Consider the following 57,480-nt stretch of genomic DNA (forward strand, 5'->3'; position numbering starts at 1 on the left):
AACCCGAGTTATGCTTAAACATAACCTTTTTTCTGTAACTGCATGAATATAATGAGAAATACGCCCGGTAATATATTTAATAGGATTAATATAGTAAAAGGGTTAAAACTGGAAAAAGTTTACTTAAACTGGACATTCCGCCAGTTTTGATAATTATGGCAATGCTTTTCTTAATTTTATTATGTACAGAACCCTGCACAACTTTCAGGTTGTGCCATTGCGGTTCATGGAAAATTAAGATCTTCTTCTTTAACTCAGTAACAAACACTATAACAAGGCATTTGCTTCTTTGCCTTTGAGGGGCAACCAGCAATGCCTGTATGGGCTTATAGATTTAAGACTAATTGTTTTTCTTAGCTACATGCTCGCTTGCTCGCATTACGCAATATTAAAAACCTTGGATAAATGGCTGGTCTTGATTGAGCTAACGCGCTCAATCGCTAAAACCCACGCAAAAGTTCTGGCGAACGTTTCGCTGGCTCTCGCCCTTTTGATTTAAATTTTAAAGCGCTTTTCTTCACCTGATGAAGTGATTCACTTCATTTTTCACCCTTAAAATGAAGAAAAGTCTTCACGAGATGAAGAAAACCAATGCAATCAGAAAAATAATACCATTTAAACCACAAGTGCGCTTACGCGCATAGCGATTGAGCGAGCAGCGAAATCAAGACAGCTTCCTTTATCAAAGGGTTTTGATTATAAAGCAGCATATGAGCAGGCGAATGTGCTGCATAGAAAATCTAATTAAATAATAAACCATCAGTCCCTGGCCTGCTGGTTGCCCCTCAAAGGCAAAGAAGCAGAGGCCAAGGGTTTTGTGTTCTGATTATAAAAGAAAGAAGAAGCAAGAAATATGAACCCCAATAACACGGCAATGCAGCCGTGTAGGGTTACTTAAAATAAAAGAAAATCGTTATATGTTTTTTATTTCGTAAAAACAATACAGATCATCTCTCGCTTCGCTCTATATGAATAATGAAGAAGGAAACTGCCCTCAGACCGCTTTAAATAAGGATCGTTACTGTCAGGACTTGCGGATTGAACTGTCAGGATCGGTAATGTAAGCTGTCATTATTTTACTGTTTTCTGATAGTTTGAAAATAAACTGTCAAGAATACTATTCGCATTGGAACTTTAAGTATCGACAAATAAAACTTGAAATGTCAAAAATAAATTTGATTTTGACACTTGACATATTTTATTCTGATGTTAACACGTAACTTATCAATCAAATAAAAATAATAAAGGAGATAAATATGGAAGATTGTGATAACAATATTGATATTGCCAAAGTTAACGAGAAATTGAGTTTAAGAAAATCAAGGCGAGGATTACCACGATATAAAAAGAATCCTTTCTTGCAAACAACAAGTAATAATACAAAGAGTGGATCTCGCAGGATTACAACAGGAAGAGATCGTTTGTTGGTTATTAATGAAGATACAGGAGAACAGTTAGCAGGTGCTGGTTTTTTTCAGTGGCAGGAGGTTGATAAAACACAGTTTTTAAAACTCTATATAAACGGAGTAAAAGCGTTAACGGAACTCACTGGTGCAGGAACAAAGGTTTTTGAAATTCTATACAGAACAGTTCAGGATTTTAAGGACACGGACAGAGTTTTTCTTGCGTATGAGCTTATAGATCCAGAAATAGTGAAGATCTCGGAGTCAACATACTATCGAGGCATGAAAGAACTTGTGATCCTACCCACGAATGGTGGACACGCTGTTAAGCGAGTAAAATCGTTAACAAGGTGAACCATGACGCAAGCAAAATCTGTGAAGAAGACATCCCGTAATCAATATACCCCGGAGTTTCGCCAGCAGGCGCTGGCGCTGGCTGAGCGCATCGGCGTCGCCAAAGCCGCCCGGGAACTCGGCCTGCACGACTCTCAACTCTACGCCTGGCGCAGTAAACAACGTCAGCAGGGCTCCACCTCTGAGCGTGAGCAGCAACTGGCCACGGAAAATGCCCGCCTTAAACGTCAACTCGCCGAGCGGGATGAGGAGCTGGCTATCCTCCAAAAGGCGGCCACCTACTTCGCCAAACGCCTGAAGTGAAGTACGGTTTTATACAACAGCATCAGGCGGCGTTCTCAGTGAAAAGTCTGGCCAGGGTACTGCGTGTCTCGCGCAGCGGCTGGTATGCCTGGCTGAAGCGCCGGCAATCCCCCTCACCGCGGCAGATGCGCCGCCAGCAGTGTGATGAGCGGGTGGCGCAAGCTTTTATACAGGCCAAACAGCGCTATGGCGCGCCCCGCCTGACGCAGGAGTTGCGTGAAGCCGGTCATGGCTGGAACCGTAAAACGGTGGCGGCCAGTCTGCGACGTCAGGGATTACGGGCCAGAGCGGCGCGCAAGTTCAAAGCCACGACAAACAGCCGGCATAACCTGCCGGTGGCGTTGAACCTGTTGCAACAGGACTTCAGTGCTACGGGGCCGGACCAGAAGTACGTTGGGGATATCACCTACCTGTGGACAGAGGAAGGCTGGCTGTACCTGGCGGTGGTTATCGACCTGTATTCGCGTCGGGTGGTGGGTTGGTCGATGTCGGAACGAATGACGGCGGAGCTGGCGTGCAATACGCTGAAAATGGCGCTGTGGCGGCGAAAGATGCCGCGCGGCGTGATAGTTCACTCTGACAGAGGGAGCCAGTATTGTTCCCATGATTATCAGAGTGTTATCAAAGACAATGAACTGATATGCAGTATGAGCGCGAAGGGCTGTTGCTACGATAACGCTTGTGCGGAAAGCTTCTTCCACAGTCTGAAAGTGGAGCTAATCCACGGTGAGAGGTTCAACACGCGGGAGGAGATGAAATCGGCGGTATTCGAGTATATCGAGATAGACTACAATCGGCACCGACGGCATAGTGCCAACGGCGGGCTAAGCCCGGTGCAATTTGAGGAAAGAAACCTCGCTTAAGGCTGTGTCCACCGTTGCTGGGCAAGATCATTGCTAACAAAGGTTTTATTGCTGAAACGACAGTACAGAATTCATATTTCATTAATCCTGATTATATTTTTAATGGTGATCGGTTATCCTTTGTTAAATCTTATATTTTAACCGAATCAAACCCTAAAGATAAAAAGGCGAAAAACAAAGCTATAGATAAATTAAAACAGCAGGATTAATATTCCCCCTTCTATGCAATAAAAAACGGCTTAAATCGCTTACAACCTGTTTTAACGTTGTTAATAGACATAGTAGTAACACGCATTTATTAATACGAGGTAAAATAGAATTGTTGGTAAACCGGGAAATCTCCCTGAATGCCATAAATGAAAATGGGGTGAGAGTCGGCAAGTCCTTCAATCCCATTCAAGGGTATAGATTTTTCTGGCGGCTCTGGCGTTTATAGCTGGGGCTACTTGCCTGACGTTACTGATTTCCCATGCGAACCAACCTTCTTCGAAGCGTGATGCACAAGCCGCAGGAATATCGTCAGGAGTGAATGGACGAACAGAAGATATGTTAACAACAGCGACTGCCATACCTGACTCTTCATCACCGTCCTTCGTTAAATAATTGAGATTCTCAACAATGAGGAGATCTTCTTCTGGTGAAAGGTTTGGTAGCCACTTGCGTACTTCAATCGTTTTCTTGCCAGAGGCAATCATGTGACCAGCAGGTGCAACCACTGACAACACTTTCATGCTTCCTTTATTCATATCCCTGCCGCCAACGAGAGAATCCAGACATGACACCAGTCTACCTTGGCAATTTATGCCTGAAAACTGTTAAGAATCATTCAAATAATGATCTGTAAAAACGATCGATAAATTAAATATGATAGTTATTAGCTATCAGAATGACTAAATCGATCGGTTTTATAATTGATTTAATCGATCAATATGCTATTTATGATAGTCTATAACTATCATAAGTGCATTTTTGATCGTTACAAACGATATGACACCTTATCCATAGTAGATCAATTATATCAATTGCTTACGTTATCATTTAAAGGTGGAAAACATGTCGGAATGTCCATTTTGCAAGGCTGCTGTGCATGAAGATGCTTCTGTTTGTCGTGGTTGTGGTGCAGAAAGAGTAAAAGGCTACGTCAGCCAACAAACGATGAAATTTCTTGCCATTGTTGGCACGTTACTGGGTATACCTGCCGGATTCATCGTTGCGTTTATGACGAAATCCACGCCACTGATGGTTATCACCATCCTTGCGCTTATGCTTGGTCCCATACTGTTTCTTAAACTGAAAAATAAAAACAACATTAGCTGGATCAGACCGACCGCACGTTAATTATTTCGCTGGCACCAGAGAAAACATAATGACTCACTGTTCTGAATGAAGATCTCAGGGCGGTGAGTTTTTTATAACAAATAAGGCTTACCAAAATGAAAAAAACAATCGCAGCGTTTTCCATTTCCGCTATTCTGGCGTTAACAGGATGCCAGCAGTTAAACGATGCAACAGGAAAGGTAGGGCAATCGATCAACTCGTCCTTATCTTCTCTGGGCAATGTTTTAAACACTTCCGGCAGTAAAGGTAATACCACAGCAGCAGATAATCTTCCTGTTAACTCCGTCAATGGCTTGGGCGCAATCTGTCGTGATTATGAAGCCAATGCGATGGCAGGCAAAAAGAACTGGATCGGTAAGAAGGTCAGCATCAGCAATGCCACTGTTCTGGAAGCGCAGGAAGCCTACGATACAATGAAGTACCTTGGTGCGCAGCGAGACCATAAAACCTACGCTATTATCTTCCAGACGGCTGATACGAAATATTGCGGTGGGGCTGTTCTGTTGTCTTACTATGCAGGGCAGGATGACGAAATACTAAAAATTAAGAAAGGGCAGAAGATTAATGTTACGGGTGTGATCTATGATATTGGCGACAGGACGTTTAACACGCATAATAATGGCAATATGGCAGGGAAAGTCATTAAAATGGATCATGGTGTGATTCGATAAGCATATTGGATGCGTTATTGACAGCAGATCTCTGCTGTCATATAACCACAGATAGTTATTTCAATATGCAGATCAATAATATGAAAATGGGAAAATCAACCGCAGGCAGATTCAAAGGATCACGCCCTCAATTTGAGGTAAACGCAGTTGTAAGAGATGGCATTACTTACTATTACCTCTATCATAAGGGAACTAATAATTTACGTAAGCCAGTAATTGAATACAAGGATGAAGAAGTAGCTAAAAAAGTTTGTCTGGAGGGAGTGTTCAGAATTCTGTGTCACGGTAAAAATATTACAGCGTAATCACGTTATTCAGTCGCCCGTCAAAATAAATGGCCAACTGCGACAAGGTCAAGTTCCAGTTCTGGATTGGCATTGTCCATTTCTCCCGCGCATTCATCAGCCCCAGATAAAGCAGCTTCAACAGGCTGTTTTCATTAGGGAACGCCCCTTTGGTTTTCGTCAGCTTCCTGAACTGCCGGTGAACTGATTCGATGGCGTTGGTGGTGTAAATCACCTTGCGGATATCCGCCGGATAGCGGAAGTACGCCGACAGATTTTCCCATTTCCGGCGCCATGACTGGATAACCATCGGATACTGCTGGCCCCATCTGGCATCCAACTCGTCCAGCGCAGTTTCCGCCGCCGCTTTCGATACCGCGCGGTAAACCGGCTTCAGGTCGGCCATGAACGCTTTGTGGTGCTTCGACGCCACGTATTTGATGGAGTTGCGTATCTGGTGGATGACGCACAACTGCACTTCCGTCTGCGGATAAATGCTATTTATCGCTTCCGGGAACCCGGTCAATCCGTCCACGCAGGCAATCAGGATATCCCTGACACCCCGGTTTTGCAGGTCGGTCAGCACCGACAACCAGAAGTTGGCTCCTTCACTTTCAGACAGATACAACCCCAGCACGTCTTTTTTGCCTTTGGCGTTCAGGGCCAGTACGGTATACACCGCCTTGCTCACATAGCGCCCATCCTCACGGATTTTGTAGTGGATGGCATCCAGCCAGACGAAAGGATACACCGGCTCCAGCGGGCGCTGCTGCCAGTGTTTCAGTTCGGGGATGACCTTGTCGGTAACGGCGCTGATAGTGGACGTGGAAACGCTGAAAGCGTACAGGTCTTCGATTTCCCGGCTGATGTCGGCGTAGCTCATGCCGAGAGCGAACAGGCGGATAATCTTGTGCTCAATCTCGTCGGACAGGGTGGTCTGGTGCTTTTTTACCAACTGAGGCTCGAAAGTGCCATTGCGGTCGCGTGGTGTGGCGAGTTCAAAACTGCCGGTCGTCGCTTTAATGGTCTTTTTGCCGGAACCGTTTTTACGGTTTGCTTCCACATCTGCAGCCAGATGAGAGTCAAGTTCAGCGGCCAGAGCAGCTTCAGTTAACTGTTTAATTAATGGGGTTAAGATACCATCCTTGCCTGTTAATGCCTGACCGGACTGGAGGGCCTTAAGTGCTTTGTCGAAATCGAAGGGCTGGGACATGTGTCATTCCTTTTTTGAAGTATATTACTGGAATGACACAGAATTTCTAACGCTCTCAAACAAAAAGTAAATAGCAGCACAACGACCTTTATGTGCTGCTCACTTTTCCCACCACAATTACAATTGTGGCCTTAATGCGTTATCCTCATGGCCGCTTCTTTAGTCGATGTGTATCACTACTGGCACATGAAATACACGAAATAACAAATCAAGTCGTTCCCACAACACAAAAGACAGGATCTCTTTGGCTTGGGGATTTTCAATTTCAACAACTGCGTAAATTAATGCCCGACATTGATCGATGATTTCTTCCAGTTCCCGCGGCGTGTTATCGAACATGATAAGCCCCCGCTGCTGGATATTGAGATGTAGCAAAAAAAGCCACATCCAGATGCAGATTTTCAGGAAGTGAATAGGTAAACTGACAGACAGCCATAGCGTTATCCTTCTAACGTTGTGGTTAGCCCTTGTCTGGTATTGCTGTACCTTTCAGGGGTGAAACGGGTTTATAGATAGTCTTGTATACAGGTGCGAACCTTTTTGGCTACAATTTAAGGCTAGGATTGGTGCTAGTCAATTGCTAAACGTGATATGAAAAATCTACGGTGGGTAAGTCTCCAACGTCCCAGATCCGTATAGCTTCAGAACTGCGTAAGTAGTGAGATGAAATTGTCGCAAAAGTTGGTATGGATCTGGGAAACTGGCTCGGCAGGGGATTAAGCTGGATGACTGATAGTGATTTTCTATAAAAGGAATAATATGAAATATTTTATATTACAGGCAAACCCTAAAATATATAAAGTTGAAGATTACTTTAGGAATAACCAATATGTATATTGGACAATAAAAAAGTTACATGGAGATAAAAAACATCACATTTCAACAGATGATATTGTTTTCTTCTGGAGAACGGTTGGTAATAAAGAGCATAAACTTAGCGGGTTTATTGCAAAAGGTGTTGTTGAAGAATCTCCTGTAAAAATAAAAGATATATTGCATCCTGAGTGTTTGGGGGATTATCTATGGATAGATGGAGTTAGTACAGAAGGAAATAAAGATAAACAGGTAGGTATAAGAATAATTGAATATAGGGATGTAGATAATCCTAATAGATTGTTAAGAGAAAATCTTCAACATGACCCTATACTAAAAAAACTACATGTTGTTGATACGGGACTACAAGGAAATATAGCTACCTTACTTAATGAATTTTCCACTAGAATAGAGAAGCTTTGGTGTGATAATGAAAAAGATAAACTCTATGAAGAAACAAATAAAGACATTAAAGAAATTGAAGCCGATTTAACTATATCAGAAACAACTAAAAAGCAATTGATTAATGCTAGGTTAGGACAAGGTAATTTTCGTGGCGGGGTTTTAAATAAATATCCAAAATGTCCTGTTACAGGTGTTAGTATGCCTGAGTTATTAAGAGCAAGTCATATTAAACCTTGGCGGCAGAGTGATAACAAAGAACGTCTTGATCCCTACAACGGAATTATGCTTTCACCTCATGTTGATGTTCTCTTTGATAAAGGGTATATAAGTTTTTCTGATGATGGATCTATCCTTATTCGAAGTGATGACGAAATTTTAAACAATATTAAATTATTGAATTTCCCATTAAATATAAATATAACAGTAAATGAAGAATCCAAGAAATATTTAGATTGGCATAGAAAATATTTATTCTACAAAGATAAATGAAATTAGGCAGCCAGTCTACACAGTAATAGGCTGACTGTCTTTTAGGCATCTACCTGCTGTTCATATAACCTTTACTGTGGTGCCACCGTTCCCTTTTGCCCAAACTCAAACGGCCTAACCATCCCGTTGCTGTTAGCATCAAGAAAATCAGCCCACCATTGCAACATTAGGCGGCGTTGCTCAAGGTGTTTGGCCTTATGGGGGTAGGCGGCACGAACGTTGTTCTTGTCCATGTGGCTCATCTGAAGTTCAACTACGTCTTCCGGCCAGATACCCGATTCAATTAAGGTACTACACGCTCATGTACGGGGGCTGTGATCACACAATCAGGAAAGAGTCTGGCTCTTGGAAGGAAATTGCAGCAGAAATTCAATGCTTTGGTGGTAACACATTTGCTACTATTGCAAGAGGTGGGAAGGGCGTATTATACAAGGAAATTCTCTGTGATGTCTGTGATCAATTGAAAGTAAATTATAATAAAAAAGCATCAGTTGACTTGATTGAAACAAATTTGCTGATGTCTATTATGACAAAAGAATTAGATTCTATGTCGTCAGAGGAAATTAAAGATTTAGGTGAGGGGCTGGGAATAAAAAATATATCTGGCTTAACGGCTAAAACATTAACAGCAGGTTTTCAGGCCATATTTAAAGCAGGTGGCTTTAAATCTTATCAACTTACAGCGATTATAGTTAATCAGGTTTTGAAAGCTCTTATTGGTAGAGGCCTGAGTTTTGCTGCTACAGGGACAATGATGAGGACATTATCAATACTAACAGGACCAGTAGGGTGGGGTATCACTGGGATTTGGACTGCGATTGATATTGGAAGTACTGCTTACCGTGTAACAATTCCAGCAGTATTGCAGGTGGCATTTTTGCGCTCAAAAATGTCTAACGGCATTGCGGATGAAATAACTTTCGATTGATTTTTAATCGTCTTGCTTGGATGTTTTGAACATAATGCAGGCTGTCTTCTTAGCGGTTGCCAGCCTGTGTCACCTCTTCATTGAGATGGCATTGTTGAATAAATCGCTCTTATGCAGATGGTTGTTCAAAAAGCAGATACCCGATTACAACAAATCAATCAGTTCAAAAGGCCTAACCATATCGTTGCTGTTAGCATCAAGAAAATCAGCCCACCATTGAAGCATCAGGCGACGTTGTTCAAGATATTTGGCCTTGTAGGTGTGGGCAGAGCGAAAGCAGTTTCCCTCTTGTAGCCCATCTGGCGCTATCCTTTAACCATCTTTGTATGTTTTATAAACACAAAAATTGATGTATGCTTTGATGTGCATTATTCTGTATGTAATAAAACGCACTTTCAGGTAAACTATGGAACGCATCCTTGCAGAAAAATCTATCAACATCACTGAGTTAAGAAAGAACCCAGCGAAGTATTTTATTGATGAGCCGGTTGCCGTTCTTTCCAACAACCGTCCTGCTGGCTACATGGTCAGTGCCAAGGTGTTTGAAGAACTGATCGATCTGTTGGAAGAGAAGCAGGGCAGGGTTCATACGGCTGCGCGGTTCAGGCCATCTGCTGAACGTTTAAGCGATATTGCGGATAGTGGGCAGAAACTGCTGCAAAACGCCTCCGACAAGGATCTGACCGAGTTCACGGAATGAGCATTAGGATTTTTAAGTCAGCACTGATTCGCCAGCAATTGAGCCAACAAGAGCTTGATGATTTGGCGGAAGATTTTCTGTCCTATAAAAAAGATGGCGTGTTGCCAGATACCTTTGGTCGTGATGCACCCTATGATGATGACCGCACCTATCCCTTGGTAAAAGAGGAGCAGGTGGCCCACATTCATCTTGCCGATGCGGATGCCCCTTTCCCGAAGTTTTTACGTCAGTTCAAACGAACCAGCGATCAGGCGCATTTGGTATACTGCCAAGGTGCGATGGATCCCGATGCCTATCTACTTATTATCATCCTTAAACCCGAAGCGCATAAAATGGCACGCAACAATAACCATATGCATAAGATCGGGATGATGGCAGAAGCGTTCAGGATGAAGCATTAAGTCGGTCAAAAAACACTCTGTCATTTAGGGCAGAAAAACATATGGGGGCATCATTGGGGGCATGTAGGTAGTTGAAACAGAATATTGGTTAATACTATCAATATGATACTAGTCAGGTATTGTTCCTATTATCGCACCACTAACTCACCCGAGTGAGTCCAAGAAAATCCATAAAATCTTTTTAAATCAACGTTATTTTCTGATTTGACTTCTGTGTTCGTCCGATGTTTTCCAGAGACGTCCGGGTTTTATAGAATTATGTATAGTCAGGTTAGATACAGAATCTTTATACACATACGATATGCAGGTTCGCAGCGCGAAACCCGATGAAAAGCCTTATACGCTCGGTGACGGTTTGGGGTTGTCTTTACTCATTGAGCCAAGGGGAGCAAAAGCTGGGGCTTCCGTTATCGCTTCATTTCTGGCGCTGGCTGACCGTGCTGCGGGGCACAATGCGGATAAACAAGACCGTATCCTGGCCGCACAGTTTCTGGCGTTGACGACCTGCTACGATTGGCAACTGTTCCTGGTGGTGAGTGGCCCCGGCGGCGCGGGAAAGTATCCTGGCTGAGATTGCCACCATGCTGGCCGGGTAGGACAACACTACGGCGGTCACCATCAACACCATTGAAACCCCGCGTAAAAATCCTCTGCGCATTGATGGATGGACGCGCGTGGACTGCCACGGAACTGAGCGCGGTCGCGGATATAGCCGCTTCTACAGCCAGCGCTCATCTGTCCCGCCTTGTCCGTGGAAACCTGATTACGTGCCTTTCTCAAGGGCGTCATCGTTATTATCGTCTGGCGGGAAAGGATATTGCGGAGCTGATTGAAAAAATCATAGGGGTATCATGGCGATCGGCGTCATTAGCTAAAATTGGCACTCCCACGTCGTTACGGATTGCCCGAACGTGCTATGACCATTTAGCGGGCGAAATTGCGGTTCACATTTATGATTTCATGGCCGCTGAAGGTTGGGTTACTCCTGATGGCGGTTCAATCACGCCATTAGGCCAAAACCAGTTCCAGTAGTTAGACATTACGCTTAACCCAAAAACACGGCGTAAGAAATGCTGTGCCTGCCTTGACTGGAGTGAGCGTCGATTTCATCTCGGAGGAGAGGCAGGGGCTGCTTTTTTTACGCATTGTGAGCAGAAAGGATGGTTAACCAGCGTTCCGGGGTATCGGGAAGTTAATATTACTTCCAGTGGAAAGCTGGCGTTTAAAAAATTGTTTAGATTGTATCCATCAATTACATAACTCTCGGAGTGATCTTATCCGGCAATAGGGATTGTTTATCCTTAGGCGGATACGCGGTGTCGGCGATTCACGTATATCAAATCCAAACATCATTTTGAGCCGTGCGTTCTCCCCGCTCTTCTCCCGTGTTTAACACGCCACGTGGTTCGATCAGCAAAAGCTTTACTTCTTTATCCGCATAGGGTTTATGTTCAATACCACGTTTTACAATAAACATTTCCCCTGCATGAACATTAACGAACCCATCACGAAAATCTATACGTAATGCCCCATTCAATACTATGAATGTTTCGTCTGTATCTTCATGAGTATGCCAAACAAAATCGCCCTGTATTTTAACTATCTTAAACTGATAGTCATTCATTTCAGCGATGACTTTGGGTGTCCATTGCTCATTGAATAATGAAAATTTGCGTTCAAAATTAATGGGTTCGTACATGTATTCTCTCCTGTTTGAATTGGCATATATCCTAATATGAAGAGATTTTTAGGTCTTGAACGTTTGTGCAACTTATTAGAGCAAACCTTTGGTTATTATTTTTAGCCAAAGCCCCGGTGAAATACCGAATGTTTTGACAAAATGACGAGTCATATGGCTTTGATCGGCAAAGCCGGCAATAAGCGCTATATCGGTTAAATCCTGACCTGTTAACATAAGCCTTCGGCAATACTCAAGACGCCTCATCGTTACGTATCTGTATGGGCTTGTTCCATATAACATGCGGAAGTCACGGGATAAATTCCATCGATCCCGACCACTAACTAAAGAAAGCGTATCAAGCGTGATTGTTTCCGTAAATAAATCGTTTATATATTCACGAGCACGTTCAGCCGCACGGTAGTCATACGATCTCCGTTTAATCTTTTGTCCTCCGACCTCAGAAAGCGCATTAGCCAAATCATAAATAGCATCATCCTCTTCCAATGACTCGAAGGTATCATCCATGCCCTTAAGTAAAGATTCCGTCGCAGCGACAAGACGTTGATCTGTGGATATTCCGCCTTTAATGAAGGGGAGCGGTTGGCCTCCGAGAACTTTCTGGATAGATGATGGCTCTACGTAAATCATACGGTAGTGGAATCCATCGGACGAACCCGCTTCTCCATCGTGGAGCTCATCCGGGTGAAGCACCATTGTATGACCCGCTAAGCTATGTCTTAGACTGCCTCGATACCTAAAGCTCTGTATACCGGATAGTGTCCGACCGATGGCATAAGTGTCATGCCGATGCGGGTCATACCCATGACCGGTAAAAAATGCTTCCAGACGTTCAAATTTATTTGAAGTGGTTGCGAGTTTAACCCAATCATTTTTGATCGTGCTGCGAAACATAGCCTGTCGCCTTTATTAGTCGTCAAAGCGGAAAACATGGGCAAGATGGCAAAATCATATAACTCGGCGGACAGTATGAAACAATTTTTCTTCAGACGGAAATGCCGGAGGTTTCAAATCAGGAACCGATGACTCTAAAGCGTTGGTATCGCTATAGCAGCGTTGGTGCTCTTGAGGTAACAGATAAAGGGGCGATGTTATTTTGGGGGCGCAAAGAGGGCCGGTGTTGGTCATCGTGCCGTTACTGAGGCGCTGAACCAAGCGGTGGAGATGGCGCTAAAATGACGTAAGTGGCCTATACGTGGAAACCGGATGGTGCGCCGGGCTGGGTAGATAAAGATGCCTTTGCTGGCGTGAATGGTATGACTGAGCTGGAAGAGTCAGCGATCGTGCTTGTGAATGCCAATAAAGGCTGGTCGGCAAGGTAAGTATCCATTGTAAGGAAAATCCAGCGGTCTTTACTGGGGCGCGTTTATTCACGGTTGCAACGATGAGCGCTATGCTTTCCCGGATGAGATATTTATAACATCAGACTGATTTTCTGTAGACGAGATGCCGGAGGCCCAATGCTTGATTCCTTTGATTGGATTAACGAACCTGAACAATGGCTTTGCGATAACGGTAAATTAAGCGTTATCACCGATGACAAAACCGATTTTTGGCGAAAAACCTGGTACGGGTTTGAACGCTTTTCAGGACATATCTTCGCTACCGGCGTGCCCGGCGATTTCACTTTCCAGGCGAAGATCTGCGCCGATTTCAACACGCTGTATGACCAGGCCGGGATCATGTTTATGTCAGACGAGCGGCACTGGCTTAAAGCGGGCATTGAATTCAACGACGGCGCGCCCGCCATCGGCAGCGTGCTGACGCTGGAGAACTCAGACTGGGCAACCGGCATCTTTCCCGGAAACCCCCGTGAGTTCTGGCTTCGCTTGACCCGCAAAGGCGAGAGTCTGAGGCTGCAATACTCGACGGATGGCCATCACTGGCCGCTGCTGCGTCTATGTTACTTTCCGCAAGGCGCAGCGAAAATCGGTGTGATGTGCTGTACGCCTGAGCGCCGCGGATTATCGGTGGATTTCTTTGATATTACGCTGACCCCGCCTATGGATAAAACGCTGCATGATCTGAGTTGAACGCCAGAGCCTGCGCGAGTACCTTGAATGGCGCGGTAATGTTAAACACTCGGGTAGCCGAACGGCATTAATGAATCTTTGCGACAATCTCTAACGTGCCATTGATGATGAACTGAACGCCCATGCACACCAGCAGGAAACCCATCAGGCGGGAAATGGCCTCGATACCGCTTTTTCCGACAAGCCGCATGATGAATCCCGAGCTTTTCAGGCACAGCCACAAAATCAGGCCGCATAGCATAAACGTCAAGACCGGGGCGACCGTCAACACCCACGGCGTAATATTCACACCGCTTTTTACTTGCGATGCGGTGCTGATGATCAGCGCGATAGTCCCTGGGCCTGCGGTGCTGGGCATCGCCAATGGAACGAAAGCGATATTGACCGTACTGGAAGAATTGCTGTTATTGATTTCAGCGGCTTTACTCGCCACTTCAGGCGCGTGCTCCGGCTTTTGCTGTGGGAACAGCATACGGAAACCAATGAAAGCAACGATCAGCCCGCCGGCAATGCGTAATCCGGGAATAGAAATGCCGAAGGTATTCATGACGAGTTGCCCGCCATAAAACGCGACGGTCATAATGATGAAAACATACAAGGATGCCTGGAATATCTGCTTGTTCCGTTCGCTGTAGCTCATGTTTCCAGCTAGTCCCAGAAACAGCGCCACCGTGGTCAGGGGGTTGGCGAGAGGTAAAATGAGTACTAAACCAAGTCCGATTGTTTGAATTAACTCCAGCATTTAATCTTCCTGTTAGCTGTAAACACCGCAAGACCAGCCCGTAAGGCTCTCCTTTATGGTAAATGTTGCCTTGCTACTGTTGTTGGTTTTCTCAGCGGTTTTCTTCATTTTCAGCCAGGCTTTTAAAACGGCGGAGCGTTTTCGTCAGCATGTCTTTGGACAGAATATCGAACATCTGGCTGATTTTTTTCCCCAGCAGGCCTCCGGGGGGATCAAAATGAATCATCAGCGTTACTTCTGTTCCCGAGCCTGACGGGGCAGGTTTGAACGACAATCTGCCTTCATTGGGAATACGGGCTCCTTCCAGAGAACGCCAGTAGATATATTCCCCCGGTTTCTCGTCAACAATCCGCGCCTGCCACTCAATAAGCGCGCCGAACGGCGTGTTAACACGCCAGCGCGAATCGGTATGGTTGAGAATATCGATCGTAGCGAAATGATTCATCAACACCGGCAGCGTTTCGGGCTTACGCCAGAGTGCGAATAGCGTTTCCGCAGAACGATTGATCGTAATGCTGCTACGAATTTCGTCTGAACCGCTATTGCCTCTGCCACCAATATTCTTTAGAAAGGGCGGTCGTAACAAGACTCCTCCTAATGGGTTTTAGGCTCGAAGGGGCATCTTTAAAGATCATTGTGACCGATATTAATCATTAAGCAAAGTCGGAAGACGGGGCGGGTTTTATGTAACATGATCTATTTCCTCTGCAACTGGCTTCGCATATCTGATGGCAAGACCTCTTTTTCTGGGGAAAAGTGTTACCCTGACTTATCAACTCCTGATTAGGATGATGTAGCAATGACGGAAAATGACATTTTACGATTAAGCGCTCTGGCCGGCGATCGGCTTAAGGCCCGCGGCGCCAAGATGACTTGTGCGGAGTCCTGCACTGGGGGATGGCTGGCTAAGGCGATCACCGATGTCGCCGGTAGCTCCGGCTGGTTTGACTATGGCTTTGTCACATACAGTAATCAGGCTAAACAGGCGCTGGTCGGCGTGAAAGAAAATACCTTGGCTAGCCATGGCGCAGTGAGTTCGGAGGTGGTGCAGGAAATGGCCGCAGGTGCGTTGAGCGCAGCAGGGGCGGACTTCGCCGTCTCTGTTAGCGGTATTGCCGGGCCGGATGGCGGAACCGATGAAAAGCCGGTAGGCACAGTCTGGTTTGGTTTCACTGATAATCAGGGACATGCCTTCACCCGCAAAGCATTATTCGGCGGAGACAGGCATGCCGTACGTTTGCAGTCCGTCCATTTTGCGTTGCAAACGCTGCTGGATGAGTTTCTGCAAAAATAATCTTGATGCTGTATGCGTATACAGTATAATATTGGCAATTATTCGGTAATCCATGATTAAGCGGCCGGTAGAGAGACAGCTTTACGCCGTATGACAGGAGCAGAAATGGCTATTGACGAGAACAAACAAAAGGCGCTGGCCGCAGCGCTGGGTCAGATCGAAAAGCAATTTGGTAAAGGTTCTATCATGCGTTTGGGCGAGGATCGCTCAATGGATGTTGAAACCATTTCAACCGGCTCCTTGTCCCTTGATATCGCATTAGGGGCGGGTGGTTTGCCGATGGGCCGTATCGTTGAGATTTATGGTCCGGAGTCATCGGGTAAAACAACGCTGACATTGCAGGTGATTGCGGCGGCTCAGCGTGAAGGTAAAACCTGCGCCTTTATCGACGCAGAGCACGCGTTGGATCCGATTTACGCCAAGAAATTGGGCGTTGATATCGATAATCTGTTGTGTTCTCAGCCGGATACCGGTGAGCAGGCGCTGGAAATCTGTGATGCGCTGACGCGTTCCGGCGCGGTGGACGTCATCATTGTCGACTCCGTCGCCGCGCTGACGCCAAAAGCCGAAATCGAGGGCGAAATCGGTGATTCGCATATGGGGCTGGCTGCCCGAATGATGAGCCAGGCGATGCGTAAATTGGCCGGTAACTTGAAGCAGGCTAATACATTGCTGATTTTCATCAACCAGATTCGTATGAAAATCGGCGTGATGTTCGGTAACCCTGAAACGACGACGGGCGGTAACGCGCTGAAATTTTATGCGTCTGTTCGTCTGGATATTCGCCGCATCGGTTCTATCAAGGAAGGTGAAGAAGTCGTCGGCAGTGAAACCCGCGTCAAGGTGGTGAAAAACAAAGTGGCCGCGCCATTCAAACAGGCTGAATTCCAGATTTTGTACGGCGAGGGGATTAACATTTACGGTGAGCTTATCGATCTGGGTGTTAAGCATAAGCTGATCGAGAAAGCGGGCGCCTGGTATAGCTATAACGGCGAGAAGATTGGCCAGGGTAAAGCCAATGCGTGTAATTATCTGAGGGAAAATCCGGCTATTGCGGATGAACTGGATAAGAAACTGCGCGGCATGCTGCTGCATAAGAGCAATGAATTATCTCCTGCTATTGATGGCGAAGCATATGATGAAGCCGCTGTAGATGAAGGCGATAAAGAGTTTTAATGTTGGTTAAATCGTTTGTACCGCAACGGCGTTCATTGAGTTTGTAGATGAGTAAACCATTACGTTATGCAATGAACGTGCTTTCCGTCCGCGATCATAGTGAAGTTGAAATACGCCGCAAACTTGCGGCGTATTTGCATAAAGCGGTTGCTGAAGGCGCCGACGTTGATGAAATGGCGGCGCGAGCTTCCGCAGAGGAAATCGAGTCTGCCATTGCCTACTGCACGGAGCACGGCTGGTTGGACGATGAGCGCTACGCGCGTCGTTATATCAGTAGCCGTAGTCGCAAAGGTTATGGCGTGCAGCGCATTAAAGCCGAGTTAGGCCAGAAGGGAATTGATAAGGCGACCATCGCTGCCGCATTAAATGAATGCGATATTGACTGGTATCAATTGGCTAAAGTTGCAGCAGAAAGAAAATTTGGGCATCCTTTACCTGTTGAGTGGAAAGAAAAAGCTAAACTTCAACGATATTTGCAATATCGGGGCTTTTCCCATGAAGAAATCCATTCCATTTATGCTAATTTTTCAGATTGAATGCATACGGGATTTTACTTCCCATCGAAGAAAATTTATCTTATTCCCACTTTTTGTTCGTGAGTTGCACGGTAGCGTCAGCATGCTGCACTAACCTTGCCCACGATCTGTTCTTTTAGCTTGATACCAGGACAATTATGAGCAAGAGCACCGCTGAGATCCGTCAAGCGTTTCTCGATTTTTTCCACAGTAAGGGACATCAGATTGTTGCTAGCAGCTCTCTGGTGCCGAATAACGATCCAACTTTGTTATTCACTAATGCAGGTATGAACCAGTTTAAAGATGTATTTCTTGGACTGGATAAGCGTAGTTACTCGCGGGCGACGACGTCGCAGCGCTGCGTACGCGCTGGCGGTAAGCATAATGACCTGGAAAACGTTGGTTACACCGCTCGCCATCATACGTTCTTTGAAATGTTGGGTAATTTCAGCTTCGGCGATTATTTTAAGCACGATGCTATCCACTATGCATGGGAGCTGCTGACAGATCCTAAGTGGTTTAATCTGCCGAAAGAGAAATTATGGGTAACGGTATACGCCACCGATGACGAAGCCTACAACATTTGGGCAACCGAAATTGGCGTTCCTCGTGAGCGCATTATCCGTATCGGGGATAATAAGGGCGCCCCTTATGCTTCAGATAACTTCTGGCAGATGGGTGATACCGGCCCTTGCGGCCCATGTAGCGAAATTTTCTACGATCATGGCGAGCATATAGCGGGAGGCCCGCCGGGAAGCCCGGATGAAGATGGCGATCGCTATATCGAAATTTGGAACCTCGTCTTTATGCAGTTCAATCGTCAGGCTGACGGGACGTTGCTGCCTCTACCCAAGCCTTCTGTTGATACCGGCATGGGGTTAGAGCGTATTTCCGCGGTGTTGCAGCACGTGAACTCTAACTATGAGATTGATTTATTCAAAACGCTGATTGCCGCAGTAGCTAAAGCAGTGGGAACGACCGATCTGGATAATAAGTCGCTGCGTGTTATTGCCGACCATATCCGTTCTTGCGCTTTCCTGATTTCTGATGGCGTGATGCCGTCAAATGAAAACCGGGGCTACGTTCTGCGCCGCATCATCCGCAGAGCGATCCGGCATGGAAATATGCTCGGCGCAACCGATACGTTCTTCTATAAGCTGGTGGCTCCGCTGATTGACGTGATGGGTTCCGCCGCTGAAGAACTGAAAAGTCAGCAGGCGATGGTGGAGCAAGCGCTGAAAACGGAAGAAGAACAATTCGCGCGTACGCTTGAGCGCGGCCTCGCGCTTTTGGATGAAGAAATCAAAGATCTGAAAGGGGATACGCTGGATGGGGAAACCGCTTTCCGGCTGTATGATACCTTTGGTTTCCCGCTCGACCTGACGGCTGATGTTTGTCGTGAACGCGGTTTGAAAGTCGATGAAGAGGGATTTGACCGAGCCATGGATGCGCAGCGCGCGCGCGCGCGCGAAGCCAGTGGTTTCGGCGTGGATTACAACAATCTTGTCCGTGTGGATGCGAAGACGCCATTCTCCGGCTATGAGCAAAACCAGCAACAGGCGCAGGTTATTGCGCTTTATCACAATGGTAATGCGGTAGACCGGATTGACGCGGAGCAGGAAGCGGTTGTTATTCTGAATGAAACGCCATTCTATGGCGAGTCAGGTGGTCAGGTTGGCGATCAGGGCGTATTAAAAGGCGCTAACGTTAGCTTTGTGGTGCAGGATACACAGAAATACGGTCAAGCAATCGGTCATATCGGCAAGTTGGCTCAAGGCACGCTGCGCGTGGGTGATAGCGTAGACGCGAGCATTGATAGCGAACGCCGTAATCGCATCCGCCTCAACCATTCCGCCACTCACTTGCTGCACGCTGCGCTGCGTCAGGTTTTGGGCGATCATGTCGCTCAGAAAGGCTCTCTGGTTAATGACAGTTACCTGCGCTTCGATTTTTCACATTCTGAAGCAATGAAACCTGAGCAGATTCGTCAGGTGGAGGATATCGTTAATGCGCAGATTCGCCGTAACCTGGCGATACAAACTGACGTCATGGCGCTCTCCGATGCGAAAGAAAAAGGCGCGATGGCGCTCTTTGGCGAGAAGTATGAAGATCACGTCCGGGTATTAACCATGGGGGATTTTTCTATTGAACTGTGTGGTGGTACGCACGCCAGCCGTACCGGGGATATTGGCCTGTTCCAAATCGTATCTGAGTCTGGTACGGCTGCCGGTATCCGTCGCATTGAAGCGGTTACGGGAGAGAACGCACTGGCGGCGTTGCATCACCAGAGCGATGTTCTACAAGATGTCACACAGCTTCTAAAAGGTGATAGTAATAATCTGGTTGATAAGGTACGTTCTGTTCTTGAGCGTACTCGGATGCTGGAAAAAGAGCTCCAACAGTTGAAAGCACAGCAAGCTGCGCAGGAAAGTTCCTCACTTTCAGGTAAAGCGAAAGTGGTAAACGGCGCAAAACTGCTGGTCACTCAGTTGGACAATGTTGAGCCTAAATTGCTTCGCACTATGGTTGACGATCTGAAAAACCAATTAGGGTCGGCCATCATTGTGTTGGCAACGACGGCAGAGGGTAAGGTTAGCCTTATCTCTGGGGTGACGAAAGACCTGACAGACCGTGTGAAAGCCGGTGAGCTGATAGGCTTTGTCGCTCAGCAGGTAGGGGGTAAAGGCGGTGGCCGCCCTGATATGGCGCAGGCCGGCGGCAGTGATATTGTCGCTTTACCCGCAGCGTTAGCCAGCATTGAATCATGGGTGTCTGGTAAGCTATAAATATTAAATCAGAGTGTTATCCTAACAAAACGCCATGACTTCATTGGTTTTGGCGTTTTTGTCTTGCTGAAAAGGCTTCCGGCAAGCAAGATGAAGCGATGCTATCTTCAATGTTACTAAGTTGGATAGTCTTTGAGAGTCTTGTTGTGGTAACAAAGGCACAAGCTACTTATATCGACTAAACTAAAAGTAGCGACAAACACTGAGTGAGATGGTGAGAGTTATAACTTCCATCTAGGTTTACGTTTTCACGGCACATGATGGATAATGACGGGGAGACAGAGAGACCCGACTCTTTATAATCTTCAAGGAGCAAAGAATGCTTATTTTGACTCGTCGAGTTGGCGAAACCCTCATGATCGGCGATGAGGTAACGGTTACCGTACTAGGGGTAAAAGGCAATCAGGTGCGTATTGGTGTTAACGCTCCTAAAGATGTTTCTGTCCACCGTGAAGAGATCTATCAGCGAATTCAGGCAGAAAAATCTCAACCGACATCGTATTGATTAACAAGGCGTCTCGCGGAAACGGGACGCTATTGTTGCTTTTCCGCGTTTCCCCTCTTCGGTATGTTTATTAACACGCTTCATTCCCCCTTGATTATCTTTTCTCTCGATAAGATAAGCATCTGTTTTTCTGTTGATAAAATGCCCTTTTTGCTGTGAATGTGCCCGTCTTGGATGCGAATTGCGCAAACGAACATAAGTTGGGAAAAAGTATTTGACTTATAAGACCGGGAAAGTAATATGTGCGCCACGCAGTACCGGTGACGGCCAACAAGAAACATCTGATGGCGGTCGTAGGTAAGGCTTGGTGAGGTGGCCGAGAGGCTGAAGGCGCTCCCCTGCTAAGGGAGTATGCGGTCAAAAGCTGCATCGAGGGTTCGAATCCCTCCCTCACCGCCATTTATTTTGCATCCGTAGCTCAGCTGGATAGAGTACTCGGCTACGAACCGAGCGGTCGGAGGTTCGAATCCTCCCGGATGCACCATATTAATGAATGGCTAGCTTTAATCGGCATTCCGAATGTCGGTGGTGGAAAGCAACCACTGCGATATACAAAGATTATCAATGCATCCGTAGCTCAGCTGGATAGAGTACTCGGCTACGAACCGAGCGGTCGGAGGTTCGAATCCTCCCGGATGCACCATTCTTGAATATTCTGCGTTATCTGGCTTAACAACCATTTACTGATTCACCAAGGCTCTAATGCATCCGTAGCTCAGCTGGATAGAGTACTCGGCTACGAACCGAGCGGTCGGAGGTTCGAATCCTCCCGGATGCACCATATTGAACTAAAATAGCGGCAATCCCCTTTACTGATAGATTCCCGTATTACTTTCTTCTCCTTCTATCCTCCCTCTTGTTCGCGCCTTAAAATGCCGCATATCGTCGTTGTTCTTGCAACATGCCCTTTTATACCAACCGCTTTATCCGTGTGATGAGTCGCGTTTTTTATATCGGCTCGATAATGATACAGCCAGCATCGGTAATGATATGATTTTTATGCGGTTATTGAGTGAGCGACAATGTTTTCACTTTGCGATAAAGTAGAGCGCTCATTTTCAGTGATCATGGAGTCATGATGTACGATCGCTATCAGGGTTTGATCTTTGATATGGACGGCACCATCCTCGATACCGAACCCACGCATCAGAAAGCATGGAGCAGCGTGCTGGCAAGATATGGGATCAGCTATGATGCCGCTGCCATGTCGGCACTGAACGGCTCTCCAACCTGGCGTATCGCCCAGGCGATTATTAGCAGTAATCAGGCGGATATCGATCCTCATCGTTTAGCTGCCGAAAAAACGGCCGTGGTGGAGGAAATGCTGCTGGATACGGTAACGCCACTGCCGTTAATTGATGTCGTCAAAGCATACCGAGGACGTCGTCCGATGGCGGTTGGTACGGGGAGTACGCATAGTATGGCGGACCGACTTCTGCAGCACCTTGGGCTACGTGACTATTTTGACGCAATTGTCGGTGCGGATGACGTAGATAATCATAAACCGTTTCCTGATACTTTCTTACGTTGCGCTGAGCTGATAGCCGTTGCACCAGAAAACTGCGTGGTGTTTGAAGACGCGGATTTCGGTATTGAAGCTGCCGTACGAGCAAAAATGGCCGTGGTTGATGTTCGTAAACTGTGAGTGAGTTTTGGGCCGCTTTTTCTCTCTTCTGGAGTAGCCTACTGAGTGCGACGCTGTTGCCTGGTAGCTCGGAAGTCTTGCTTGTTTCTTTGCTGGTTTCTGATGATGCCCGGCCCATATTGCTGATTGCGACGGCAACGGCGGGGAATACACTGGGTGGATTAATCAATGTTTTTATCGGGCGTTTGCTGCCTCCGCCAAAACAACAGACGGGATATGGTTTGGCTGTGCGCTGGTTAAAGCGTTACGGTTCGACTGCGTTATTATTTAGTTGGGTTCCGATAGTTGGCGACTTATTGTGTGTATTGGCGGGTTGGTTACGCATGCCCTGGGTGAGTTCGGCGATTTTTATCTGTATTGGAAAAGCGCTGCGCTATATCGTTTTGACCGGGATAACCCTGCAAGGCATCGCATGGTGGTCGTAACCAGAAAAAAAATGAGAACTGGTGTGGTTTATCAAGTATCAATTATGCTTACAAACATTACATTTAACATCGGGAGGTCGATTTGATCCCGGATATATCACAGGCTCTTTCCTGGCTGGAGCATCATCCTCAGGCAGTGAATGGTATCCAGCGTGGAATTGAACGCGAAACGTTGCGCGTTATGGCAGATGGGCGCCTTGCCACAACCAGACATCCAGAGAAATTAGGCGCGGCGTTAACACACCCGTGGATTACGACGGATTTTGCTGAGGCATTGCTAGAGTTCATTACGCCGGTTGATAAAGATATCGATCATTTGTTGGCGTTCTTGCGGGATATTCATCGCCATGTCGCTCGAAATCTCGGTGACGAACGGATGTGGCCATTGAGCATGCCATGTTTTATCGCTAATGAGCAGGATATCGAACTGGCGCAGTATGGGTCATCCAATATCGGGCGCTTTAAGACCCTGTATCGTGAAGGGCTAAAGAATCGTTACGGCGCGTTGATGCAGACGATTTCCGGCGTGCACTATAACTTTTCGTTGCCGCTATCATTCTGGCAAATGCGGGCCGGCGTCAGCGATATAGACAGCGGTAAAGCGGAAATTTCCGCAGGATATTTTCGCTTGATCCGAAATTACTACCGCTTTGGCTGGGTCATTCCCTATTTATTTGGCGCGTCGCCCGCTATTTGCTCTTCCTTCCTGCAAGGTAGAGAAACGTCGTTGCCATTTGAACGCACGGATAAAGGGATATGTTATCTGCCTTATGCAACCTCCCTGCGGTTGAGCGATCTCGGCTACACTAATAAATCACAAAATAATCTGGGTATTACGTTTAACGACTTGAATACCTATGTGGCGGCGTTGAAACGCGCGATAAAAACCCCTTCAGATGAATATGCAAAGATTGGGTTGAAGAAAGACAATCGCTATTTGCAATTGAACACCAACGTATTGCAGATTGAGAATGAGCTATATGCGCCAATAAGGCCGAAGCGCGTTACCCGGGCCGGCGAATCGCCCTCTGACGCCTTGCTGCGCGGCGGGATCGAATATATAGAAGTACGTTCGCTGGATATCAATCCTTTCTCGCCTATCGGGGTCAGCGCCAGTCAGGTTCGTTTCCTCGATTTGTTCCTGATTTGGTGTGCGTTGGCGGATGCGCCGGAAATGAGTTCGGATGAACTGCTGTGTACCCGTAAAAACTGGAATCGGGTGATACTTGAAGGGCGTAAACCGGGGCAGACCATCGGTATGGGATGCGAAACGGAACGGCAGCCGATCGCCGAAGTCGGCAAATCGTTGTTTAGCGATTTACGCCGCGTCGCGGAGGTTCTGGATAGCGGCAACGCCCAGCCGTATTATCAGCAGGTTTGCGATGAGCTGGTTAGCGGTTTTGACAATCCGGAAAGCACCTTCTCCGGCCGGTTGCTTAACTTAATGAAGGAAAGCGGTAATAGAGGCGTGGGGCTTCATCTGGCGGAAGAGTACCGTAAGATTCTTTGCCATGAACCGTTGCAGGTATTGACAGAAGAACAACTGACGGCGGAAAGTGAACGCTCATGGCGTCGTCAGCGGCAGATCGAAGCAGAAGACAAGATCGATTTTGATGCGTATCTGGCTGCCCAATAGACAAAGAAAAGGCCACATGTAAATGTGGCCAAATGTACATATCTAATAGGGATGATGATAAATGCGCGTCTTTCAATAGTTCAGACTCGCATGAAACAGAAAAGTTCCCAGAAATGAGAAAAAATGAATTTTTTCTATGAGGAGGTGGCGTTATGCCGTTACTAGATAGTTTTACTGTAGATCATACCCGTATGGCGGCGCCTGCTGTCAGGGTTGCCAAAACCATGAAAACCCCTCATGGCGATACCATCACCGTATTTGACCTGCGTTTTTGCCGTCCTAACATCGAAGTGATGCCGGAACGTGGTATTCATACGTTGGAACATTTATTTGCCGGTTTTATGCGTAACCACCTGAATGGCGATGGGGTAGAGATTGTTGATATCTCTCCTATGGGTTGCCGTACCGGCTTCTACATGAGCTTAATTGGCACGCCTGACGAGCAGCGTGTCGCGAATGCCTGGAAAGCGGCGATGGAAGATGTGCTGAAAGTGACCGATCAGCGTAAAATTCCTGAGCTTAACGAATATCAGTGCGGCTCGTATGAATTGCATTCGCTGGCTGAGGCCCAGGAGATCGCCCGGCATATTCTGGCGCACAACATCGGCATTAACCATAATGATGAACTGGCATTGCCGAAAGAAAAGCTGTCAGAGTTACATATCTGATTGGCAACAGTAAAAAAGAGAGCCGCGACAGGCTCTCTTTTTATATGATTGAACGCCGTATCAGGCCGCGACAAAATGTTGAATCACCCGGCTGCCGAAGTAGGATAATGTCAGCAACAGCGCGCCAATCAGGCTGAACCATACCACCCGCCGTCCGCGCCATCCTTCGTGGTAGTGTCCCCACAGCAGCAGGATATAAATAAACCAGGCAAACAACGAGAACAGCGCCTTGTGTAGATTCTCTTTGTTGTTGAGCACATCATCCATATAGAACAGACCGGTACACAGCGTCAGCGTGAGAAGAATTACGCCAACCTGCGTGATGTGGAACATTTTGCGCTCAATACTCATCAGCGGCGGCATATCGGCGGCAAAACCCAGCTTTTTATTCTTTAACAAATAATCGAGCCATGCCAGTTGTAAAGCATAAAGCGCGGCGATGATGAGCGTAGCATAGGAGAACAGCGCCAGGCCGATATGGAACAATAATCCCGGCGTTGTTTCCAGGTGGGTGATGAATTCACCCGGCATGAAACTGGCAAACGCCAGATTGATTAGCGCAAATGTGTAGACGATCGGCAGCAGAAACCATCCGCGGTCCCGTGAAGCGACAATCGTCATGACTGTGCAGATGATAAGGCTAACAAGGGAGCCGATATTCAGCAGACTGAGGTTTTGCCCCGTCTGCACGTCAAAAATACGTTGATAAAGCGCCACTGCATGGCAGATAAGCGCAACGCTGGCCGAAAGGATTGCCAGCCGACGATATGCACTGTTCTTGCGCAGCAGACTGGGGATGATCAGTCCAAGGCTGAGTGTGTAGGCGATTAAAGCTACAATAGCGAAAACAGACATACGAATAGGTTATTAAATATCAACTAAGCCAAATGAACAGTCAGTATAGCGTTAGTCGTCATAGGCACCAACTGTTCTCCATCCGAGGCGCAGAGATCGCCGCGGCTTTCGTGTTATAATCCGTTTCATTCGCGTCGCGGTAGCGGCTTGTCTTACATTGAGCATGAGATATGTTTGAAAATTTAACCGATCGACTATCGCGCACATTGCGCAATATCAGCGGCCGCGGGCGGTTGACTGAAGACAATATAAAAGAAACGCTGCGTGAAGTCCGCATGGCGTTGCTTGAAGCTGACGTCGCCTTACCCGTGGTGCGAGAATTTATTAACCGGGTAAAAGAGCGGGCTGTCGGCCATGAGGTAAACAAAAGTCTGACCCCGGGGCAAGAGTTCGTCAAGATCGTTAAGAATGAGCTTGTCAGCTCGATGGGGGAGATTAACGCCGAATTAGACCTCGCCGCCCAGCCGCCGGCCGTGGTGTTGATGGCGGGCCTGCAAGGGGCGGGTAAAACCACCAGCGTAGGTAAGCTAGGCAAATTTCTTAGAGAGAAACAAAAGAAAAAGGTGCTGGTGGTTTCTGCCGACGTATATCGCCCGGCGGCCATCAAGCAGTTGGAAACGCTGGCGCAAAGCGTGGGGGTCGATTTTTTCCCGTCGGATGCGCAGGAAAAACCGGTCGATATCGTCAGCCGGGCGCTGCAGCATGCCAAGCTGAAATTTTATGATGTGTTGTTAGTCGATACCGCCGGGCGTCTCCACGTCGATGATGCCATGATGGATGAAATCAAACAGGTTCACGCGGCGATTAAGCCGGTGGAAACGCTGTTTGTTGTTGACGCCATGACCGGGCAGGATGCCGCGAATACGGCAAAGGCTTTCAATGAAGCATTGCCGCTAACCGGCGTTATCCTCACCAAAATCGATGGCGATGCCCGCGGCGGCGCGGCGCTGTCTATCAGGCATATCACCGGCAAACCAATCAAGTTTCTCGGCGTTGGCGAGAAAACGGAAGCGCTGGAGCCGTTTTATCCTGAGCGTATCGCCTCGCGTATTCTTGGCATGGGCGATGTCTTGTCCCTGATCGAGGATATTGAAAGCAAGGTTGACCGGACTCAGGCGGAGAAGCTGGCTAAGAAGCTGAAAAAAGGCGACGGATTCGATCTGACCGATTTCCTGGAGCAACTGAAGCAGATGCGCAACATGGGCGGAATGGCTAGTCTGATGGGCAAAATGCCCGGCATGGGCCAGTTGCCCGATAATGTGAAGTCGCAGATGGATGATAAAGTTTTAGTGCGGATGGAAGCGATCATTAATTCCATGACGCATCAGGAACGAGCAAAGCCGGAGATTATTAAAGGTTCGCGGAAACGTCGCATCGCGATGGGGTCGGGGATGCAGGTACAGGATGTCAATCGTCTTCTGAAGCAGTTCGATGATATGCAGCGGATGATGAAGAAAATGAAAAATGGCGGTTTGGCGAAAATGATGCGCGGTATGAAAGGCATGATGCCGCCAGGATTCCCGGGGCGTTGATAGCGGAAAATCGAAAGCATCGCGAGTTTATACGCTTTAGATTGCTTTTTGCGCCAAAATGAGTAAAATTTTGGGGCTTTTTATATGACACTGGGCCCCGTTCCTCGATGGGGCCCGGTTGTTTTATTAACTAAAGAGGATGTTATGGTAACAATTCGTTTGGCACGTGGCGGCGCGAAAAAACGCCCGTTTTATCAAGTTGTCGTGACCGATAGCCGCAATGCGCGCGATGGTCGCTTCATTGAGCGCGTAGGCTTCTTCAACCCGATCGCAACCGGTCAGGCAGAAGCTCTGCGTTTAGATCTGGATCGAATCGAACACTGGGTTGGTCTGGGTGCAACTGTTTCTGATCGCGTAACTTCGCTGATCAAAGACGCAAAAAAAGCAGCGTAATCTGTTGCGGTGGTGGCAATGAGCAAGCAACTCAGCCCGACTGAGCCCGTTAATCCCATCGTATTGGGTAAAATGGGGTCGACTTATGGCATCCGAGGTTGGCTCAGAGTGTTTTCATCCACCGAAGATGCTGAAAGCATTTTTGATTATCAGCCTTGGTTTATCCAGACAAAAAGCGGTTGGCGGCTTGTCGAGATTGAAAGCTGGAAACATCACAATCAGGATCTGATCATCAAGATTAACGGTGTTGACGATCGTGACGCGGCAAACTTGCTGACTAATTGCGAAATTATCGTTGATTCGTCGCAGTTGCCTGAACTGGATGAAGGTGATTATTACTGGAAGGATCTTATTGGCTGTCAGGTCGTAACCTTAGCTGGTTATCAACTGGGAAAAGTCATTGATATGATGGAAACCGGTTCAAACGATGTGATGGTGGTAAGAGCTAACCTGAAAGATGCCTTCGGGGTCAAGGAGCGGCTGATTCCGTTCCTCACTGAACAGGTTATCAAGCGTGTTGACCTCTCTACTCAAACTATTGAAGTAGATTGGGATCCTGGTTTTTGAACTCTGAATCGACCGGTAGTATTAAGTGGAACGAGACTATGTGGATTGGGGTTATTAGCCTGTTTCCAGAGATGTTCCGCGCAATTACTGATTACGGAGTCACTGGCCGGGCAGTTAAAAATGGCCTGCTGAGCGTGCAGTATTGGAGTCCGAGAGACTTCACCTACGATCGGCATCGTACCGTGGACGATCGTCCTTATGGCGGTGGACCCGGAATGCTGATGATGGTGCAACCCCTGCGGGATGCGATTCAGGCAGCGAAAGCAGCGGCAGGCGAAGACGCCAAAGTGATCTATTTGTCACCTCAGGGGCGTAAATTAGATCAAGAAGGCGTGCGTCAACTCGCGACAAACCAGAAAATGATCCTGGTTTGTGGTCGGTACGAGGGAATTGATGAGCGCGTAATTAAAACCGAAATTGATGAAGAATGGTCGATCGGTGATTACGTTCTCAGCGGTGGAGAGTTACCAGCAATGACTCTGATTGATTCGGTGTCCCGATTTATTCCGGGTGTTCTGGGTCATCAGGCTTCAGCAGAAGAGGATTCTTTCGCCGAAGGATTGTTGGATTGTCCCCATTTTACTCGTCCCGAAGTGTTGGCCGGTATGGATGTTCCGCCAGTTTTACTGTCAGGCAACCATGCTGAAATACGTCGCTGGCGTTTGAAGCAGTCGCTGGGCCGAACCTGGCTTAGAAGACCTGAACTTCTGAAAAGCCTAGCTCTGACTGACGAGCAAGCAAAGTTGTTAGCTGAATTTCAACAGGAATATCAGTCCGGGCAACAACAGTATTAGGTGGTCGTCCAGGCATGACCTGACGAACCCAAATATCAGTTTACCTAGGGTAAGAGACATATTATGAGCAACATTATTAAGCAAATTGAACAAGAACAGATGAAGCAGGACGTACCTGCATTTCGTCCGGGTGATACCGTAGAAGTGAAGGTATGGGTTGTTGAAGGTAGCAAAAAACGTCTGCAGGCATTCGAGGGCGTGGTTATCGCTATTCGTAACCGCGGTCTGCATTCTGCATTCACTGTTCGCAAGATTTCTAACGGCGAAGGCGTAGAACGTGTTTTCCAAACACATTCTCCAGTAGTGGATAGCATTACTGTTAAACGTCGTGGTGCCGTACGTAAAGCCAAATTGTACTACCTGCGTGAACGCACTGGTAAGTCTGCCCGTATTAAAGAGCGTCTTAACTAAGATAGCGCTTTCGCAACATCCGAAAGTTGTTATAAATAAAGGGTTTAGCCAATGGCTAAGCCCTTTTTTTACGGCGTTATTCCGCCTTTCTGGCGGTTAATTTATGCTTTGTTGCCATAACGCCCGTAATTGTTCGGCGTTGGCGACTCCATCGCAGCTGGCGGGGAAGTTTTTGCCGGCTTTTCCCCACTCAAGCATATTCCCGGGTTGGCAAAACGCCGACTGTCCTGCGCTATATCCGAATAAATAGGATTCTCGGTCTATCTGGGGAGTGCCGAACCATTCCGCCAACGCGCTATCGTCCTTGACCACCATGCCGGATACGGCGTCTTTGTAACCCGCATCGTACCAGAAGTTTTTTTCTTCATTGGCCGTTGGTGCGGAAGCGTTATTTTGGCACCCAGTGAGAAAAAGAATTACAGCCAGAAAGTAACTGTATTTCATAACGGACCTGTCATCAGTGTGGGCATAGCCATCAAAATCACACTATTTTTATGCGATGCCTAGTTTTTCTTTTAACAATTTCAGATAACGACGACTTACCGGAATATGTTTTCCCGTGTTGGTGAGCACCTCCGCCGCACCGTTTTCCATCAGTTGAATCTCTTTGAGTAGATCGGTGTTGACCATATATTTCCTATGGCAGCGCACGAAAGGGGTTTTCTCTTCCAACGTTTTTAGCGAGAGCTGGGTATAACCCGACTCGTTTACGCCAACAACATGCACTCCGCTAAGTTCGGAACAGAGATATTCAACTTCATCGACTTTAAGTAGAAAAATGCGGTTATGGCCGTTGCACGGAATGTGGCGAAGATAAGGCTCGGTAATTAACTGTACGTTTTTGTTTACACTTGTGCCGCGGCGTAAACGATTTAGCGTTTTGCTGAGCCGCTGTGAGTCCAGCGGTTTCAGCAGATAGTCAAATGCATGTTCTTCGAACGCGCGTACGGCATATTCATCATAGGCGGTGACGAACACGACGTAAGGCATGTTTTCCGGATCCAGCATCGCCGCCAATTCCAATCCGCTGACTTTTGGCATCTGTATATCCAGAAAAATAACGTCAGGCTGTAGGCGATGAATAGCCGGTATTGCCTCCAGCGCGTTGCTGCATTGGGCGATAATCGTTATGTCAGGTTCATTTTCCAGCAGTAGAGCAAGCTCTTCACGAGCGGGTAATTCGTCGTCAATGATGATGGCTTTCAACATTGTCCCCCCTTTATGTTCCGCTGATTCTACCACTATTCATGCCCCGGGTTGGAATGATGAAAAGTAGAAATGGTGAGCAGGGGGGAACGCCTTTCATAATATATTTTTCTGGTGGTAATTTTGGTTTACAGATATGGATTGAAAAATTTACAGCTCGTGTTATGGTATAAGCATAATGCATAGGCCGCATTAACCGTTCACGCTATACAGGACTTGCCAGGAATATATGAATATGCAAAAAGACTCGCTTAACAACATTAATATTGTTGAAGAACAGATACTTATTACTCCGGATGAGCTAAAAGCAAAATTTCCGCTGAGTGATGACGAACAAAAGGCAATCGCCCGTGCCCGTGAAACTATTGCGGATATTATTCATGGGCGCGATCGGCGTTTGCTGATCGTATGCGGGCCCTGCTCAATCCACGATACGGACGCAGCGCTGGAGTACGGGCGTCGTCTGCAATCCCTTTCTGCGGAATTGAACGACAGGCTATACATCGTTATGCGGGTCTATTTTGAGAAACCCCGTACCACGGTCGGCTGGAAAGGGCTAATCAACGATCCCTATATGGATGGTTCATGCGACGTGGAGGCGGGGTTGCATATTGCCCGCGAACTGCTGCTCAAATTGGTCAATATGGGACTGCCGTTGGCGACGGAAGCGCTGGATCCGAATAATCCGCAGTATCTGGGCGATCTGTTCAGTTGGTCTGCCATTGGCGCCCGTACCACAGAATCGCAAACACACCGTGAAATGGCGTCAGGTCTGTCAATGCCGGTGGGTTTTAAAAATGGTACCGATGGCAGTCTTGGAACGGCAATCAATGCGATGAGGGCGGCGGCCATGCCGCACCGGTTTATGGGGATCAACCAATCCGGACAGGTTTGCCTGCTGCACACCCAGGGAAATGCTGATGGGCATGTTATTTTACGCGGCGGCAAAAAGCCGAACTACAGCGCGCAAGATGTTGCAGAATGTGAAAAACAGATGCTTGATGCGGGACTGAAACCCTCCCTGATGATAGATTGTAGTCATGGTAACTCAAATAAAGATTACCGTCGGCAGCCTATTGTGGTCGAGTCGGCAATTGAGCAGATCAAGGCGGGCAACCAATCCATCATGGGGCTGATGCTGGAGAGCCATCTTAACGAAGGCAGCCAGTCTTCAGAGCAGCCTCGTTCAGAAATGCGCTATGGCGTATCTGTGACAGATGCCTGTATCAGTTGGGAAAAGACAGAAGCGTTACTGCGTTCCGTACATCAGGAGATCGGCGCAGAGCGGGTAAAACATTCAGGAGAATAATAGTAATGGTAGCTGAACTGACCGCATTGCGTGATCAGATAGATGAGGTAGATAAAGAACTGTTGACGCTGTTATCACGCCGGTTGCGGTTAGTGGCGGAAGTCGGCGAGGTGAAAAGTCGTTACGGCCTGCCTATCTATGCGCCGGATCGTGAAGCGACAATGCTCAGTTTGCGCCGTAAAGAGGCTTCCCAGTTGGGCGTGCCGCCCGACCTGATTGAAGATATCTTGCGCCGTGTTATGCGCGAGTCATATTCCAGCGAAAACGATAAAGGATTTAAAACGCTGTGCCCGCAGCTTCGTCCGGTTGTTATCGTGGGTGGCCGCGGGCAAATGGGGGCGCTGTTTGAAAAAATGCTGACGTTGTCGGGCTATCAGGTCAAGATTCTGGAACAAGAGGATTGGCCGAGAGCTGAAACCCTGCTGTCCGATGCCGGTATGGTCATCGTCAGCGTGCCTATTCATGTGACTGAGCAGGTTATCGCCCGTCTGCCTAAACTGCCGGACGACTGTATTCTGGTTGATTTGGCCTCGGTAAAAAATGGCCCTTTACAGGCGATGTTGGCGGCACACAATGGGCCGGTGCTAGGGTTGCATCCTATGTTCGGGCCGGACAGCGGCAGCCTGGCTAAGCAGGTGGTCGTCTATTGCGATGGGCGTCAGCCAGAGTCCTATCAATGGTTGCTGGAGCAAATACAGGTGTGGGGCGCCCGTTTACATCGTATTAGCGCGGTAGAACATGATCAAAATATGATGTTTATTCAGGCTCTGCGGCACTTTGCTACTTTTGCTTATGGTCTGCATTTGGCGGAAGAAAACGTACAAATCGAACAGCTACTCGCGCTGTCATCGCCTATCTATCGTCTGGAGTTGATCATGGTGGGACGGCTGTTTGCCCAGGATCCGCAGCTATATGCCGATATCATTATGTCTTCCGAGAACAATCTGGCACTGATTAAGCGTTATTATAAACGCTTTGGCGAAGCTATTGAATTGCTGGATAAGGGCGATAAAACGCAATTTATCAATAGCTTCAAAAAGGTGGAACACTGGTTCGGCGACTATGCGGGGCGCTTTCAGGCTGAAAGCCGGACGTTGTTGCGGCAGGCTAACGATATCCGCCAATAATCATCGGCAATACATTTTCATCAATTCATATGTCTTGCCATCGCGGCGGTTTCGCCGCGATGGTTTCTTTCACTCGGTTTCCTTTACCGGGACGACGTTTTCACTGGGGTAACAGCCTAAAACCTTCAGCGAGCGCGTAATCGCAGTCAATCCCTGCAATGCCTTCTGCATCGCTTCACTGCGCAAATTCGCTTGTACGTCAATGTAAAACATCTCCTCCCAGGGATTACCGTTAATCGGACGGGATTCCAGTTTTGTCATGACGATGCCTTGGTCGCGCAGCACCAACAGGGCTTCAACCAGTGCTCCAGACTGTTGTCCTGTCGCCATGATCAGCGTGGTTTTCGCCGGAACCTGTTCCGAAACCTCAATGGGCTTACGGGCAAGAATAATAAACCGGGTGATGTTTTGCGATTGGTTGGCCAGGTTATGTTCCAGAACTTTTAATTGGTACAACATCCCGCCGGCCTCACTGCCTAATGCCGCAGCTTTGGGTGAGTTAAGCGCGGCCACTTTTTCCATTGCTGCGGCGGTACTTTCGCAGTATTCAATTTTCCAGTTAGGAAAACGATTGATGAAATGGCTACATTGCTGGAATGGTTGCGGGTGACTATAGACCGTCTCTATCTGATCGAGATGCGTATCGGTGGCGACTAATACGCAGTGGTTAATCGGATTCGACAGTTCACCGACGATCGATAGCCCTGTGTGTTGTAACAGGTCATAGACATCGTTAATGGAGCCAGAACTGGTGTTTTCAATCGGTAATACGGCGTAATCAGCCTGACCCGTTTCCACCATATTGAAAATATCCTGGAATTTCTGGCAACCGCATTCGATGAGTTGCTCGAAATGCCGGGCCGCGTATTGGCGGGCCGCCAGGTGTGAATAGGAGCCTTTAGGTCCAAGAAAGGCGATTCGCGCTGAGAGGGCGGTCGTCTGATTGAGATGATGTTGCAATAACGCCTGCTGCGTCAGCACCGAGTCTTCAATAATAATCTGGAATAAACGGGTGATGTAGTGACCATCAAGATGATATTTTTTCCCGGCGGCAGTGAGCTTATCCAATAAATCACGTTCACGCTCTTTATCACGGATAGGACGATGAGAAAGTAACTTGCTGCGTGCAACCTCAAGCGCCAGATCTCGTCTTTCCGCTAGTAATTCCAGTAGCTTTAAATCCAGTTCACTGATGCGTTCACGTAGAACCAGTAGTGGGTTATCGGTCATTATCTTGTTACCTGTTTGCTGTCCTGATAAAAAAAGCCCCCTGTATTCAGGAGGCTTTTTTGTTCGTCTTCGTATTCTTGCCTTACGACGAATCGCCTCCCGAATTCAGGGGAAGGTGAAAAAGAATACGAAGAAGAACGGTGCGTTAGTCATGCTGACCCAGTATGAATTAAGAAATATTAAGTACGAAGCGATAGTGTGTAAAGTAACTGTTGGCTTTTCATCCTGTCAATAAAAAACGCGCCAATCGGCGCGTTAGATAGCAAGAATGGCGATGGATTACTCTTCTTGCGGAACTTGTAGATTGGCATCTTTGACGCACGTTGCGGCGCGGCGCGCTTCACCTTTATGTTGCACTTTGTTTAACTGGCGCTCAAGTTTGGCGATGAGCTCATTGATGGCGGCATACATATCTTCATGTTTGGCGCTGGCGACCAGCGGCCCATTCGGCGTACTGATTGTTGCATCGGCAACGAAACCCTGAGGTTCTTTTGACAGAATGATATGGGGGTTAATCAGGTGGGCCTGCCACTTATCCAGCTTAGAAAGACGGTCTTCGACATGTTGACGTATTGCGGGGGTAATATCCATTTGCTTACTGGTAATATTGATAGTCATATAACTTACCTCTCTGTCTTTGTCCGTCTTGAATAATTTCAGCATAACGCGAGTAAAGATAAAATGCGTGATTATGATCACTTTTTTTTGCCACTTTTGGGCAAAAAAACATGATCTGTGATGCGAGGTCGGGAGTCGATGGGAAGTGCTTGAGAGGGGGGATGAGCTATGTCATTATTGAACGGATGACCTCAATCCGCTCAGCCTGTTTTCTGTCTTTTCCTCCTCCAGATACCAAAAAGCAGACATAAAAAACGGCAACCTAAGCTGCCGTTGGATTGTTTTATTCAGCGATAATTAAGCCGGGTTCGCGGCGATGATTTTTGCGACTTTATCCGCCTGTGCGGCTAACTGAAGCTCGCGGTAAGCATTTTCCATTAGCGGTAAAGCGTCTTTCGTTGCCTGGGTATCGGGATAGTCACGCAGCATTTGTTCCACTCGATTAACTACTGCCACATAAGCGCCGCGTTTCGTGTAGTATTGCGCCACGGAAAGTTCATATTTAGCCAAACGTTCTTTCAGATAGACCAGCCGTTTGTTGGCGTCGGTCGCATACTGGCTGTTTGGATAACCCTGAATTAGACGGCTAAAGTCTCGGAAGGCAGTGCGGGCATACTGAGGGTCGCGATCGGAACGATCAACGCCAAAGAATCCCTGCAACGCGCTGTCATCAAGAGCCATATCTGTCAATCCGCGCATGTACAATACGTAATCAATATTCGGATGCGTGGGGTTTAATCGTAGGAAGCGATCGATAGATGCCTGGGCCAAAGGTAGTTCAGCAGATTTATAGTAGGCGTAAATTAGATCCAACTGCACCTGTTGAGAATAAGGGCCAAATGGATACCGGTTATCCAGCGCTTCCAACTGTGTGATGGCTGCTCTAAAGTTACCATCCTGCAATTTTTGTTGAGCATTAGCATAGAGTACAGATGGCGGGCTGTCAGGAACCGCATCTTTGGAACCGTTGGAGCAGCCAACCAGCGCCAGGCTCAACGTGGCGGCAGCCACCAGATATTTCATACGCGTCATGACGTTTTGATTATCCTCAGAGTGTTATTCCGGGAAACTGTCCGTTAAGCTCCCGATTTAGACCAGCTACAATAGTACATTATTTTAAACGGCATCGCCGTGAAAACCCAACGTTAACGAAGAAGCTGCAACTATGGCACAACAAGTACAACTCACCGCAACGGTGGCCGAATCTCAACTCGGACAACGTTTAGATCAGGCTTTGGCCGAATTGTTCCCTGATTATTCACGATCTCGTATAAAAGAGTGGATTCTTGATAACCGGGTACAGATTAACGGTAATGTAATCAATAAGCCAAAAGAGAAAGTACTGGGTGGCGAATTGGTTGATATTGATGCAATTATTGAAGAAGAAGCACGTTGGGAAGCGCAGGATATCGCGCTGGATATCGTGTATGAAGATCAGGATATCCTGGTAATTAATAAACCCAGAGATTTAGTGGTTCATCCTGGCGCGGGCAATCCTGACGGCACGGTGCTCAATGCGCTGCTGCATTACTATCCTGAAATAGCGGATGTTCCGCGGGCAGGTATTGTTCATCGTCTGGATAAAGACACCACTGGATTAATGGTGGTGGCGAAAACCGTTCCCGCACAGACTAGACTGGTTGAATCATTACAGGCGCGTGAAATCACTCGCGAATATGAGGCCGTCGCAATTGGCACCATGACGGCGGGGGGAACGGTAGAAGAGCCGATCGCTCGCCATGCAACAAAACGTACGCACATGGCGGTACACCCCATGGGGAAACCTGCCGTCACTCATTATCGAATCATGGAGCATTTCCGCGCGCATACGCGGTTACGCCTGCGGTTGGAAACCGGACGCACCCATCAGATCCGCGTGCACATGTCGCATATTAATCACCCGCTGGTGGGCGATCCTCTGTATGGCGGACGGCCGCGCCCGCCTAAAGGCGCTTCAGAGGAGTTTATTTCGGTGCTGCGTGGTTTTGATCGGCAGGCGTTGCACGCCACCATGTTACGCTTATATCATCCTGTCAGTGGGATACAGATGGAATGGCACGCTCCTCTGCCGCAGGATATGGTCGATCTCGTTAATGCATTAAAAGCGGATACCGAAGCGTTCGAAGACCAACTCAATTGGTGATTAAATAATGCTAATACATCCTGACTGGCCTTTACCGGAGAGTATCCGGGCATGCAGTACAACCCGTTGCGGCGGCACCAGCTTAGCGCCGTACGATGCGCTCAATCTTGGGGATCACGTTGGCGATGATGCGGAAACAGTGAGGATTAATCGTCAGATACTGATGGATAAAGCCGGACTGCCTTCCATGCCGCACTGGCTGGAGCAGGTTCACGGTACGCATGTTATTCGTATCGGCAGCGCACGGCAGCCTGCTAGTTGCGGTGACGCGGTTTACACCGATCGGAAAGGGCAGGTTTGCGCGGTGATGACGGCCGATTGTTTACCGGTGTTGTTTTGCTCCGTCGCCGGCGATGAAGTCGCTGCGGCTCATGCCGGTTGGCGCGGGTTATGTGCGGGAGTGCTGGAGGAGACGTTATCCTGTTTTCGCGCCAGCCCCTCCCAGATTATGGCATGGCTTGGCCCTGCCATTGGCCCTGAAAAGTTTGAAGTCGGGCCAGAAGTCCGGGAGGCGTTTATGCAACATGACGCTATGGCTATATCTGCATTTAGGGCTAATGGAGATAAGTTTCTTGCCGATATATACCAGCTGGCGCGTTTACGTTTACGCGCCAGCGGAGTGACGCGGATCTTCGGCGGAGATCTGTGTACCGTCAGCGATCCGCAGAGATTTTTCTCTTATCGGCGCGATGGTGTGACGGGCCGTATGGCAAGTTTAATCTGGCTGATATAACCTATTGAATTAAGACGATCCACGGCAAATAACATTTTAATCCCATGGCTATTGGCAAAATAACCTTGAAATTTTGAGGGATGACCTCATCTGATCTCCAGTAGCAGTTTTGTCCAGTTCCATGGGAGGTGTTATGCGTCTGGATCGTCTTACCAACAAGTTTCAACTAGCCCTCGCCGATGCCCAATCTTTAGCCCTCGGGAGAGACCATCAATTTATCGAACCTCTTCACTTGATGAGTGCTTTACTTAATCAGGAAGGCGGTACTGTCGGTCCGCTTCTAACCGCGGCCGGCGCCAATGTCGTTCGTTTGAAAACCGAAATCGATCATGCGATATCACGTTTGCCTCAGGTGGAAGGAACGGGGGGCGATGTCCAGCCATCCAGCGAGTTGGTCCGTACCTTAAACGTGTGTGACAAAATGGCTCAGAAGCGTGGTGATACCTTTATTTCCTCTGAGCTTTTTGTGTTGGCCGTGCTGGATTCTCACAGTACACTCAGCGACATGATTAAAAATACCGGGGCGACACAGGAAAGCGTTACCAAGGCAATTGATCAAATAAGAGGAGGCGAACAAGTGAATGATCAAGGCGCTGAGGACCAACGGCAGGCATTAAAAAAATATACTATCGACCTGACCGAGCGTGCGGAGCAAGGCAAACTTGACCCGGTGATCGGCCGTGATGAAGAAATTCGCCGTACTATTCAAGTATTACAACGTCGAACTAAAAATAACCCAGTATTAATCGGTGAGCCTGGCGTCGGTAAAACCGCCATTGTTGAAGGTTTGGCATTGCGTATTGTTAATGGCGAAGTGCCGGAAGGTTTAAAGAACAAGCGTGTTCTTTCGCTGGATATGGGTTCATTGGTCGCTGGCGCTAAGTATCGTGGGGAGTTCGAAGAACGGTTAAAAGGCGTTCTTACTGACTTAGCCAAACAGGAAGGGAATGTCATCCTGTTTATTGATGAGCTGCACACGATGGTAGGTGCGGGTAAAGCTGACGGCGCCATGGATGCCGGGAATATGCTGAAGCCAGCTCTGGCTCGCGGTGAGTTACACTGCGTCGGCGCCACAACGTTGGATGAATACCGGCAATATATTGAAAAAGATGCGGCGCTGGAGCGTCGTTTCCAGAAAGTGTTCGTCGCCGAGCCAACGGTAGAAGATACCATCGCCATTTTACGTGGTCTTAAAGAACGCTATGAGCTGCATCACCACGTGCAGATTACCGACCCGGCAATTGTGGCTGCGGCGACACTGTCGCATCGTTATATTGCCGACCGTAAGCTGCCTGACAAGGCTATCGACCTGATTGATGAAGCGGCTTCCAGTATCCGTATCCAGATTGATTCTAAGCCAGAACCTTTGGATCGTCTGGATCGCCGTATCATTCAGCTAAAGCTGGAACAGCAGGCGCTGAAAAAAGAGTCGGATGAGGCCAGCCAAAAACGCTTAGAGCTATTAAATAGCGAGCTTGAAGAAAAAGAACGCGAGTACTCCAAGCTGGAAGAAGAGTGGAAGGCGGAAAAAGCCTCGCTTACGGGAACGCAGAATATTAAGGCGGCTTTGGAGCAGGCAAAAATATCGCTGGAACAGGCTCGTCGCCAAGGCGATCTGGGACAGATGTCCGAGATCCAATACGGTAAAATTCCTGAGCTGGAAAAACAGCTGGCGGCGGCGACGCAGCTTGAAGGTAAAACCATGCGTCTGTTGCGCAACCGCGTTACGGATACTGAAATAGCCGAAGTGCTTGCCCGCTGGACCGGTATTCCGGTGTCCAGAATGTTGGAAAGCGAACGCGAAAAACTGTTAAGAATGGAGGAAGCGCTGCACCAGCGCGTAATAGGGCAGGATGAAGCGGTCGAAGCGGTGGCGAACTCTATCCGACGCAGTCGTGCCGGTTTGTCCGATCCTAATCGTCCAATCGGTTCTTTCCTGTTCCTTGGGCCGACCGGGGTAGGTAAAACAGAGCTGTGTAAAACGCTAGCTTCTTTCTTGTTCGACAGTGACGATGCGATGGTTCGTATCGATATGTCTGAGTTCATGGAAAAGCACTCGGTGTCGCGTTTGGTCGGGGCGCCCCCGGGATATGTGGGTTATGAAGATGGCGGCTACCTGACGGAAGCCGTTCGTCGCCGTCCTTATTCGGTGATTCTGCTGGATGAAATCGAGAAAGCGCATCCAGATGTGTTCAATATTCTGCTGCAGGTATTGGATGATGGGCGTCTGACTGATGGTCAGGGGCGTACGGTCGACTTCCGCAATACGGTTGTGATTATGACGTCAAACCTTGGTTCCGATCTGATTCAGGAGCGGTTCGGTGAGCGGAGTTATGCCGAAATGCGCGGCATGGTGCTTGAGGTGGTTAGCCGTAGTTTCCGTCCCGAGTTTATCAACCGTATCGATGAAGTGGTTGTATTCCACCCGCTGGGAAGAAAACATATCGCATCAATCGCCAAGATCCAGCTGCAGCGTTTGTATAAACGTCTTGAAGAGCGTGGCTATCATGTGACGATAACAGACGCGGCGCTGGAACGGTTGGGAGAAATCGGGTTCGATCCGGTCTATGGCGCGCGTCCGCTTAAAAGAGCAATACAGCAACTGATTGAAAACCCGCTGGCTCAACAGATTTTGTCCGGTAAGTTGATTCCCGGTAAACCGGTGACGCTTGATGTTGATGGTGAGAATATCGTTGCTCGCCAATAACCGAGCTTTTAATTTAATCTAGGCAAGAACGGGGGAAATCGTTTATTTCTCCCGTTTTTTTTGTGCTTGTGTATATAACTCTCATTTTCTGCACAAAATACCGGCTAAAAAGGGTCTTCTGACTCATTTTTGAACGCTTGAGGATTTTTTTTCATTTAGCGCTTGTCAGGCGCCGAGAAGTCCCTATAATGCGCTCCCACTGACACGGCAACGGCGCTCGCGCTGTTGTGCGGCAAGTCGGAAGCCAGGCAATAATCGCTTGACTTCACTGCGGAAAAGCATAGTATATGCCGCCCGCGCCACAGGATATTGTGGCACTGCTCTTTAACAATTCAATCAGACAATCTGTGTGGGCACTCACAAGACCGTTATCGGCAACGATATAAAAAAGTCTTGAAGAGTGACAACAGTAAATTCATTACGAATAAACAGTTATTAATTCTTTGAGCACAGCTTTTAATTAAGCGAATCAAACAAATCTTAAATTGAAGAGTTTGATCATGGCTCAGATTGAACGCTGGCGGCAGGCCTAACACATGCAAGTCGAGCGGCAGCGGGAAGAAGCTTGCTTCTTTGCCGGCGAGCGGCGGACGGGTGAGTAACGTCTGGGGATCTGCCCGATGGAGGGGGATAACTACTGGAAACGGTAGCTAATACCGCATAACGTCGCAAGACCAAAGTGGGGGACCTTCGGGCCTCACACCATCGGATGAACCCAGATGGGATTAGCTAGTAGGCGGGGTAATGGCCCACCTAGGCGACGATCCCTAGCTGGTCTGAGAGGATGACCAGCCACACTGGAACTGAGACACGGTCCAGACTCCTACGGGAGGCAGCAGTGGGGAATATTGCACAATGGGGGAAACCCTGATGCAGCCATGCCGCGTGTGTGAAGAAGGCCTTCGGGTTGTAAAGCACTTTCAGCGGGGAGGAAGGGGATGAGGTTAATAGCCTTATTCATTGACGTTACCCGCAGAAGAAGCACCGGCTAACTCCGTGCCAGCAGCCGCGGTAATACGGAGGGTGCAAGCGTTAATCGGAATGACTGGGCGTAAAGCGCACGCAGGCGGTCTGTTAAGTTGGATGTGAAATCCCCGGGCTTAACCTGGGAACTGCATTCAAGACTGGCAGGCTAGAGTCTCGTAGAGGGGGGTAGAATTCCAGGTGTAGCGGTGAAATGCGTAGAGATCTGGAGGAATACCGGTGGCGAAGGCGGCCCCCTGGACGAAGACTGACGCTCAGGTGCGAAAGCGTGGGGAGCAAACAGGATTAGATACCCTGGTAGTCCACGCCGTAAACGATGTCGACTTGGAGGCTGTGGTCTTGAACCGTGGCTTCCGGAGCTAACGCGTTAAGTCGACCGCCTGGGGAGTACGGCCGCAAGGTTAAAACTCAAATGAATTGACGGGGGCCCGCACAAGCGGTGGAGCATGTGGTTTAATTCGATGCAACGCGAAGAACCTTACCTACTCTTGACATCCACGGAATTTGGCAGAGATGCCTTAGTGCCTTCGGGAACCGTGAGACAGGTGCTGCATGGCTGTCGTCAGCTCGTGTTGTGAAATGTTGGGTTAAGTCCCGCAACGAGCGCAACCCTTATCCTTTGTTGCCAGCGATTCGGTCGGGAACTCAAAGGAGACTGCCGGTGATAAACCGGAGGAAGGTGGGGATGACGTCAAGTCATCATGGCCCTTACGAGTAGGGCTACACACGTGCTACAATGGCGCATACAAAGAGAAGCGACCTCGCGAGAGCAAGCGGACCTCATAAAGTGCGTCGTAGTCCGGATTGGAGTCTGCAACTCGACTCCATGAAGTCGGAATCGCTAGTAATCGTAGATCAGAATGCTACGGTGAATACGTTCCCGGGCCTTGTACACACCGCCCGTCACACCATGGGAGTGGGTTGCAAAAGAAGTAGGTAGCTTAACCTTCGGGGGGGCGCTTACCACTTTGTGATTCATGACTGGGGTGAAGTCGTAACAAGGTAACCGTAGGGGAACCTGCGGTTGGATCACCTCCTTACCAAAAGCCTGATACAGGTAGTGCAGTGTCCACACAGATTGTCTGATGAAAATGACGAGCAGAAATACCTTAATAGGCTTGTAGCTCAGGTGGTTAGAGCGCACCCCTGATAAGGGTGAGGTCGGTGGTTCAAGTCCACTCAGGCCTACCAAATTCATTCCCATGCTGCGTTGTGAAATGACTCGCATACGAGAGTATGCTTCGCCGTTCCACGCCTTGCCTGGAAACGAATTAACTCTTCTATGAGTGGTACTAAAGGTAGCTGTAAGTGTAGGTCATGGGGCTATAGCTCAGCTGGGAGAGCGCCTGCTTTGCACGCAGGAGGTCTGCGGTTCGATCCCGCATAGCTCCACCATATAAAGACTTCAGAGCGTATTGGAAACAGTATGCTGTGAAGTATTATGCTCTTTAACAATCTGGAACAAGCTGAAATTTGAAACGATGCGGCTGAACCTATCTCGTAGCGGGATGTGGTTTGGTTGTATCGGAGTCTCTCAAATAATCACGGCGCGAATGTGTTTTACGAAACACCTTCGGGTTGTGAGGTTAAGCGACTAAGCGTACACGGTGGATGCCTAGGCAGTCAGAGGCGATGAAGGGCGTGCTAATCTGCGAAAAGCGTCGGTAAGGTGATATGAACCGTAACAGCCGACGATACCCGAATGGGGAAACCCAGTGTGTTTCGACACATTATCATCACATGAATACATAGTGTGATGAGGCGAACCGGGGGAACTGAAACATCTCAGTACCCCGAGGAAAAGAAATCAACCGAGATTCCCCCAGTAGCGGCGAGCGAACGGGGAAAAGCCCAGAACCTGAATCAGTTTGTGTATTAGTGGAAGCGTCTGGAAAGTCGCACGACAGAGGGTGATAGTCCCGTACACAAAAATGCACAGGCTGTGAGTTCGATGAGTAGGGCGGGACACGTGATATCCTGTCTGAAGATGGGGGGACCATCCTCCAAGGCTAAATACTCCTGACTGACCGATAGTGAACCAGTACCGTGAGGGAAAGGCGAAAAGAACCCCGGCGAGGGGAGTGAAATAGAACCTGAAACCGTGTACGTACAAGCAGTGGGAGCCTTGATTTATCAGGGTGACTGCGTACCTTTTGTATAATGGGTCAGCGACTTATATTCTGTAGCAAGGTTAACCGAATAGGGGAGCCGCAGGGAAACCGAGTCTTAACTGGGCGTTAAGTTGCAGGGTATAGACCCGAAACCCGGTGATCTAGCCATGGGCAGGTTGAAGGTTGGGTAACACTAACTGGAGGACCGAACCGACTAATGTTGAAAAATTAGCGGATGACCTGTGGCTGGGGGTGAAAGGCCAATCAAACCGGGAGATAGCTGGTTCTCCCCGAAAGCTATTTAGGTAGCGCCTCGTGAACTCATCTACGGGGGTAGAGCACTGTTTCGACTAGGGGGTCATCCCGACTTACCAACTCGATGCAAACTGCGAATACCGTAGAATGTTATCACGGGAGACACACGGCGGGTGCTAACGTCCGTCGTGAAGAGGGAAACAACCCAGACCGCCAGCTAAGGTCCCAAAGTCATGGTTAAGTGGGAAACGATGTGGGAAGGCCCAGACAGCCAGGATGTTGGCTTAGAAGCAGCCATCATTTAAAGAAAGCGTAATAGCTCACTGGTCGAGTCGGCCTGCGCGGAAGATGTAACGGGGCTAAACCATGCACCGAAGCTGCGGCAGCGAACGTATCACCCAAGACAATTTGGCGATGTTGAATAACGATTGATGGAGCGAAGCGACATCAATGCGTTTTACAAAGTCGAGTTGGCTTAGGGATACGTTCGTTGGGTAGGGGAGCGTTCTGTAAGCCTGCGAAGGTGGCCCGTGAGGGTTGCTGGAGGTATCAGAAGTGCGAATGCTGACATAAGTAACGATAATGCGGGTGAAAAACCCGCACGCCGGAAGACCAAGGGTTCCTGTCCAACGTTAATCGGGGCAGGGTGAGTCGACCCCTAAGGCGAGGCTGAAAAGCGTAGTCGATGGGAAACAGGTTAATATTCCTGTACTGGGTGTTGCTGCGAAGGGGGGACGGAGAAAGCTAGGTTGGCCGGGCGACGGTTGTCCCGGTTTAAGCGTGCAGGTGGGTGTTTTTGGTAAATCCGGAACACTGTTAACACTGAGGCGTGACGACGAGTCACTACGGTGACGAAGTAACCGATGCTACGCTTCCAGGAAAAGCCTCTAAGCTCCAGGCAACACGCAATCGTACCCCAAACCGACACAGGTGGTCAGGTAGAGAATACTCAGGCGCTTGAGAGAACTCGGGTGAAGGAACTAGGCAAAATGGTGCCGTAACTTCGGGAGAAGGCACGCTGGATTTGGTGAAGTCCCTCGCGGATGGAGCTGAGACCAGTCGCAGATACCAGCTGGCTGCAACTGTTTAATAAAAACACAGCACTGTGCAAACACGAAAGTGGACGTATACGGTGTGACGCCTGCCCGGTGCCGGAAGGTTAATTGATGGGGTCAGCCTTTGGGCGAAGCTCTTGATCGAAGCCCCGGTAAACGGCGGCCGTAACTATAACGGTCCTAAGGTAGCGAAATTCCTTGTCGGGTAAGTTCCGACCTGCACGAATGGCGTAATGATGGCCAGGCTGTCTCCACCCGAGACTCAGTGAAATTGAACTCGCTGTGAAGATGCAGTGTACCCGCGGCAAGACGGAAAGACCCCGTGAACCTTTACTATAGCTTGACACTGAACCTTGAGCCTTGATGTGTAGGATAGGTGGGAGGCTTTGAAGCGTGGACGCCAGTCTGCGTGGAGCCAACCTTGAAATACCACCCTTTAATGTTCGATGTTCTAACGTGGGCCCCTGAGCGGGGTTGCGGACAGTGTCTGGTGGGTAGTTTGACTGGGGCGGTCTCCTCCCAAAGAGTAACGGAGGAGCACGAAGGTTAGCTAATCCTGGTCGGACATCAGGAGGTTAGTGCAAAGGCATAAGCTAGCTTGACTGCGAGAGTGACGGCTCGAGCAGGTGCGAAAGCAGGTCTTAGTGATCCGGTGGTTCTGAATGGAAGGGCCATCGCTCAACGGATAAAAGGTACTCCGGGGATAACAGGCTGATACCGCCCAAGAGTTCATATCGACGGCGGTGTTTGGCACCTCGATGTCGGCTCATCACATCCTGGGGCTGAAGTAGGTCCCAAGGGTATGGCTGTTCGCCATTTAAAGTGGTACGCGAGCTGGGTTTAGAACGTCGTGAGACAGTTCGGTCCCTATCTGCCGTGGGCGTTGGAAGATTGAGAGGGGTTGCTCCTAGTACGAGAGGACCGGAGTGAACGCACCACTGGTGTACGGGTTGTGATGCCAATTGCATTGCCCGGTAGCTACGTGCGGAAGAGATAACCGCTGAAAGCATCTAAGCGGGAAACTTGCCTCGAGATGAGTCTTCCCTGGGACTTTAAGTCCCCTGAAGGGCCGTTGAAGACGACGACGTAGATAGGCTGGGTGTGTAAGCGTTGCGAGACGTTGAGCTAACCAGTACTAATGACCCGAGAGGCTTAACCTTACAACACCGAAGGTGTTTTAGAGAGACAAAATCGTCGGGAACGATTTTGAACGGTGCGGAGCACTGGCCCCGTGGGGGTGAGTATCAGGATGATACGAATAGACTCAGAGAAGTTCAGCTTGTTCGAAGATTGGTTCCGATGGTTGCAGAGAAAACTGCGACGGTTGGGATAAAACAGAATTTGCCTGGCGGCGATAGCGCGGTGGTCCCACCTGACCCCATGCCGAACTCAGAAGTGAAACGCCGAAGCGCCGATGGTAGTGTGGGGTCTCCCCATGTGAGAGTAGGGAACTGCCAGGCATCAAATACGGATTATCGAATTGATCTTCGATAATCGAGGATCCTAAAGCGGATCCAAGCAGTGGAAAGCTGGCCCGGAAGGGCGGTATCAGGAAGATACGCGTAACAGAATCGGTGGAGCGGTAGTTCAGTTGGTTAGAATACCTGCCTGTCACGCAGGGGGTCGCGGGTTCGAGTCCCGTCCGTTCCGCCACTTATTGCATAAGCCCTGAGTTAATTGCTCAGGGCTTTTTTGCATCTGTGTTTTATGGTAGTGGATCCACAACCTACCTTGATTAGCCGCAAACTATCTGACTTAATATGTCAGTTTTCACAACTGATTCGCAGCTCGTTTTATATTTATTGGCTTAACTATAACCATGAATTGAAAGTCTGCTATACAATCCCTATAACAGAAGTGTACCTTTGCTTTATGCAGGTGTATTTATGTACTGGAATCTATAGCAAGGCGTAGTGTGCGGAAAAAAACATATGCGATGAGGTACGTTGCGGGTCAGCCGGCAGAGCGTATCTTTCCACCCGGAACAATGCAAAATCCGGAGCAAAAGCTGGTGTCGGGCCCGCTACTGCTGAAGGAAGATGTTTTACGCATCATGGTGTGGAATATCTTTAAACAGCAAAGAATGAACTGGCTTTCTGTTTTGCAAAACTTTGGTAGAAACACTCAGTTGGTTTTACTTCAGGAAGCGCAAAGTTCGCCGGAGCTTATTAGCTTTGCTACGTCTAACTACCTTTCTGCCGACCAAGTTCCGGCAATCATTTTGCCGCAACATCCTTCCGGCGTGATGACATTGTCTGCTGTTCAACCGATGTTCTGTTGTCCATTGCGGGAAAAAGAACCTTTGCTGCGCTTATCTAAATCGGCGCTGGTGACGGTGTATTCTTTGCCTGATGGCCGACAACTGATGGTGGTTAACATCCATGCGGTTAATTTCAGTTTCGGCGTGGAAGTTTACAGTAAACAGCTTGAAGCTATTGGCGATCTACTGCTCTATCATCGTGGGCCGGTGATTATGGCGGGGGATTTCAATGCCTGGAGTCAGCCACGCATTAAAGCGCTCTACCGGTTTGCCTTGAGGATGGATTTACAGGAAGTTCGATTCGATGACGATCTTCGTCGTAAGGTATTCGGGCGTCCGCTGGATTTTGTGTTTTACCGCCAGCTAGAAGTTACCGAGTCATCCATATTGGAAACACAGGCATCGGATCATAATCCGCTGCTGGTTGAATTCCTATTGAGCAGTCATAAAAAAACTGCCATATAGGCAGTTTTTTTATGTAACACAGTTACGACTCCGGGCGAGCGTTTTTACTGACATAAAGCGTCAAGCGATCGCCTGGCTGGATATTGGCATTTTTGATGACCGAATTCCAACGCATAACATCAGCGATATTTACACCGTGACGTTTGGCAATACTGGAAAGTGAATCACCTTTGCGTACCTGATAGGTGATTGACCCGCCTTTATCGCCGCTGTCGATATCAGACACTTGAGCCACTTGCAATGTTTGACCGACTTTCAGCGCATGCGTATTGCGCAGATTGTTCCAGCTTTGCAAATCTTTCGTGCTGACATTCAGCCGTGCGGCAATCGTAGATAATGTATCGCCGGAACGAACCTTATACTGCGATTCCTGCGTTGATGACTGCGCCAAGCGTGTTGTTGGTTGTATTGCCGCGATATCACTATCTGCTAGCGAATCCTTCAGCTGCTCAACGTGAGCTTTCGGAACCATAACGTAATGCGGGCCATTAGGCGCGGTTACATTACGTTTGTAGCCCGGGTTGTAGCTCTTCAGTTTATTCAACGACAGACCAGCCATCTCTGCTGCTTGCGTCAACTGCATCTGTTGCCCCAGATCAACTCTGGCCAATGCTCGGCTTTCGTTGGGTTTGGGCAGACTAACACCGTATTTTTTACTATTCTTGAGAATATCGCTTAAGGCTAACATCTTTGGAACATAGATTGACGTTTCACGAGGTAGCGCCAATGCCCAGAAATCCGTTGATAGCCCTTTCGCTTTATTCGCTTTCATGGCTTTTATGACGCGACCTTCACCGCTGTTATAAGCAGCGACGGTTAATAACCAGTCACCGTCAAACATGTTGTTAAGGCGTTGCATCATATCCAGGGCTGCGGTTGTCGATGCAACAACATCACGACGTCCGTCATACCACTGGTTTTGTTTCAAACCATAATTACGCCCCGTGCCAGGGATAATCTGCCATAGCCCTGCGGCGTTGGCGGATGATGTGGCGTGTGGGTCAAAAGCGCTCTCCACTATGGGTAGCAGTACCAGTTCCATCGGCATTTTTCGCTGCTTAATCTGCTCGACAATCCAGTACATGTACGGCTCTGCCCGTAATGTTACATCGTGGAGATAGCTCTTATTTTTTAAATAACGCATTTTTTGTTCGCGGATCCGGGCGTTATCCGGAACCTCCATCTTCAGCTCGTCGCCAATGAAGTTCCACAGATCTTGCTGCGCGATGCTGTCATCATCCAGCCATCGCGCCGAGGTCTCTCGACCCTCTGCGTACTTTACTGCTTCACTTTGACTTGCCGAAGACAGACTCTGTGCATGCTGTTTCGGTTGGGAGGTATCGTAAGGCGGTACCTGGCAACCTGCCAGCAAGACCGAGGCGAGTATTATCGCTCTAGCCTTCATATGTGGGTCAATAGTTGCTTAAAAGACGAGCAATGATACTTTGATTAGATGATTAGCACAAGATAAACCTTCAGAAGCAGTCTTTCTTGCTGCGTAACTGGGCAAAAGCTTGCCAATTCTCTATGCTTTCTGGTTCGTCTGATATTTTTCTTTTTAAATCAATCTCATGGCATCTAAGAAAAAGGTTGATTTTTCGCTCCAACCCCAGGGTGGTAGGGAGAGTTGATTGTGATTTTTCACGTATCTGACTGATTTTATGCAGATAGGCCTTAATAGTGGGCTCTTCTGGCCATATTACATTAGAAAATTTTAAGTTTGAAAGCGTGTACTCATGTGCACAGCAGATTAGCGTATCGTCGGGTAATTTTGATATTTTTTCTATTGAATCATACATTTGCTTTGGCGTTCCTTCGAATATACGGCCGCATCCGCCAGAGAAGAGCGTGTCCCCGCAGAACAGAAAAGGATGAGTATAATAAGCAATATGTCCTGCTGTATGGCCTGGAACGGACAGTACGGAAAAGTCCGAATTTAACAGAGACAGAGTATTTCCCTCTTCAACTATGTTCGTCGCACCGCTTTTCCGCGTTTCCTGGGGACCAAATACCAGCAGATTCGCATAATGCCCGACAATAGCGGCAACGCCTCCGACATGGTCTTGATGGTGATGAGTCAGTAAAATCGCATCGGGCGTAAGTTGATGTTTGTTGAGCGCGTCCAATACCGGCTGCGCTTCGCCGGGATCGACGATAACGCAGTGGTTTTCTTTATTACTCAGTAACCAAATGTAGTTGTCCTGAAGTGCCGCAATACTGATAAGATTCATGGATTACCTCGTTTTGCTATCAGCCCGGGGAAGATAATAGAACATGAAGCCAGCACAAACGCCTCAAACTGTCTTGGTTCCCGCTTCGTGGAACGACATTTCCTGGGGAGGATACTATCGTGAATCGCTTGAGCAGGCATTGCTCCCCTGGTGGCCGAAGTTATTCGGTTTTCATTTGTTGAAAATAGGGCCGTTGAGCGCGGAGATAAGCATAACAGATTGCCCTATATCCCATCAGGTCAATGTCGCGCCGGATGGCGAACGCGTACAGGTTATCGCCGATCCGCATCATTTACCTTTTGCTGAGAAATCGGTGGACGCCTGTTTGTTGGCGCAAACGCTGTCCTATTCCGCCGATCCGCATCGTATTCTGCGGGAAGTGGATCGTGTGCTGATTGATGATGGTTGGCTGATATTAAGCAGCTTCAATCCCGTCAGTTTATTGGGGATCGCAAAGTTAATTCCAGGGTTAAACAAACGGCAGCCTTATTGCAGCCGGATGTTTACCCAAATGCGCATCATAGATTGGCTCAGTCTGCTGAATTATGAGGTGATGCATCACGCCAGCCTTCAGGTCACTCCGTGGCGTAAAAATAAGGGAAAACTGAATAAACATTTCCCTGTATTCGGTTGTTTGTCGCTGATTGTGGCGCGTAAGCGAACCATTCCTCTGAGTTTTACGCCGATGCGCGCCCGGCTTTGTAAAGTCCCCTTGCGACGCACGGTTGGCGTGACGAAGATTTTTCGTAATCGATAGCTAATTACTCGGGGTTATAGCCGGTATCGTCAAGCGTGGGGGCGCCGGCGGCGCTGCGGGCAAGTTCGTCACAGCGTTCATTCTCAGGATGGCCAGCGTGGCCTTTCACCCACTCCCAGCGCAGAGTATGGCGCTGGATCGCCTGATCCAGACGTTGCCAGAGATCGACATTTTTTACCGGTTTTTTGTCAGCCGTTTTCCAGCCGCGCTTTTTCCAATTGTGGATCCAACTGGTGATCCCCTGACGGACATATTGACTATCGGTGCTTAATATCACGTCGCAGGGGGAGGTTAAGCTTTCAAGCGCGGCGATAGCCGCCATCAATTCCATGCGGTTATTGGTGGTCAACCGATAGCCCGCACTCAAGGTTTTCTCATGCTGTTTATAGCGCAGCAGGACACCGTAACCGCCGGGGCCAGGATTGCCGAGGCAAGATCCGTCGGTGAAAATTTCTACCTGTTTAAGCATCTCTGGTAGACTCTCCCTTATGGTGAAAATGGCAAGTCTGACATAAACGAAAACGATGAGCACTGAAATTACGCGACAAATCGTCCTGGATACGGAAACCACCGGTATGAACAAGCTGGGGGTTCACTACGAAGGGCACAAAATTATTGAGATTGGCGCCGTTGAGGTGATTAACCGTCGTCTGACCGGGCGCCACTATCATGTGTATATCAAGCCCGATCGTTTGGTTGATCCTGAGGCCTATCATGTGCACGGCATCAGCGATGAGTTTTTGGCGGATAAGCCGACCTACGCGGAGATCGCTGACGACTTCCTCGATTTTATCCGCGGGGCTGAATTAGTCATCCATAACGCAATGTTTGATATCGGCTTTATGGACTATGAATTCCGGATGTTAAACCGGGATATTCCCAAGACGGAAACCTTCTGCAAGATAACCGATAGCCTGCTGATGGCGCGAAAAATTTTTCCGGGCAAACGGAATAATTTGGATGCGTTATGCGATCGCTATCAGATAGATAACAGCAAACGAACGCTGCACGGCGCATTGCTCGATGCCGAAATCCTGGCGGAAGTTTATCTGGCGATGACGGGGGGCCAGACATCGCTGGCGTTCTCGATGGAAGGCGAAATCCAGCGTCAGGAAAATGAGAGCGAGGGTATTCAGCGGATTACTCGCCCGACTTCAGCATTAAAAGTGCTGTATGCCAATGACGAAGAGTTGCTGATGCATGAAAAGCGTCTGGATTTGATCGCGAAGAAAGGCGGTAGCTGCCTGTGGCGTAATGAATAGTACGACGGTGATGATGAAACCGTCTCTCAGATGAAATTATGAGCAAACAGAATCGCTTAGTTATAAAAACCATTGACGTAATAGTACCATCATCTTAGTATTCACCCCGCTCAATGAGCACAGAGTGGAGCGGTAGTTCAGTTGGTTAGAATACCTGCCTGTCACGCAGGGGGTCGCGGGTTCGAGTCCCGTCCGTTCCGCCACTTATCTATTCCGGGATGTTCCTATACATCTCTGGATGAATGAAAACCGTATCGCTGTCAAAGGCATACGGTTTTTTTTCGTCTTTACGTTTGCTGCGGCGTGTCGGGGTAGCGCAAAGACCATGTGTAGATCGCCCTAAGAGGGTTGGTTTCCGTCGCTCTATTGGTGTGGCTGCGACATGTTCTCGGGGACCGATCAGCAAGATGCGCGTTTCGCTGAATTCGATGGCGCGGAGTTGGAAATAGTCTTTTATCCGAATCAGTTATTTATGTAAACTTACCGGTAGTCCATTGTTTACTCTCGGGTTGCCGAGCGTTGTTTAAATGATTGAGGTCGGGGATGCTTAAGTTTTTTTATAAAGATACTTTCTATTTAATGCGAGGGGTTTTGGTGGTATCAGTATTTCTGATAGTAATCGATTTGCTGTGCACATTGTCCCAAAAATACCTTCACCAAGATATATCCAGGGTATACACACTGTTCTTTTATATATTTCTTTCTATTCTGGCGATACCCGTCTTAAAGATAGGGACAAAAGCGTTTTTTATCATTACAACAAAAAAAGAGAACAATAAAATCATTCAGGGTATTAACAAAAATCCCAAATATCCATGCAGGGATGAAAAAGATGCTTTGTTGGTAAAAATTAGCGGGCTATATTCCATTACCGCCACCGGGAACGGTAAAAACAAAAACCATCCAAATTTCGTTAATAGTATAGAAGAGTGCGACCTGGATAATCCCACCGCGGTTGACCTGATTAAAAATGCATTATCGGGTAGCTATGATATTGAAACTGATGAACAGTTGAAGTGTTTTATTTATTCCCTGCTGGATGAAGATGACTACGGGAAAACGCACCATGCAAATTACCAGAAGCAGCTTGCGCATTTATATCGTCTGGCTGGTAAAACCGGTGCTGATATCACGCCGGTAAGCGATATGGCTAATGTTGATTCGGCTTTCAATCTTCAGCGTGCGGCATTATTAATGAGATCGGGCGTCACCCTCGGCATGCTTACGCTGGATGAGTGGGACGCATTAAAAAATATTCTGGCGCAACGGCTAGAGGAAAATTTTTCCTCTCTCGACGAATTTATTCATGATTATATGCTGGCTGTTTACCTTTTCCATCACGAGGGCGCGATGGGCGCGTCGATGATCCTTGAAAGGCTTTATGGCCTTGCCACGCTTCAGGAAAATAATTATTTCGCCTGGAGCGCCGCTGAATTAAGCCGCCCCCCAGCAACGCTGGTATAGTCCGCGTTGTCTGACGGATACTTTTGTGACCATCGATGGCTTAACAGCCGCCGGATGACTTTCAAATCGCGAGTCGATCCAGGCGGCTGCAGGTAAAGGATAAGCCTGATTGTGTGGGGGCCTGAAGGCCGACGATAAAGTGAAATTAACTGTGCTTGTTGAGGATAATCATTGTGAGTATGGATGTTTTTCTGGCGGCGGTTGCACAGGGTGATGAAGGCTTCATTCCTTTAGCCGTGGTGGAGTCCGCTTTTCATCATGCCATTACTCTACGGGAGGTTGCCGACAATAAATGTACGTTGTTATTGGAATATCCCAATCCTGACGCCGGAAAACAAATAGCCTGGCCTGATGGCTCAACGGCCACCGTTAGCGACGTCGACACCCTGGATATTACGATTAAGCTGGTGTCGAACGGCAAGGAACCGATGACCAATGGGTTTGGCATCAATCGCCCCCCTCACCACGCTCCTTTCTGGCAAAGCCTGTATCAAATACTGGAAACCACCCACACGGCCTTTTTTTGGCCCGGTAATGGCGATAATTTAATTGTCGGACAGAAAGAAACCATTCCACATCTACCTTTATCCATGATAAATGCCTTGGGCGCGCCTTACGTCGTATCAAACTATCAACAAATTACCGAGCGAATGCGCGGCTAAAATAGCTTGCCTGCGCCATTGCTGATTGAGCTGCCTCTCGCTTTCGTTGATTGATTTCTTGAAAGCGAGCGGGGGGCTGAATCAGCTGCCGATCATCGTTTACCGACATCAGTGCTTTGCTGCGGTTCTGGGCGTATTTGAGCCCTTACCCGGTGGTCAGGTTAAAAATCCCAGTCTTCATCTTCGGTATTCACCGCTTTGCCGATCACATACGATGAGCCGGAACCCGAAAAGAAGTCATGGTTTTCGTCGGCGTTTGGCGAAAGCGCGGACAGGATCGCCGGATTGACATCCGTCATGCCAGCGGGGAATAACGCCTCGTAACCCAGGTTCATCAGCGCTTTGTTGGCGTTATAGTGCAGAAATTTCTTCACATCTTCCGTCCAGCCGACGCCGTCGTATAGCTCCTGGGTATACAGCACTTCATTGTCATATAAATCTTGCAGCAATTCGTAGGCGAAGTTTTTCACCTGCTGCTGTCGGTCGGTATCCGCCTTCGCCAGACCCTGCTGAAATTTATAGCCGATGTAGTAGCCGTGCACGGCTTCGTCGCGAATAATCAGCCGTATTAAATCGGCGGTATTGGTCAGTTTAGCCCGGCTTGACCAGTACATGGGGAGGTAAAAGCCGGAATAGAACAGGAAGGATTCCAGAAACACGCTGGCGACCTTTTTCATCAGCGGATCGTCGCTGCGGTAGTGGTTGAGGATGATGGCCGCCTTTTTCTGTAACGACGGATTTTCCTCACTCCAGCGGTAAGCGTCATCCACCTCGCTGGTCAGGCACAGCGTGGAAAAGATGGAACTGTACGAGCGGGCGTGCACCGCTTCCATAAAGCTGATGTTGGAGAGCACCGCTTCTTCGTGAGGCGTTACCGCATCGGGCATCAGCGTGGGGGCGCCCAACGTATTCTGAATGGTGTCCAGCAGCGTCAATCCGGTAAATACCCGGATGGTTAACTGCCGCTCTTGCGAGTTCAATGTCCCCCAGGAGGGAATATCGTTGGATAGCGGGACTTTTTCCGGCAGCCAGAAATTCGACGTCAGCCGGTTCCACACCTCCAGATCCTTGTCGTCTTCGATTTTGTTCCAGTTGATAGCCTGTACGCGCGTCAGCGATGTCATAATCAAATTTCCTTCAGCGATAGCCTTATAACGCACAGGACACGCAGCCCTGAACCTCGGTGCCTTCCAATGCCATCTGCCGTATACGAATGTAGTAAATGGTCTTTATGCCTTTTTTCCAGGCATAAATCTGTGCTTTGTTGATATCACGCGTGGTGGCGGTATCACGGAAAAACAGCGTCAGCGACAGCCCTTGATCGACATGCTGGGTCGCCGCCGCGTAGGTATCGATAATCTTCTGCGGCCCGATCTCGTAGGCGTCTTGATAATATTCCAGGTTGTCGTTGGTCATGTAGGGGGCGGGGTAGTAGACCCGGCCGATTTTACCCTCTTTGCGGATTTCAATCCGCGACACGATCGGATGAATGCTCGACGTGGAGTGATTGATATAAGAGATTGAGCCGGTCGGCGGCACAGCCTGCAAATTCTGGTTATAAATGCCATGCGTCATCACGGCGTCGCGCAATGCGGCCCACTCCTGCTGGCCGGGAATGGCGATCCCCGCCTGCTCGAACAGTTCCCGCACTCGTTCCGTGGCAGGCTCCCAGCGTTGTTCAATGTATTTATTGAAATACTCGCCGGAGGCATATTTCGAGTTCTCGAAGCCTTTAAAGCACTGACCGCGCTCTATCGCCAATTGGTTGGACGCGCGCAGCGCATAGTAGGCCACGGTGTAAAAGTAGATGTTGGTGAAGTCGATCGCTTCTTCGGTGCCGTAAAAGATCCTCTCGCGGGCTAAATAGCCGTGCAGATTCATCTGTCCGAGGCCGATGGCGTGGGATTCGTCATTGCCTTTTTCAATCGACGGCACGGAGCGGATGTGGCTCATATCGGAGACGGCGGTCAGCGCCCGAATCGCCATTTCCACGGTGAGGCCGAAGTCCGGCGACTCCATCGCCTTAGCGATATTCAAAGAGCCCAGGTTGCAGGAAATATCTTTCCCGGTATGGCGATAGCCTAAATCTTCATCATATTGACTGGCATCGTTAACCTGTAATATTTCAGAGCACAGGTTGCTCATATTGATGCGGCCCTGAATCGGGTTGGCGCGGTTTACCGTATCTTCAAACATCATATAAGGGTAACCGGACTCAAACTGGATTTCGGCCAGGATTTGGAAAAACTCCCGCGCTTTGATCTGCGATTTGCGGATGCGCTTATCGTTGACCATCTCCTGATATTTTTCCGTGACGCTGATTTCCGACAGCGGCACGCCGTAGACCTGCTCGACGTCGTAGGGCGAGAACAGATACATCACCTGATTATTTTTTGCCAGTTGGAACGTAATATCCGGAATGACCACGCCGAGCGACAGGGTTTTAATGCGGATTTTTTCATCGGCGTTTTCCCGTTTGGTATCGAGAAAGCGCAGAATATCGGGATGATGCGCGTTGAGATAGACGGCGCCGGCGCCCTGACGCGCCCCCAGTTGGTTGGCGTAGGAGAACGCGTCTTCCAGCATTTTCATCACCGGAATAATGCCGGATGATTGGTTTTCGATTCTTTTTATCGGCGCGCCGGTTTCCCGGATGTTGGTGAGCATGAAGGCGACGCCGCCGCCGCGTTTGGAAAGCTGGAGCGCGGAGTTAATGGCGCGGCCGATCGACTCCATATTGTCTTCAATGCGCAGCAGAAAGCAGGAAACCAGCTCGCCGCGCTGTTTCTTCCCGCAGTTGAGGAACGTGGGGGTAGCGGGTTGAAAACGTCCGCTGATGATCTCTTCGACCAAAGCGCCGGCGAGTTCGGTGTTGCCGGCCGCCAAGGTGAGCGCCACCATGCAGACGCGGTCTTCGTAACGTTCCAGATAGCGTTTGCCGTCAAAGGTTTTGAGCGTATAGCCGGTGTAGTACTTGAACGCGCCAAGAAAGGTCTGGAAGCGGAACTTATGGCTGTAGGCCTGCTGGAAAAGGCTTTTGATAAAGCTGAAAGCGTATTG

General features: G+C 48.5%; 53 protein-coding genes, 8 tRNA genes, 3 rRNA genes, 2 pseudogenes and 1 other annotated feature (1 of these 67 cut by a window edge). Of the genes and pseudogenes, 46 read left to right on the forward strand and 20 right to left on the reverse strand.

What is annotated here, in order from left to right; translation table 11 throughout:
• Positions 1-1,256: 1,256 nt before the first annotated feature.
• Entirely contained in the window at positions 1,257-1,757 is a 501-nt protein-coding gene (locus HC231_RS05080) for a replication protein (protein ID WP_208230014.1), read from the forward strand.
• A gap of 3 nt (positions 1,758-1,760) precedes the next feature.
• Positions 1,761-2,923, forward strand: a protein-coding gene (locus HC231_RS05085) for an IS3 family transposase (RefSeq protein ID WP_208228314.1) whose coding sequence is annotated in 2 segments (ribosomal slippage) — positions 1,761-2,019 and positions 2,019-2,923 — 1,164 coding nt in all. Because the reading frame shifts where the segments join, the coding sequence is not laid out codon by codon here.
• 386 nt (positions 2,924-3,309) lie between these two features.
• Here HC231_RS05085 and HC231_RS05090 read toward each other — a convergent pair.
• Complete coding sequence (locus HC231_RS05090) at positions 3,310-3,669, reverse strand: ASCH domain-containing protein (protein WP_246494693.1); 360 nt, start codon at positions 3,667-3,669, stop codon at positions 3,310-3,312.
• Between the two features lie 307 nt (positions 3,670-3,976).
• Here HC231_RS05090 and HC231_RS05095 point away from each other — a divergent pair, with 307 nt between their 5' ends.
• The 3 genes from HC231_RS05095 to HC231_RS05105 all read left to right on the forward strand — a co-directional run bounded on the left by HC231_RS05095 (position 3,977) and on the right by HC231_RS05105 (position 5,237).
• Positions 3,977-4,261 carry a hypothetical protein gene (locus tag HC231_RS05095; protein ID WP_208230015.1) on the forward strand — a complete coding sequence of 95 codons (285 nt, stop codon included), beginning with the start codon at positions 3,977-3,979 and terminating at the stop codon, positions 4,259-4,261.
• A gap of 95 nt (positions 4,262-4,356) precedes the next feature.
• Positions 4,357-4,932, forward strand: coding sequence for a hypothetical protein (locus HC231_RS05100; RefSeq protein WP_208230016.1), 576 nt, complete (start codon positions 4,357-4,359; stop codon positions 4,930-4,932).
• Positions 4,933-5,012: 80 nt separating this feature from the next.
• Positions 5,013-5,237, forward strand: a complete 225-nt coding sequence (locus HC231_RS05105) for a hypothetical protein (protein WP_208230017.1) — start codon at positions 5,013-5,015, stop codon at positions 5,235-5,237.
• Here the strand turns inward: HC231_RS05105 and HC231_RS05110 are convergent.
• Together HC231_RS05110 and HC231_RS05115 are read right to left on the reverse strand one after the other, a co-directional pair.
• Positions 5,227-6,429 carry an IS256 family transposase gene (locus HC231_RS05110; RefSeq protein WP_208228152.1) on the reverse strand — a complete coding sequence of 401 codons (1,203 nt, stop codon included), beginning with the start codon at positions 6,427-6,429 and terminating at the stop codon, positions 5,227-5,229. The genes HC231_RS05105 and HC231_RS05110 overlap by 11 nt on opposite strands.
• A gap of 159 nt (positions 6,430-6,588) precedes the next feature.
• The gene (locus HC231_RS05115; protein ID WP_208230018.1) at positions 6,589-6,768 is read right to left on the reverse strand and encodes a hypothetical protein; all 180 of its coding nucleotides are present in this window, start codon (positions 6,766-6,768) and stop codon (positions 6,589-6,591) included.
• Between the two features lie 420 nt (positions 6,769-7,188).
• On the opposite strand from HC231_RS05115, the gene HC231_RS05120 reads away from it, so the two are divergent.
• Complete coding sequence (locus tag HC231_RS05120) at positions 7,189-8,136, forward strand: HNH endonuclease (protein ID WP_208230019.1); 948 nt, start codon at positions 7,189-7,191, stop codon at positions 8,134-8,136.
• Between the two features lie 71 nt (positions 8,137-8,207).
• Here HC231_RS05120 and HC231_RS23835 read toward each other — a convergent pair.
• A pseudogene (locus tag HC231_RS23835) lies at positions 8,208-8,462 on the reverse strand (tyrosine-type recombinase/integrase); the annotation flags it as partial.
• On the opposite strand from HC231_RS23835, the gene HC231_RS05125 reads away from it, so the two are divergent.
• From HC231_RS05125 to HC231_RS05135, 3 genes are all read left to right on the forward strand, one after another.
• Positions 8,462-9,064: a YaaW family protein gene (locus tag HC231_RS05125; RefSeq protein ID WP_208231227.1), complete on the forward strand. Its 603-nt coding sequence runs from the start codon at positions 8,462-8,464 to the stop codon at positions 9,062-9,064. The pseudogene HC231_RS23835 and the gene HC231_RS05125 overlap by 1 nt on opposite strands.
• 406 nt (positions 9,065-9,470) lie before the next feature.
• Positions 9,471-9,764: a type I toxin-antitoxin system antitoxin YafN gene (gene yafN, locus HC231_RS05130; protein ID WP_027711146.1), complete on the forward strand. Its 294-nt coding sequence runs from the start codon at positions 9,471-9,473 to the stop codon at positions 9,762-9,764.
• Positions 9,761-10,165, forward strand: a complete 405-nt coding sequence (locus tag HC231_RS05135) for a type II toxin-antitoxin system YafO family toxin (protein ID WP_281397389.1) — start codon at positions 9,761-9,763, stop codon at positions 10,163-10,165. The genes yafN and HC231_RS05135 overlap by 4 nt, the downstream gene beginning before the upstream one ends.
• A 415-nt stretch (positions 10,166-10,580) precedes the next feature.
• Here the strand turns inward: HC231_RS05135 and HC231_RS24320 are convergent, their stop codons facing one another.
• On the reverse strand, positions 10,581-10,793 hold the full coding sequence (locus HC231_RS24320) for a hypothetical protein (RefSeq protein WP_208230020.1): 213 nt from the start codon (positions 10,791-10,793) through the stop codon (positions 10,581-10,583).
• Between HC231_RS24320 and HC231_RS05145 the strand changes: the two are divergent.
• Positions 10,793-11,425, forward strand: a pseudogene (locus HC231_RS05145) (ArsR/SmtB family transcription factor). The gene HC231_RS24320 and the pseudogene HC231_RS05145 sit on opposite strands and share 1 nt — an antisense overlap.
• Positions 11,426-11,501: 76 nt before the next feature.
• Here the strand turns inward: HC231_RS05145 and HC231_RS05150 are convergent.
• Both HC231_RS05150 and HC231_RS05155 read right to left on the reverse strand, forming a co-directional pair.
• Positions 11,502-11,864, reverse strand: a complete 363-nt coding sequence (locus tag HC231_RS05150; RefSeq protein WP_208230021.1) for a cupin domain-containing protein — start codon at positions 11,862-11,864, stop codon at positions 11,502-11,504.
• Positions 11,865-11,939: 75 nt separating this feature from the next.
• Entirely contained in the window at positions 11,940-12,758 is an 819-nt protein-coding gene (locus HC231_RS05155; RefSeq protein ID WP_208230022.1) for an AraC family transcriptional regulator, read from the reverse strand.
• A 566-nt stretch (positions 12,759-13,324) separates the two neighbouring features.
• Between HC231_RS05155 and HC231_RS05160 the strand changes: the two genes are divergently transcribed.
• On the forward strand, positions 13,325-13,897 hold the full coding sequence (locus HC231_RS05160) for a DUF1349 domain-containing protein (RefSeq protein ID WP_208230023.1): 573 nt from the start codon (positions 13,325-13,327) through the stop codon (positions 13,895-13,897).
• Positions 13,898-13,964: 67 nt separating this feature from the next.
• On the opposite strand, the gene HC231_RS05165 is transcribed toward HC231_RS05160, so the two are convergent.
• Entirely contained in the window at positions 13,965-14,639 is a 675-nt protein-coding gene (locus HC231_RS05165; protein ID WP_208230024.1) for a MarC family NAAT transporter, read from the reverse strand.
• 91 nt (positions 14,640-14,730) lie between these two features.
• Complete coding sequence (locus tag HC231_RS05170) at positions 14,731-15,225, reverse strand: SRPBCC family protein (protein WP_208230025.1); 495 nt, start codon at positions 15,223-15,225, stop codon at positions 14,731-14,733.
• A 213-nt stretch (positions 15,226-15,438) separates the two neighbouring features.
• Here HC231_RS05170 and pncC point away from each other — a divergent pair, with 213 nt between their 5' ends.
• From pncC to luxS, 13 genes are all read left to right on the forward strand, one after another.
• The gene (gene pncC, locus HC231_RS05175) at positions 15,439-15,933 is read left to right on the forward strand and encodes a nicotinamide-nucleotide amidase (protein WP_208230026.1); all 495 of its coding nucleotides are present in this window, start codon (positions 15,439-15,441) and stop codon (positions 15,931-15,933) included.
• Positions 15,934-16,038: 105 nt separating this feature from the next.
• Positions 16,039-17,109 (forward strand): recombinase RecA, encoded by a 1,071-nt coding sequence (recA, locus tag HC231_RS05180; RefSeq protein ID WP_208230027.1) that lies wholly within the window; start codon positions 16,039-16,041, stop codon positions 17,107-17,109.
• A gap of 47 nt (positions 17,110-17,156) precedes the next feature.
• Complete coding sequence (gene recX / locus HC231_RS05185) at positions 17,157-17,645, forward strand: recombination regulator RecX (RefSeq protein WP_208230028.1); 489 nt, start codon at positions 17,157-17,159, stop codon at positions 17,643-17,645.
• Between the two features lie 137 nt (positions 17,646-17,782).
• Positions 17,783-20,410 carry an alanine--tRNA ligase gene (gene alaS, locus HC231_RS05190; protein ID WP_208230029.1) on the forward strand — a complete coding sequence of 876 codons (2,628 nt, stop codon included), beginning with the start codon at positions 17,783-17,785 and terminating at the stop codon, positions 20,408-20,410.
• Positions 20,411-20,729: 319 nt separating this feature from the next.
• Positions 20,730-20,915: a carbon storage regulator CsrA gene (gene csrA, locus HC231_RS05195; RefSeq protein WP_048637755.1), complete on the forward strand. Its 186-nt coding sequence runs from the start codon at positions 20,730-20,732 to the stop codon at positions 20,913-20,915.
• A gap of 306 nt (positions 20,916-21,221) precedes the next feature.
• Positions 21,222-21,314 (forward strand) — tRNA-Ser (locus HC231_RS05200).
• Between the two features lie 8 nt (positions 21,315-21,322).
• Positions 21,323-21,399 (forward strand) — tRNA-Arg (locus HC231_RS05205).
• Positions 21,400-21,481: 82 nt separating this feature from the next.
• Positions 21,482-21,558: transfer RNA gene (locus tag HC231_RS05210), tRNA-Arg, on the forward strand.
• A 61-nt stretch (positions 21,559-21,619) separates the two neighbouring features.
• Positions 21,620-21,696 (forward strand) — tRNA-Arg (locus HC231_RS05215).
• A 297-nt stretch (positions 21,697-21,993) separates the two neighbouring features.
• Entirely contained in the window at positions 21,994-22,560 is a 567-nt protein-coding gene (yqaB, locus tag HC231_RS05220) for a fructose-1-phosphate/6-phosphogluconate phosphatase (protein ID WP_208231229.1), read from the forward strand.
• On the forward strand, positions 22,557-22,985 hold the full coding sequence (locus tag HC231_RS05225; protein WP_208230030.1) for a YqaA family protein: 429 nt from the start codon (positions 22,557-22,559) through the stop codon (positions 22,983-22,985). Before yqaB ends, HC231_RS05225 begins: the two co-directional genes overlap by 4 nt.
• Positions 22,986-23,067: 82 nt before the next feature.
• Positions 23,068-24,621 (forward strand): glutamate--cysteine ligase, encoded by a 1,554-nt coding sequence (gene gshA / locus HC231_RS05230; RefSeq protein ID WP_208230031.1) that lies wholly within the window; start codon positions 23,068-23,070, stop codon positions 24,619-24,621.
• A gap of 152 nt (positions 24,622-24,773) precedes the next feature.
• Positions 24,774-25,289, forward strand: coding sequence for an S-ribosylhomocysteine lyase (luxS, locus tag HC231_RS05235; RefSeq protein ID WP_208230032.1), 516 nt, complete (start codon positions 24,774-24,776; stop codon positions 25,287-25,289).
• A gap of 60 nt (positions 25,290-25,349) precedes the next feature.
• Here the strand turns inward: luxS and HC231_RS05240 are convergent, their stop codons facing one another.
• The gene (locus tag HC231_RS05240) at positions 25,350-26,144 is read right to left on the reverse strand and encodes a cytochrome C assembly family protein (protein ID WP_208230033.1); all 795 of its coding nucleotides are present in this window, start codon (positions 26,142-26,144) and stop codon (positions 25,350-25,352) included.
• A 170-nt stretch (positions 26,145-26,314) separates the two neighbouring features.
• Between HC231_RS05240 and ffh the strand changes: the two genes are divergently transcribed.
• The 5 genes from ffh (at position 26,315) to rplS (ending at position 29,841) form a co-directional block, all read left to right on the forward strand.
• Entirely contained in the window at positions 26,315-27,676 is a 1,362-nt protein-coding gene (ffh, locus tag HC231_RS05245) for a signal recognition particle protein (RefSeq protein ID WP_208230034.1), read from the forward strand.
• A gap of 144 nt (positions 27,677-27,820) precedes the next feature.
• Complete coding sequence (gene rpsP / locus HC231_RS05250; protein ID WP_048637762.1) at positions 27,821-28,069, forward strand: 30S ribosomal protein S16; 249 nt, start codon at positions 27,821-27,823, stop codon at positions 28,067-28,069.
• An 18-nt stretch (positions 28,070-28,087) separates the two neighbouring features.
• Positions 28,088-28,636 (forward strand): ribosome maturation factor RimM, encoded by a 549-nt coding sequence (rimM, locus tag HC231_RS05255; protein WP_208230035.1) that lies wholly within the window; start codon positions 28,088-28,090, stop codon positions 28,634-28,636.
• A gap of 38 nt (positions 28,637-28,674) precedes the next feature.
• Positions 28,675-29,430: a tRNA (guanosine(37)-N1)-methyltransferase TrmD gene (gene trmD, locus HC231_RS05260; RefSeq protein ID WP_208230036.1), complete on the forward strand. Its 756-nt coding sequence runs from the start codon at positions 28,675-28,677 to the stop codon at positions 29,428-29,430.
• A gap of 63 nt (positions 29,431-29,493) precedes the next feature.
• Entirely contained in the window at positions 29,494-29,841 is a 348-nt protein-coding gene (rplS, locus tag HC231_RS05265; protein ID WP_048637765.1) for a 50S ribosomal protein L19, read from the forward strand.
• Positions 29,842-29,937: 96 nt separating this feature from the next.
• Here rplS and HC231_RS05270 read toward each other — a convergent pair whose 3' ends face one another.
• Positions 29,938-30,285, reverse strand: a complete 348-nt coding sequence (locus tag HC231_RS05270) for a DUF2799 domain-containing protein (protein WP_208230037.1) — start codon at positions 30,283-30,285, stop codon at positions 29,938-29,940.
• A 48-nt stretch (positions 30,286-30,333) separates the two neighbouring features.
• The gene (gene btsR / locus HC231_RS05275; protein ID WP_208230038.1) at positions 30,334-31,050 is read right to left on the reverse strand and encodes a two-component system response regulator BtsR; all 717 of its coding nucleotides are present in this window, start codon (positions 31,048-31,050) and stop codon (positions 30,334-30,336) included.
• Positions 31,051-31,282: 232 nt separating this feature from the next.
• Between btsR and HC231_RS05280 the strand changes: the two genes are divergently transcribed.
• Both HC231_RS05280 and tyrA read left to right on the forward strand, forming a co-directional pair.
• Positions 31,283-32,356, forward strand: coding sequence for a 3-deoxy-7-phosphoheptulonate synthase (locus HC231_RS05280; protein ID WP_208231230.1), 1,074 nt, complete (start codon positions 31,283-31,285; stop codon positions 32,354-32,356).
• Between the two features lie 5 nt (positions 32,357-32,361).
• Positions 32,362-33,483: a bifunctional chorismate mutase/prephenate dehydrogenase gene (gene tyrA, locus HC231_RS05285; RefSeq protein ID WP_208230039.1), complete on the forward strand. Its 1,122-nt coding sequence runs from the start codon at positions 32,362-32,364 to the stop codon at positions 33,481-33,483.
• A gap of 69 nt (positions 33,484-33,552) precedes the next feature.
• Here the strand turns inward: tyrA and pheA are convergent, their stop codons facing one another.
• From pheA to bamD, 3 genes are all read right to left on the reverse strand, one after another.
• On the reverse strand, positions 33,553-34,713 hold the full coding sequence (gene pheA / locus HC231_RS05290; protein WP_208230040.1) for a bifunctional chorismate mutase/prephenate dehydratase: 1,161 nt from the start codon (positions 34,711-34,713) through the stop codon (positions 33,553-33,555).
• A gap of 26 nt (positions 34,714-34,739) precedes the next feature.
• Positions 34,740-34,867 (reverse strand) — a sequence feature (Phe leader region).
• Positions 34,868-34,992: 125 nt separating this feature from the next.
• Positions 34,993-35,331, reverse strand: coding sequence for a ribosome-associated translation inhibitor RaiA (raiA, locus tag HC231_RS05295; RefSeq protein WP_048637771.1), 339 nt, complete (start codon positions 35,329-35,331; stop codon positions 34,993-34,995).
• Between the two features lie 297 nt (positions 35,332-35,628).
• Entirely contained in the window at positions 35,629-36,363 is a 735-nt protein-coding gene (bamD, locus tag HC231_RS05300; RefSeq protein ID WP_208230041.1) for an outer membrane protein assembly factor BamD, read from the reverse strand.
• A 133-nt stretch (positions 36,364-36,496) separates the two neighbouring features.
• Here bamD and rluD point away from each other — a divergent pair, with 133 nt between their 5' ends.
• The 10 genes from rluD (at position 36,497) to HC231_RS05350 (ending at position 48,044) form a co-directional block, all read left to right on the forward strand.
• Positions 36,497-37,474 carry a 23S rRNA pseudouridine(1911/1915/1917) synthase RluD gene (rluD, locus tag HC231_RS05305; RefSeq protein WP_208230042.1) on the forward strand — a complete coding sequence of 326 codons (978 nt, stop codon included), beginning with the start codon at positions 36,497-36,499 and terminating at the stop codon, positions 37,472-37,474.
• Between the two features lie 7 nt (positions 37,475-37,481).
• Positions 37,482-38,207, forward strand: coding sequence for a purine nucleoside phosphorylase YfiH (gene yfiH, locus HC231_RS05310; protein ID WP_208230043.1), 726 nt, complete (start codon positions 37,482-37,484; stop codon positions 38,205-38,207).
• 133 nt (positions 38,208-38,340) lie between these two features.
• Positions 38,341-40,914, forward strand: a complete 2,574-nt coding sequence (gene clpB, locus HC231_RS05315; protein ID WP_208230044.1) for an ATP-dependent chaperone ClpB — start codon at positions 38,341-38,343, stop codon at positions 40,912-40,914.
• Positions 40,915-41,396: 482 nt separating this feature from the next.
• A 16S ribosomal RNA gene (locus HC231_RS05320) occupies positions 41,397-42,938 on the forward strand.
• Between the two features lie 74 nt (positions 42,939-43,012).
• Positions 43,013-43,089 (forward strand) — tRNA-Ile (locus tag HC231_RS05325).
• A gap of 128 nt (positions 43,090-43,217) precedes the next feature.
• Positions 43,218-43,293 (forward strand) — tRNA-Ala (locus HC231_RS05330).
• Between the two features lie 189 nt (positions 43,294-43,482).
• A 23S ribosomal RNA gene (locus HC231_RS05335) occupies positions 43,483-46,479 on the forward strand.
• Between the two features lie 184 nt (positions 46,480-46,663).
• Positions 46,664-46,779, forward strand: a 5S ribosomal RNA gene (rrf, locus tag HC231_RS05340).
• Together the 16S, 23S and 5S rRNA genes with 3 tRNA genes alongside form the textbook arrangement of a ribosomal RNA operon.
• Positions 46,780-46,895: 116 nt before the next feature.
• Positions 46,896-46,972 (forward strand) — tRNA-Asp (locus HC231_RS05345).
• A gap of 262 nt (positions 46,973-47,234) precedes the next feature.
• Positions 47,235-48,044 (forward strand): endonuclease/exonuclease/phosphatase family protein, encoded by an 810-nt coding sequence (locus HC231_RS05350; RefSeq protein WP_208230045.1) that lies wholly within the window; start codon positions 47,235-47,237, stop codon positions 48,042-48,044.
• A 22-nt stretch (positions 48,045-48,066) separates the two neighbouring features.
• On the opposite strand, the gene mltD is transcribed toward HC231_RS05350, so the two are convergent.
• Both mltD and gloB read right to left on the reverse strand, forming a co-directional pair.
• Positions 48,067-49,449 carry a murein transglycosylase D gene (gene mltD, locus HC231_RS05355; RefSeq protein WP_208230046.1) on the reverse strand — a complete coding sequence of 461 codons (1,383 nt, stop codon included), beginning with the start codon at positions 49,447-49,449 and terminating at the stop codon, positions 48,067-48,069.
• 70 nt (positions 49,450-49,519) lie between these two features.
• Positions 49,520-50,275: a hydroxyacylglutathione hydrolase gene (gloB, locus tag HC231_RS05360; RefSeq protein ID WP_208230047.1), complete on the reverse strand. Its 756-nt coding sequence runs from the start codon at positions 50,273-50,275 to the stop codon at positions 49,520-49,522.
• Between the two features lie 43 nt (positions 50,276-50,318).
• On the opposite strand from gloB, the gene HC231_RS05365 reads away from it, so the two are divergent.
• The gene (locus tag HC231_RS05365; RefSeq protein WP_208230048.1) at positions 50,319-51,032 is read left to right on the forward strand and encodes a class I SAM-dependent methyltransferase; all 714 of its coding nucleotides are present in this window, start codon (positions 50,319-50,321) and stop codon (positions 51,030-51,032) included.
• A gap of 4 nt (positions 51,033-51,036) precedes the next feature.
• Here the strand turns inward: HC231_RS05365 and rnhA are convergent, their stop codons facing one another.
• Positions 51,037-51,603, reverse strand: a complete 567-nt coding sequence (gene rnhA / locus HC231_RS05370; RefSeq protein WP_208230049.1) for a ribonuclease HI — start codon at positions 51,601-51,603, stop codon at positions 51,037-51,039.
• On the opposite strand from rnhA, the gene dnaQ reads away from it, so the two are divergent.
• The 4 genes from dnaQ to HC231_RS05390 all read left to right on the forward strand — a co-directional run bounded on the left by dnaQ (position 51,557) and on the right by HC231_RS05390 (position 54,420).
• Positions 51,557-52,294 carry a DNA polymerase III subunit epsilon gene (gene dnaQ / locus HC231_RS05375; protein ID WP_208230050.1) on the forward strand — a complete coding sequence of 246 codons (738 nt, stop codon included), beginning with the start codon at positions 51,557-51,559 and terminating at the stop codon, positions 52,292-52,294. The two genes, rnhA and dnaQ, sit on opposite strands and share 47 nt — an antisense overlap.
• Positions 52,295-52,420: 126 nt before the next feature.
• Positions 52,421-52,497: transfer RNA gene (locus tag HC231_RS05380), tRNA-Asp, on the forward strand.
• Between the two features lie 340 nt (positions 52,498-52,837).
• Positions 52,838-53,758 carry a DUF1266 domain-containing protein gene (locus HC231_RS05385; protein WP_208230051.1) on the forward strand — a complete coding sequence of 307 codons (921 nt, stop codon included), beginning with the start codon at positions 52,838-52,840 and terminating at the stop codon, positions 53,756-53,758.
• A 179-nt stretch (positions 53,759-53,937) separates the two neighbouring features.
• Positions 53,938-54,420, forward strand: coding sequence for a hypothetical protein (locus HC231_RS05390; RefSeq protein ID WP_246494793.1), 483 nt, complete (start codon positions 53,938-53,940; stop codon positions 54,418-54,420).
• A 161-nt stretch (positions 54,421-54,581) separates the two neighbouring features.
• Here HC231_RS05390 and nrdF read toward each other — a convergent pair whose 3' ends face one another.
• Together nrdF and nrdE are read right to left on the reverse strand one after the other, a co-directional pair.
• Positions 54,582-55,544: a class 1b ribonucleoside-diphosphate reductase subunit beta gene (nrdF, locus tag HC231_RS05395; protein ID WP_208230052.1), complete on the reverse strand. Its 963-nt coding sequence runs from the start codon at positions 55,542-55,544 to the stop codon at positions 54,582-54,584.
• A gap of 25 nt (positions 55,545-55,569) precedes the next feature.
• On the reverse strand, positions 55,570-57,480 hold the 3' portion of the coding sequence (gene nrdE / locus HC231_RS05400; RefSeq protein ID WP_208230053.1) for a class 1b ribonucleoside-diphosphate reductase subunit alpha. 240 nt of this gene lie beyond the right edge of the window; 1,911 of the gene's 2,151 nt are visible here — the last part of the coding sequence; the start codon falls outside the window, past its right edge; its stop codon occupies positions 55,570-55,572.

The sequence above is a fragment of the Brenneria izadpanahii genome, assembly GCF_017569925.1.
Lineage (GTDB): Bacteria > Pseudomonadota > Gammaproteobacteria > Enterobacterales > Enterobacteriaceae > Brenneria > Brenneria izadpanahii.

Coding starts and splice junctions, on each gene's coding strand:
- HC231_RS05080 (WP_208230014.1), top strand. CDS start 1,257: ATGGAAGATTGTGATAACAATATTGATATTGCCAAAGTTAACGAGAAA.
- HC231_RS05090 (WP_246494693.1), bottom strand. CDS start 3,669: ATGAATAAAGGAAGCATGAAAGTGTTGTCAGTGGTTGCACCTGCTGGT.
- HC231_RS05095 (WP_208230015.1), top strand. CDS start 3,977: ATGTCGGAATGTCCATTTTGCAAGGCTGCTGTGCATGAAGATGCTTCT.
- HC231_RS05100 (WP_208230016.1), top strand. CDS start 4,357: ATGAAAAAAACAATCGCAGCGTTTTCCATTTCCGCTATTCTGGCGTTA.
- HC231_RS05105 (WP_208230017.1), top strand. CDS start 5,013: ATGAAAATGGGAAAATCAACCGCAGGCAGATTCAAAGGATCACGCCCT.
- HC231_RS05110 (WP_208228152.1), bottom strand. CDS start 6,429: ATGTCCCAGCCCTTCGATTTCGACAAAGCACTTAAGGCCCTCCAGTCC.
- HC231_RS05115 (WP_208230018.1), bottom strand. CDS start 6,768: ATGTTCGATAACACGCCGCGGGAACTGGAAGAAATCATCGATCAATGT.
- HC231_RS05120 (WP_208230019.1), top strand. CDS start 7,189: ATGAAATATTTTATATTACAGGCAAACCCTAAAATATATAAAGTTGAA.
- yafN (WP_027711146.1), top strand. CDS start 9,471: ATGGAACGCATCCTTGCAGAAAAATCTATCAACATCACTGAGTTAAGA.
- HC231_RS05135 (WP_281397389.1), top strand. CDS start 9,761: ATGAGCATTAGGATTTTTAAGTCAGCACTGATTCGCCAGCAATTGAGC.
- HC231_RS24320 (WP_208230020.1), bottom strand. CDS start 10,793: ATGGTGTTGATGGTGACCGCCGTAGTGTTGTCCTACCCGGCCAGCATG.
- HC231_RS05150 (WP_208230021.1), bottom strand. CDS start 11,864: ATGTACGAACCCATTAATTTTGAACGCAAATTTTCATTATTCAATGAG.
- HC231_RS05155 (WP_208230022.1), bottom strand. CDS start 12,758: ATGTTTCGCAGCACGATCAAAAATGATTGGGTTAAACTCGCAACCACT.
- HC231_RS05160 (WP_208230023.1), top strand. CDS start 13,325: ATGCTTGATTCCTTTGATTGGATTAACGAACCTGAACAATGGCTTTGC.
- HC231_RS05165 (WP_208230024.1), bottom strand. CDS start 14,639: ATGCTGGAGTTAATTCAAACAATCGGACTTGGTTTAGTACTCATTTTA.
- pncC (WP_208230026.1), top strand. CDS start 15,439: ATGACGGAAAATGACATTTTACGATTAAGCGCTCTGGCCGGCGATCGG.
- recA (WP_208230027.1), top strand. CDS start 16,039: ATGGCTATTGACGAGAACAAACAAAAGGCGCTGGCCGCAGCGCTGGGT.
- recX (WP_208230028.1), top strand. CDS start 17,157: ATGAGTAAACCATTACGTTATGCAATGAACGTGCTTTCCGTCCGCGAT.
- alaS (WP_208230029.1), top strand. CDS start 17,783: ATGAGCAAGAGCACCGCTGAGATCCGTCAAGCGTTTCTCGATTTTTTC.
- csrA (WP_048637755.1), top strand. CDS start 20,730: ATGCTTATTTTGACTCGTCGAGTTGGCGAAACCCTCATGATCGGCGAT.
- yqaB (WP_208231229.1), top strand. CDS start 21,994: ATGTACGATCGCTATCAGGGTTTGATCTTTGATATGGACGGCACCATC.
- luxS (WP_208230032.1), top strand. CDS start 24,774: ATGCCGTTACTAGATAGTTTTACTGTAGATCATACCCGTATGGCGGCG.
- HC231_RS05240 (WP_208230033.1), bottom strand. CDS start 26,144: ATGTCTGTTTTCGCTATTGTAGCTTTAATCGCCTACACACTCAGCCTT.
- ffh (WP_208230034.1), top strand. CDS start 26,315: ATGTTTGAAAATTTAACCGATCGACTATCGCGCACATTGCGCAATATC.
- rpsP (WP_048637762.1), top strand. CDS start 27,821: ATGGTAACAATTCGTTTGGCACGTGGCGGCGCGAAAAAACGCCCGTTT.
- rimM (WP_208230035.1), top strand. CDS start 28,088: ATGAGCAAGCAACTCAGCCCGACTGAGCCCGTTAATCCCATCGTATTG.
- trmD (WP_208230036.1), top strand. CDS start 28,675: ATGTGGATTGGGGTTATTAGCCTGTTTCCAGAGATGTTCCGCGCAATT.
- rplS (WP_048637765.1), top strand. CDS start 29,494: ATGAGCAACATTATTAAGCAAATTGAACAAGAACAGATGAAGCAGGAC.
- HC231_RS05270 (WP_208230037.1), bottom strand. CDS start 30,285: ATGAAATACAGTTACTTTCTGGCTGTAATTCTTTTTCTCACTGGGTGC.
- btsR (WP_208230038.1), bottom strand. CDS start 31,050: ATGTTGAAAGCCATCATCATTGACGACGAATTACCCGCTCGTGAAGAG.
- HC231_RS05280 (WP_208231230.1), top strand. CDS start 31,283: ATGCAAAAAGACTCGCTTAACAACATTAATATTGTTGAAGAACAGATA.
- tyrA (WP_208230039.1), top strand. CDS start 32,362: ATGGTAGCTGAACTGACCGCATTGCGTGATCAGATAGATGAGGTAGAT.
- pheA (WP_208230040.1), bottom strand. CDS start 34,713: ATGACCGATAACCCACTACTGGTTCTACGTGAACGCATCAGTGAACTG.
- raiA (WP_048637771.1), bottom strand. CDS start 35,331: ATGACTATCAATATTACCAGTAAGCAAATGGATATTACCCCCGCAATA.
- bamD (WP_208230041.1), bottom strand. CDS start 36,363: ATGACGCGTATGAAATATCTGGTGGCTGCCGCCACGTTGAGCCTGGCG.
- rluD (WP_208230042.1), top strand. CDS start 36,497: ATGGCACAACAAGTACAACTCACCGCAACGGTGGCCGAATCTCAACTC.
- yfiH (WP_208230043.1), top strand. CDS start 37,482: ATGCTAATACATCCTGACTGGCCTTTACCGGAGAGTATCCGGGCATGC.
- clpB (WP_208230044.1), top strand. CDS start 38,341: ATGCGTCTGGATCGTCTTACCAACAAGTTTCAACTAGCCCTCGCCGAT.
- mltD (WP_208230046.1), bottom strand. CDS start 49,449: ATGAAGGCTAGAGCGATAATACTCGCCTCGGTCTTGCTGGCAGGTTGC.
- gloB (WP_208230047.1), bottom strand. CDS start 50,275: ATGAATCTTATCAGTATTGCGGCACTTCAGGACAACTACATTTGGTTA.
- HC231_RS05365 (WP_208230048.1), top strand. CDS start 50,319: ATGAAGCCAGCACAAACGCCTCAAACTGTCTTGGTTCCCGCTTCGTGG.
- dnaQ (WP_208230050.1), top strand. CDS start 51,557: ATGAGCACTGAAATTACGCGACAAATCGTCCTGGATACGGAAACCACC.
- HC231_RS05385 (WP_208230051.1), top strand. CDS start 52,838: ATGCTTAAGTTTTTTTATAAAGATACTTTCTATTTAATGCGAGGGGTT.
- HC231_RS05390 (WP_246494793.1), top strand. CDS start 53,938: ATGGATGTTTTTCTGGCGGCGGTTGCACAGGGTGATGAAGGCTTCATT.
- nrdF (WP_208230052.1), bottom strand. CDS start 55,544: ATGACATCGCTGACGCGCGTACAGGCTATCAACTGGAACAAAATCGAA.